This is a genomic window from Gammaproteobacteria bacterium (assembly GCA_035546635.1).
In the GTDB taxonomy this organism is placed as follows: Bacteria; Pseudomonadota; Gammaproteobacteria; order JAURND01; family JAURND01; genus DASZWJ01.
Window position 1 is genome coordinate 115,343 of sequence record DASZWJ010000028.1, and the last position, 57,671, is coordinate 173,013.

45 protein-coding genes (2 of these 45 running past the window's edge) are annotated in these 57,671 nt (G+C 42.1%); 29 read left to right on the forward strand and 16 right to left on the reverse strand.

Annotated features, from left to right (window positions below; genetic code table 11):
* From VHE99_07295 to VHE99_07305, 3 genes are all read left to right on the forward strand, one after another.
* Window positions 1-11 carry the 3' end of an efflux transporter outer membrane subunit gene (locus tag VHE99_07295; protein ID HVV68816.1) on the forward strand. Its footprint begins 1,456 nt before the window's first position, so 11 of the gene's 1,467 nt are visible here — the last part of the coding sequence; its start codon lies beyond the left edge, outside the window; it ends in the stop codon at window positions 9-11.
* 120 nt (window positions 12-131) lie between these two features.
* Complete coding sequence (locus VHE99_07300; protein ID HVV68817.1) at window positions 132-1,274, forward strand: efflux RND transporter periplasmic adaptor subunit; 1,143 nt, start codon at window positions 132-134, stop codon at window positions 1,272-1,274.
* 95 nt (window positions 1,275-1,369) lie between these two features.
* Window positions 1,370-4,447: an efflux RND transporter permease subunit gene (locus tag VHE99_07305; GenBank protein ID HVV68818.1), complete on the forward strand. Its 3,078-nt coding sequence runs from the start codon at window positions 1,370-1,372 to the stop codon at window positions 4,445-4,447.
* A 124-nt stretch (window positions 4,448-4,571) separates the two neighbouring features.
* Here the strand turns inward: VHE99_07305 and VHE99_07310 are convergent, their stop codons facing one another.
* Window positions 4,572-5,435, reverse strand: a complete 864-nt coding sequence (locus tag VHE99_07310; GenBank protein HVV68819.1) for an alpha/beta hydrolase — start codon at window positions 5,433-5,435, stop codon at window positions 4,572-4,574.
* 52 nt (window positions 5,436-5,487) lie between these two features.
* On the opposite strand from VHE99_07310, the gene VHE99_07315 reads away from it, so the two are divergent.
* Window positions 5,488-6,264, forward strand: coding sequence for a cyclase family protein (locus VHE99_07315; GenBank protein HVV68820.1), 777 nt, complete (start codon window positions 5,488-5,490; stop codon window positions 6,262-6,264).
* A 185-nt stretch (window positions 6,265-6,449) separates the two neighbouring features.
* Here VHE99_07315 and VHE99_07320 read toward each other — a convergent pair whose 3' ends face one another.
* Together VHE99_07320 and corA are read right to left on the reverse strand one after the other, a co-directional pair.
* On the reverse strand, window positions 6,450-6,998 hold the full coding sequence (locus tag VHE99_07320) for a DUF308 domain-containing protein (GenBank protein ID HVV68821.1): 549 nt from the start codon (window positions 6,996-6,998) through the stop codon (window positions 6,450-6,452).
* 110 nt (window positions 6,999-7,108) lie between these two features.
* The gene (gene corA, locus VHE99_07325; GenBank protein HVV68822.1) at window positions 7,109-8,173 is read right to left on the reverse strand and encodes a magnesium/cobalt transporter CorA; all 1,065 of its coding nucleotides are present in this window, start codon (window positions 8,171-8,173) and stop codon (window positions 7,109-7,111) included.
* Here corA and VHE99_07330 point away from each other — a divergent pair.
* Together VHE99_07330 and VHE99_07335 are read left to right on the forward strand one after the other, a co-directional pair.
* Window positions 8,172-8,663 (forward strand): GNAT family N-acetyltransferase, encoded by a 492-nt coding sequence (locus VHE99_07330; GenBank protein ID HVV68823.1) that lies wholly within the window; start codon window positions 8,172-8,174, stop codon window positions 8,661-8,663. The genes corA and VHE99_07330 overlap by 2 nt on opposite strands.
* Window positions 8,660-9,277, forward strand: coding sequence for a hypothetical protein (locus tag VHE99_07335; protein ID HVV68824.1), 618 nt, complete (start codon window positions 8,660-8,662; stop codon window positions 9,275-9,277). The genes VHE99_07330 and VHE99_07335 overlap by 4 nt, the downstream gene beginning before the upstream one ends.
* 31 nt (window positions 9,278-9,308) lie before the next feature.
* On the opposite strand, the gene VHE99_07340 is transcribed toward VHE99_07335, so the two are convergent.
* The 3 genes from VHE99_07340 to VHE99_07350 all read right to left on the reverse strand — a co-directional run bounded on the left by VHE99_07340 (window position 9,309) and on the right by VHE99_07350 (window position 11,973).
* On the reverse strand, window positions 9,309-10,568 hold the full coding sequence (locus VHE99_07340) for an MFS transporter (GenBank protein HVV68825.1): 1,260 nt from the start codon (window positions 10,566-10,568) through the stop codon (window positions 9,309-9,311).
* Between the two features lie 158 nt (window positions 10,569-10,726).
* A complete protein-coding gene (locus VHE99_07345) occupies window positions 10,727-11,176 on the reverse strand; it encodes a DUF6314 family protein (protein ID HVV68826.1) in 450 nt (149 codons plus the stop codon).
* Window positions 11,176-11,973, reverse strand: a complete 798-nt coding sequence (locus tag VHE99_07350) for a GrpB family protein (protein ID HVV68827.1) — start codon at window positions 11,971-11,973, stop codon at window positions 11,176-11,178. The genes VHE99_07345 and VHE99_07350 overlap by 1 nt, the downstream gene beginning before the upstream one ends.
* A gap of 106 nt (window positions 11,974-12,079) precedes the next feature.
* Between VHE99_07350 and VHE99_07355 the strand changes: the two genes are divergently transcribed.
* The 5 genes from VHE99_07355 to VHE99_07375 all read left to right on the forward strand — a co-directional run bounded on the left by VHE99_07355 (window position 12,080) and on the right by VHE99_07375 (window position 17,536).
* Window positions 12,080-14,920 (forward strand): 1-acylglycerol-3-phosphate O-acyltransferase, encoded by a 2,841-nt coding sequence (locus VHE99_07355; protein ID HVV68828.1) that lies wholly within the window; start codon window positions 12,080-12,082, stop codon window positions 14,918-14,920.
* A 128-nt stretch (window positions 14,921-15,048) separates the two neighbouring features.
* A complete protein-coding gene (gene phaR / locus VHE99_07360; protein HVV68829.1) occupies window positions 15,049-15,522 on the forward strand; it encodes a polyhydroxyalkanoate synthesis repressor PhaR in 474 nt (157 codons plus the stop codon).
* A 201-nt stretch (window positions 15,523-15,723) separates the two neighbouring features.
* Complete coding sequence (locus tag VHE99_07365; GenBank protein ID HVV68830.1) at window positions 15,724-16,527, forward strand: hypothetical protein; 804 nt, start codon at window positions 15,724-15,726, stop codon at window positions 16,525-16,527.
* A gap of 170 nt (window positions 16,528-16,697) precedes the next feature.
* Window positions 16,698-17,045, forward strand: a complete 348-nt coding sequence (locus tag VHE99_07370; GenBank protein ID HVV68831.1) for a hypothetical protein — start codon at window positions 16,698-16,700, stop codon at window positions 17,043-17,045.
* A 2-nt stretch (window positions 17,046-17,047) separates the two neighbouring features.
* Window positions 17,048-17,536 (forward strand): MaoC/PaaZ C-terminal domain-containing protein, encoded by a 489-nt coding sequence (locus VHE99_07375; GenBank protein ID HVV68832.1) that lies wholly within the window; start codon window positions 17,048-17,050, stop codon window positions 17,534-17,536.
* Window positions 17,537-17,577: 41 nt separating this feature from the next.
* Here the strand turns inward: VHE99_07375 and phaC are convergent, their stop codons facing one another.
* The 3 genes from phaC to VHE99_07390 all read right to left on the reverse strand — a co-directional run bounded on the left by phaC (window position 17,578) and on the right by VHE99_07390 (window position 22,277).
* Complete coding sequence (gene phaC / locus VHE99_07380; GenBank protein HVV68833.1) at window positions 17,578-19,332, reverse strand: class I poly(R)-hydroxyalkanoic acid synthase; 1,755 nt, start codon at window positions 19,330-19,332, stop codon at window positions 17,578-17,580.
* A gap of 107 nt (window positions 19,333-19,439) precedes the next feature.
* The gene (locus VHE99_07385; GenBank protein ID HVV68834.1) at window positions 19,440-21,485 is read right to left on the reverse strand and encodes a thioredoxin domain-containing protein; all 2,046 of its coding nucleotides are present in this window, start codon (window positions 21,483-21,485) and stop codon (window positions 19,440-19,442) included.
* A 138-nt stretch (window positions 21,486-21,623) separates the two neighbouring features.
* Complete coding sequence (locus VHE99_07390) at window positions 21,624-22,277, reverse strand: hypothetical protein (GenBank protein ID HVV68835.1); 654 nt, start codon at window positions 22,275-22,277, stop codon at window positions 21,624-21,626.
* Between the two features lie 120 nt (window positions 22,278-22,397).
* Here VHE99_07390 and mutM point away from each other — a divergent pair, with 120 nt between their 5' ends.
* The 12 genes from mutM to VHE99_07450 all read left to right on the forward strand — a co-directional run bounded on the left by mutM (window position 22,398) and on the right by VHE99_07450 (window position 42,720).
* Window positions 22,398-23,243 (forward strand): bifunctional DNA-formamidopyrimidine glycosylase/DNA-(apurinic or apyrimidinic site) lyase, encoded by an 846-nt coding sequence (gene mutM, locus VHE99_07395; GenBank protein HVV68836.1) that lies wholly within the window; start codon window positions 22,398-22,400, stop codon window positions 23,241-23,243.
* An 85-nt stretch (window positions 23,244-23,328) separates the two neighbouring features.
* Entirely contained in the window at window positions 23,329-24,537 is a 1,209-nt protein-coding gene (locus VHE99_07400; GenBank protein HVV68837.1) for a phosphoglycerate dehydrogenase, read from the forward strand.
* Window positions 24,524-25,222, forward strand: a complete 699-nt coding sequence (locus tag VHE99_07405) for an HAD-IB family phosphatase (GenBank protein HVV68838.1) — start codon at window positions 24,524-24,526, stop codon at window positions 25,220-25,222. Before VHE99_07400 ends, VHE99_07405 begins: the two co-directional genes overlap by 14 nt.
* 286 nt (window positions 25,223-25,508) lie before the next feature.
* Window positions 25,509-28,484: a hypothetical protein gene (locus tag VHE99_07410; protein ID HVV68839.1), complete on the forward strand. Its 2,976-nt coding sequence runs from the start codon at window positions 25,509-25,511 to the stop codon at window positions 28,482-28,484.
* Window positions 28,485-28,914: 430 nt separating this feature from the next.
* Window positions 28,915-30,132 (forward strand): PLP-dependent aspartate aminotransferase family protein, encoded by a 1,218-nt coding sequence (locus VHE99_07415; protein HVV68840.1) that lies wholly within the window; start codon window positions 28,915-28,917, stop codon window positions 30,130-30,132.
* A gap of 1 nt (window position 30,133) precedes the next feature.
* A complete protein-coding gene (locus VHE99_07420) occupies window positions 30,134-31,939 on the forward strand; it encodes a homoserine dehydrogenase (GenBank protein HVV68841.1) in 1,806 nt (601 codons plus the stop codon).
* Window positions 31,908-33,053 carry a PLP-dependent transferase gene (locus tag VHE99_07425; protein HVV68842.1) on the forward strand — a complete coding sequence of 382 codons (1,146 nt, stop codon included), beginning with the start codon at window positions 31,908-31,910 and terminating at the stop codon, window positions 33,051-33,053. Before VHE99_07420 ends, VHE99_07425 begins: the two co-directional genes overlap by 32 nt.
* A gap of 183 nt (window positions 33,054-33,236) precedes the next feature.
* Window positions 33,237-35,576 carry a 5-methyltetrahydropteroyltriglutamate--homocysteine S-methyltransferase gene (metE, locus tag VHE99_07430; protein ID HVV68843.1) on the forward strand — a complete coding sequence of 780 codons (2,340 nt, stop codon included), beginning with the start codon at window positions 33,237-33,239 and terminating at the stop codon, window positions 35,574-35,576.
* Between the two features lie 2 nt (window positions 35,577-35,578).
* Window positions 35,579-36,421: a methylenetetrahydrofolate reductase [NAD(P)H] gene (gene metF, locus VHE99_07435; protein HVV68844.1), complete on the forward strand. Its 843-nt coding sequence runs from the start codon at window positions 35,579-35,581 to the stop codon at window positions 36,419-36,421.
* 26 nt (window positions 36,422-36,447) lie between these two features.
* On the forward strand, window positions 36,448-36,729 hold the full coding sequence (locus VHE99_07440) for a GNAT family N-acetyltransferase (GenBank protein HVV68845.1): 282 nt from the start codon (window positions 36,448-36,450) through the stop codon (window positions 36,727-36,729).
* Between the two features lie 54 nt (window positions 36,730-36,783).
* A complete protein-coding gene (locus VHE99_07445; protein HVV68846.1) occupies window positions 36,784-37,275 on the forward strand; it encodes a hypothetical protein in 492 nt (163 codons plus the stop codon).
* Window positions 37,276-37,548: 273 nt separating this feature from the next.
* On the forward strand, window positions 37,549-42,720 hold the full coding sequence (locus VHE99_07450; protein HVV68847.1) for an amino acid adenylation domain-containing protein: 5,172 nt from the start codon (window positions 37,549-37,551) through the stop codon (window positions 42,718-42,720).
* Between the two features lie 44 nt (window positions 42,721-42,764).
* On the opposite strand, the gene VHE99_07455 is transcribed toward VHE99_07450, so the two are convergent.
* Window positions 42,765-45,272 (reverse strand): hypothetical protein, encoded by a 2,508-nt coding sequence (locus tag VHE99_07455; GenBank protein ID HVV68848.1) that lies wholly within the window; start codon window positions 45,270-45,272, stop codon window positions 42,765-42,767.
* 188 nt (window positions 45,273-45,460) lie between these two features.
* Between VHE99_07455 and VHE99_07460 the strand changes: the two genes are divergently transcribed.
* Both VHE99_07460 and VHE99_07465 read left to right on the forward strand, forming a co-directional pair.
* Window positions 45,461-46,042 carry a YceI family protein gene (locus tag VHE99_07460; protein HVV68849.1) on the forward strand — a complete coding sequence of 194 codons (582 nt, stop codon included), beginning with the start codon at window positions 45,461-45,463 and terminating at the stop codon, window positions 46,040-46,042.
* Window positions 46,043-46,142: 100 nt separating this feature from the next.
* A complete protein-coding gene (locus VHE99_07465) occupies window positions 46,143-46,679 on the forward strand; it encodes a cytochrome b (protein HVV68850.1) in 537 nt (178 codons plus the stop codon).
* Between the two features lie 149 nt (window positions 46,680-46,828).
* Here the strand turns inward: VHE99_07465 and VHE99_07470 are convergent, their stop codons facing one another.
* Window positions 46,829-48,202: a DEAD/DEAH box helicase gene (locus tag VHE99_07470; protein ID HVV68851.1), complete on the reverse strand. Its 1,374-nt coding sequence runs from the start codon at window positions 48,200-48,202 to the stop codon at window positions 46,829-46,831.
* 356 nt (window positions 48,203-48,558) lie between these two features.
* Here VHE99_07470 and VHE99_07475 point away from each other — a divergent pair, with 356 nt between their 5' ends.
* Together VHE99_07475 and VHE99_07480 are read left to right on the forward strand one after the other, a co-directional pair.
* Entirely contained in the window at window positions 48,559-49,851 is a 1,293-nt protein-coding gene (locus VHE99_07475) for a cation:dicarboxylase symporter family transporter (GenBank protein ID HVV68852.1), read from the forward strand.
* A gap of 420 nt (window positions 49,852-50,271) precedes the next feature.
* The gene (locus VHE99_07480; protein HVV68853.1) at window positions 50,272-50,667 is read left to right on the forward strand and encodes a hypothetical protein; all 396 of its coding nucleotides are present in this window, start codon (window positions 50,272-50,274) and stop codon (window positions 50,665-50,667) included.
* Between the two features lie 318 nt (window positions 50,668-50,985).
* Here the strand turns inward: VHE99_07480 and VHE99_07485 are convergent, their stop codons facing one another.
* From VHE99_07485 to VHE99_07495, 3 genes are read right to left on the reverse strand one after another with little or no spacing between them, the layout of a single operon-like run.
* The gene (locus VHE99_07485; protein ID HVV68854.1) at window positions 50,986-51,279 is read right to left on the reverse strand and encodes a hypothetical protein; all 294 of its coding nucleotides are present in this window, start codon (window positions 51,277-51,279) and stop codon (window positions 50,986-50,988) included.
* 10 nt (window positions 51,280-51,289) lie between these two features.
* Window positions 51,290-51,649 carry a phage holin family protein gene (locus tag VHE99_07490; protein ID HVV68855.1) on the reverse strand — a complete coding sequence of 120 codons (360 nt, stop codon included), beginning with the start codon at window positions 51,647-51,649 and terminating at the stop codon, window positions 51,290-51,292.
* 26 nt (window positions 51,650-51,675) lie between these two features.
* Complete coding sequence (locus VHE99_07495) at window positions 51,676-51,915, reverse strand: hypothetical protein (protein HVV68856.1); 240 nt, start codon at window positions 51,913-51,915, stop codon at window positions 51,676-51,678.
* A 164-nt stretch (window positions 51,916-52,079) separates the two neighbouring features.
* Here VHE99_07495 and VHE99_07500 point away from each other — a divergent pair, with 164 nt between their 5' ends.
* Together VHE99_07500 and VHE99_07505 are read left to right on the forward strand one after the other, a co-directional pair.
* Window positions 52,080-52,253 carry a DUF1328 domain-containing protein gene (locus VHE99_07500; protein HVV68857.1) on the forward strand — a complete coding sequence of 58 codons (174 nt, stop codon included), beginning with the start codon at window positions 52,080-52,082 and terminating at the stop codon, window positions 52,251-52,253.
* Window positions 52,254-52,417: 164 nt separating this feature from the next.
* On the forward strand, window positions 52,418-56,674 hold the full coding sequence (locus tag VHE99_07505; GenBank protein HVV68858.1) for a DEAD/DEAH box helicase: 4,257 nt from the start codon (window positions 52,418-52,420) through the stop codon (window positions 56,672-56,674).
* 96 nt (window positions 56,675-56,770) lie between these two features.
* On the opposite strand, the gene VHE99_07510 is transcribed toward VHE99_07505, so the two are convergent.
* Window positions 56,771-57,550 (reverse strand): hypothetical protein, encoded by a 780-nt coding sequence (locus VHE99_07510; GenBank protein HVV68859.1) that lies wholly within the window; start codon window positions 57,548-57,550, stop codon window positions 56,771-56,773.
* Between the two features lie 2 nt (window positions 57,551-57,552).
* Window positions 57,553-57,671: the end of a hypothetical protein gene (locus VHE99_07515; protein ID HVV68860.1), read on the reverse strand. 958 nt of this gene lie beyond the right edge of the window; 119 of the gene's 1,077 nt are visible here — the last part of the coding sequence; its start codon lies off the right edge, out of view — the gene reads right to left on this strand; the stop codon is at window positions 57,553-57,555.

The following is a 57,671-nucleotide window of genomic DNA, read 5'->3' on the forward strand; positions in this document are numbered from 1 at the left end:
TGGCAACTTAGTTTCTCTTACAGCCTTGACTTTTTCCCTTCTCCCATCCCACAAGGGGATTCCCTTCGGTCACAGACGGGAGAAGGAAAAAGGTTAGGGCTGTAAGAGATTGATTCAACAAGGAGATACCCATGCAAGGCTCTACCAAAAAAGCCATGATTAAAATGCTGATTTGCGTATTGGTCATATTCAGTCTTATTTTTGTCTACAAGGCATTTCAAAGTCACATGACCGCTAAATTTATGGCGGCTGGCAAATCACCAGTTGTGACCGTATCGGCAATGCAAGTGCAATATCAAAAATGGCAGCCTTACATCAGAGCCAGCGGCAGTTTACGGGCGGTGCGTGGGGTAGATGTGACTACTGAGCTGGCTGGCATGGTGCGAAGTATCCTTTTTATCCCAGGAGCGGATGTCAAAGCCGGTGACTTATTGGTGGAGTTGAACATCGATACTGATGTGGCGCAGTTGCATTCGCTACAAGCCAATGAAGTTTTGGCCGAAACAGTTTATAAACGTGATAAAGCGCAATATGCGATTTCAGCAGTTAGCAAAGCGACTTTAGATAGCGATACGGCTAATTTAAAAAGCTTAGCAGCGCAAGTGACAGAACAAGAAGCAACGATTGATAAAAAATTGTTACGTGCACCTTTTGCTGGGCGTTTAGGAATTAATTTGGTTAATCCGGGTCAATATCTAAATCCAGGAGACAAAGTGGTAACGCTACAATCTCTAGACCCCATTTATGTGGATTTTTATTTACCACAGCAGCAACTCGTTCAGGTTGGAATTGGTCAAGTGGTGCATCTGACGACTGATACTTATCCTGGACAGGAGTTTACTGGCAAAGTCACAACGATTAATCCTGAAGTGGATACAGCAACGCGTAATGTTCAAGTGGAAGCTACATTTAACAATCCGCATTATAAATTGTTACCTGGCATGTTTGGCACCGTCAATGTGGTGGCAGGTGCGAAACAGCAATTTCTTACCTTGCCGCAAAGCGCGGTGAGTTTTAACCCTTATGGGGAATTGGTGTATGTGATTAAAGGCAAAAATATTAAAGCTAAAAAGTCAGAAGAACTGACAGTGCAGCAACAATTTATTACCGTCGGCGAGACGCGGGGTGATCAGGTTGCTGTTTTAAATGGTTTGCAACCTGGGGATTGGATAGTAACTTCAGGACAGCTTAAGCTGAGAAATGGCAGTCGAGTCGCCATCAATAATCAAATTCAGCCGAGTAATAATCCTGCGCCGCGGACGGTGGAAGAATAGGTTGTGAGTTTTTCTCTTATAGCCCTAACTTTATTCCTTCTCTGACAAGGGGAGAAGGAATAAGGTACATTTTATTTTAGGAAAAATAATCTCACATGAAACGGATTACTGATATTTTCATTCAACGTCCAGTACTAGCCACGGTTGTGAGCTTGCTGATTTTAGTACTTGGCCTGCGTTCTTTCGGATTATTACCCATCCGGCAATTTCCCTACACTGAAAATGCGGTTGTGACGGTAACGACACTTTATTATGGTGCAGATCCTGATGTGATGGCCGGCTTCATCACTACACCATTAGAAAATTCCATTGCGCAAGCCAATGGCATTGATTATATGACCTCTTCCAGTTATCAAAATTCCAGTGTTATACAAGTTAATTTACAACTGAATTACGATTCCAATCGCGCATTGAGCGACATTAATACCAAAGTCAATGCGGTATTAAATCAATTGCCTAAAGAAGCGCAATTACCGGTTATCACTGTAGCAGTAGGTGAAACCATTGATTCTATGTATATGGGCTTTTACAGCAAAGTCCTGCCAAATAATAAAGTGACTGATTATCTGCTGCGTGTCGTGCAACCAAAGTTACAAGCAATCAATGGCGTGCAACAGGCGGAAATTATTGGTGAGCGTCAGTTCGCACTGCGCGCTTGGTTGGATCCGATTAAAGTAGCCGCTTACGGGATCACGGCCGCCGATGTCAGCAATGCATTAGCCGCGAATGATTTTATTTCAGCAGCAGGGCGTACCGATGGTGATATGATTACCGTCAATCTGGCATCAACTACTGGATTGCATAGCGTCGATGAATTTCGCAATCTGATTCTTAAGTCGAAAAATGGCTCAATTGTGCGCCTCCGTGATGTGGCGAAAGTGACATTGGGCTCTTCAGATTATAATACCTCTGTGCGTTTTGATGACCAACCTGCCGTCTATATTGGCATTCAAGTTGCACCTAAAGCCAATTTATTATCGGTGATTCAGTCTGTTAGAAAGGCTTTCCCAGAAATCAGCCAGCAGTTACCTCAAGGATTGCAGGCTAGAATTGTTTATGATGCGTCACGCTATGTGAACAGTTCTATTCATGAAGTGATTTTTTCATTAACTGAGGCATTGCTCATTGTTACGGTAGTGATCTTCTTATTTTTAGGCAGTGTGCGTTCAGTGATCGTTCCAGCCATTGCCATGCCTTTGTCTTTGATTGGCGCTTTTTTTATCATGTTTCTGTTGGGTTATTCCATCAATTTATTGACGTTGTTGGCGCTAGTGTTGGCGATTGGTTTGGTGGTAGATGATGCCATTATCGTAGTCGAAAATATTGAACGTCATCTGGAACAAGGTATGACACCAATGGCAGCAGCTATTGCAGGTGCACGCGAGTTGGCAAATCCAATTATCGCCATTTCAGTGGTGTTAATTGCTGTGTATATCCCGATTGGATTTATGGGAGGATTAACCGGTGCGTTATTTACCGAGTTTGCTTTTACTTTGGCGGGTGCTGTAGCGGTTTCTGCGATTATTGCCTTAACGCTATCGCCTATGATGTGTTCGCTGTTGCTTAAACCTCCAAAAAATCATGAAGACGGTAAAGGTTTTGCCGCCTTAATTAATCGAACTTTTGAGCGTTTGCGGGTTAATTATCATCGGGTATTAACCATATCATTGGATTATTTGCCGGTGACGGCAGTATTTGCAGTGATTATTTTGACGAGTATTGTTTGGTTATATTTTACGTCTAAATCTGAATTAGCGCCCATTGAAGACCAGGGGATTATTATTACGCAGTTGACGGCAGCGCCGAATGCATCTTTGGGGCAGACTGAATTGTTTTCACAGCAAGTTGCCAAAGGTTTTATGCGCCTACCTGAAACCGACCATGTATTTTCTTTAGACGGTATTTCAGGTTTAAACAGTAGTATTGTCGGTGATGGGCTAAAGCCTTGGGATTTGCGCAAACGCACGGCAATGACATTAACGCCGATCGTGCAGCATATGTTAGATGGTATCTCTGGAATTAAGGGCGCGGCTTTTCAGCCCCCACCTCTGCCAGGTGGGGGAAGAGGTCTGCCGGTGCAATTTGTGATACAGACGACTGAACCCTTTGGTGCATTGAATGAGGTCGCTCAAACGATTATGCAGCAGGCACAAAGTAGTGGTTTGTTTTTGTATGTGGATAGTGATCTTAAAATTGATAAATCACAACCGACCATTGTGATTGATCGTGATAAGGCATCTGAGCTGGGATTAACCATGCAAGATATCGGGAATGTATTGTCATCCAATCTCAGTGAAAATTATGTTAATTACTTTACCTTGCAGGGGCGTTCCTATCGGGTGATTCCGCAGGTGAGACGTGCAGAACGTATCAATTACGATCAATTGCGTAATTATTATATTACCGCCCAAGATGGAACTGCGGTGCCTTTATCGACGGTTGTGAGTTTAAAAAATGCCGTGGTTCCTGAAACCTTGAATCATTTTCAGCAGTTGAATTCGGCCACTTTGTCAGCGGTGCCTATGCCGGGTGTGACACAAGGGCAAGCGTTGGATACTTTGAGGGCGATTGCCAGTAAAGTGTTACCACAAGGTTACACAATTGATTATGCGGGACAGTCGCGGCAGTTTAAGCAGGAAACGAATGCTTTGATTGTGACGTTTTTCTTTGCTTTGGTGATTATTTTTTTAGCTTTGGCGGCGTTGTTTGAGAGTTTTCGCGATCCGTTGATTGTGATGATTAGTGTGCCTATGTCGATTTGTGGGGCGATGATTTTTGTGAGTTTGGGCGTTGGTGGGGTGAGTTTGAATATTTATACGGAAGTGGGTTTGGTGACACTGATTGGGTTGATTAGTAAGCATGGTATTTTGATTGTGCAGTTTGCGAATGATTTGCAGAAGCAAGGTATGCCTAAGCGTGAAGCAGTGGAAATGGCGGCAACAATTCGTTTGCGACCCATTTTAATGACGACGGCGGCGATGGTGTTGGGGGTGGTGCCGTTGTTGACGGCTACGGGAGCGGGGGCGGTCAGTCGTTTTAATATTGGGTTGGTTATTTCAACTGGGATTGCAATTGGTACTTTATTTACGTTATTTGTAGTGCCGGCGATGTATATGTTTGTGGCGGAGGAAAAGCGTGAGGAATATGCAGAGGGGAAGGTGTTGCCGGAATAGAAGGTGATTGTGCCGCTTATCGGCGAAAGTAGCGGGGAGGGGCTCATCAGACACGCTGTGAATACGTCCGTGTACGCTCGACGGGTTCATCCTTGAACCCGACGGTCTGATGAGCCCCTCGCCGCTACTTTAGCCTTACTTTAAAGCCACATTTACTACATGTGTCACCCCTTTTTTCAAAGGGGTGAGCAGTGAATTCTTGAACCACCGTCAGTAACCGGTTGATATCCTGCGGTCGTGCTAGTCTATGATCCCCATCTTTGATGAGTGTCAGCACAACATCGCCTCCGGAAAATGCGGGTAGTAATTCACTGACATGTGTCCAGGGCACGTCGACATCTTCCATGCCTTGAATGATACGTACGGGACAAGTAGTTTCTATGGTTTGGCCTAGTAGCAGGTGATTGCGGCCTTCTTCTAAGAGTTGTCGTGTGATGCAGTAAGGTTGTTCCGAGTATTCTGAGGGTTGTAGCAGAAAACCTTGTTGTTCGATCTCCTGTCGCATTTCTTCTGGTAGTTTTTGTGATATCAGTACTTCAGTAAAATCGACGGCAGGGGCGATCAATACTAAGCCGGCAATGGATTGTTTGGCAGGTTGGCGTTGGCGCAAAGCTTTTGCCAGTAATAAAGCCAGCCAGCCTCCCATAGAAGAACCAATGACTACTTGCGGACCTTCACAATAGGTTTCAAATACTGCTAGGCTTTCTTCTAGCCAGCGTCCGATAGTACCCTCTTTAAATTCGCCAGTGGATTCGCCATGGCCTGAATAATCAAAGCGAACGCAGGCGCGGTTTTGGTTTTTAGCAAAATGATCTATGGCGGCAGCTTTAGTACCTTGCATATCTGACATGAAACCACCTAGCCAGAATAAGCCAGGGCTAGCACCGCTGCGAGCGCGAATGGCGATGCGGCGTGTGTCATTGCCATTACCATTTCCTAGCGTGAGTAGCTGAGGCGGTGGGTTGTCAGTATAATTTGATGTACTCATAGAGGGTTTCTTGTGACCTTACTTTGTTTTTTACTTGATAAGGAATATTGTCATGCCAAAAAAATTTATTGATTTATCAATTCCTATTGAGAATAACGTCAAATCTGATCCTGCGGGTTATGAACCGCAGGTTGAATATTTTTCTCATCAACAGACGGTTCATGAGTTGATGAATTTTTTTCCGGGACTTGATAAAAACGATTTACCTGAAGGTGAGGGTTGGGCTTATGAGCGTGTTAATTTAATTACACATAATGGGACTCACCTGGATGCACCTTACCATTTTGCCACGGTTATGGATAAAGATAAACCGGCGATTGCGATTGATGAAGTGCCGTTGGAGTGGTGCTTTCAACCGGGTGTAAAGTTGGATTTTCGGCATTTTGCGGATGGTTATGTTGTTACGCGAGATGATGTGATTGCTGAGTTAAAGCGTATTTCGCATGTGTTAAAGCCGTTAGAGATTGTATTGATTAATACCCGTGCGGGCAGTCGTTATGGTCATGATGATTATGTTAGTGCAGGTTGTGGGATGGGGCGAGAGGCGACGCTTTATATTTTGGAACAGGGAGTGAAAATCACCGGCATTGATGGCTGGAGTTGGGATGCACCTTTTGTACATACCAGAGAAAAATACTTGGCGACTCAAGATGCCGGGTTAATTTGGGAAGGACATAAAGCGGGACGTGAAATTAGTTATTGTCATTTAGAAAAATTACATAATCTGGAAAGCTTGCCGGCAACGGGATTTACTGTGTCTTGTTTTCCGGTAAAAATCAAAGCGGCGTCAGCAGGGTGGACGCGAGCGGTGGCTATTTGGGAGTCTTAATTTTTTTCCTTCTCATGGCCTTAGCTATTTCCCTTCTCCCCTTGTGGGAGAAGGTGCCCGTTAGGGCGGATGAGGGGTAAGCTTGCAGTGGCATTTACTGCTTAAAGTTAATCCAAACTCACCCCTCATCCGCCCTTTGGACACCTTCTCCCACAAGGGGAGAAGGGCAAAGGTATATTCCGTTATTATGCAGCTAAGCCACGGTTTTTATTAGCCAGAGCCAGTAAAAAATATCCCAAACCACTAAATATCAGGTCAATCCCAATAAACAATCCAATAATCAGTAAGCTAGATGCTGGCAGATGAGCCAAAATCAGAATTCCCAGTACCAACGCAATAATGCCACTGACGATATGCCAACCTTTAAAGGCTATATTTAACGACAGTGCGGTAATGATACGGAAAATACCGACAACTATATAGAAAACCGCCAATAATAGTGTTAAGGATATAGCGCCTAAGATCGGCTTTTCAATCAGCATGATACCGGCGGCGATAAATAACAACGCAAGAATTAAATGTAAAATAAACGAACCCGGTTTGTGGCGCCAGGATTTGAACGTATCATACAGGGCAAAGATGCCGCCCAGCAGCAGTAATATCCCTAAAAATACAACTGAAATTAGTGTGGTGAGTGCTGCGACACTGATGGCTATAATGCCTAAGATAATTAAGAGAATGCCATAGGCAAATAACCAGCCACGGCTTTGATTCAATTGGACTGATAGATTCATTGAAAACCCTCCTGGTGAGTAAAAATCCTTAAGAAATGTTTAGAAAATACCCTGATCGAGCGTATGATAACAGCATTGGCTTAATTTGCAAAAACAATAGGTTATGGTATTCATAACCAACGGTTCTTCTTAAAATAAACGAGCATAGTGATGATTATGACCAGCATGACGATTAAAGTCGCCGGATAACCAAATCGCCAGTGCAGTTCTGGCATATTAACGAAATTCATGCCGTAGATACTGGCGATAAAAGTGACGGGAATGAAAATAGTGGCGATAATGGTCAACACTTTCATTATTTCATTCATGCGGTTAGTTAAGCTAGATAAATACATATCCAAAATGCTGGATAACATATCGCGGAAGGTTTCAACCGTATCGACAGCCTGTACGGTATGGTCATAGACATCGCGCAGATATAAATGCGTAAATGGCGTGATCACAGCGCTATCTATCTGCAGCAAGCGGCTGATGGCTTCTCGCATAGGCCAGATAGCTTTACGTAGCATGAGTACCTGACGTTTTAGACGATAAAGCACGCGCGAATTCTTAGTAGAGGGATTAACAATAATCCGCTCTTCTATGCTTTCAATCTGATCGCTGATGGTTTCTAGCACGACAAAATATTGATCGATAACCGCATCCATCAGACGATAAACTAAATAATCACTGCCGTGTTGGCGTAGACGCTGGGTAGGGTTGCCGTGTAAGCGGGTGCGGATATTATCAAACAAGCGGGTTTCATGTTCCTGAAACGATAATACAAAATTGCTGCCAAACACTAGACTTAATTGCTCTACAGAGACAGTATGCAGCGTGGAATCCCAGGCAAGTAGTTTCAGAGTGATAAAAAAATAGTTATCAAACTCTTCAACTTTACAGCGTTGCTCAACATTGAGAATATCTTCGACGGTCAATGGATGCAATTGATAGGTTTGGGCTATTTGTTCAATCAATTCGGCATTATTTAGACCGGTGACTTGTACCCAAGTGGTGAGGTCGGTTGTAGGCGATAAACAAGCCTTTATATCGGTGCCTTGCGTTTCTTTGACCTCTTGGGTTGAGAAGGAGAGAGTGGTAATGCTGGAGGTTACGTTTTGGTACTTCCCAGTGTAAACCGGAGTTCCTGGAGGTAATCCTGCTTTTTTTGATTTGCTGCGAAGGTCAGTGTACATGCGGTTCTCCAAAAAAGATTTTTCAAGAGTTTATCATAGGTTAATCATTAGACAGGCAATTCCTGAAGATACACCTAACTTGGCAAAACTCTATCAATCAGTCCGCCAGCAAATATTTACTTGGGAAAAGCCAGAGAAATTTAAATTCTATGATTATCACGAATCAGTTGCCGGGGAAGAAGTATGGGTTGCAGAAGTAAAAAATGCCCATGCCATACCTGAAATAGCTGGGTTTATATCGGTTTATGCTAAAACCAGTTTTATCCATAACTTGTTTATTGCATCGGAATGGCAAGGACATGGTATTGGTACAAAATTATTAAAAAAGGCGCTAGAATGCTTCCCGCAACCATTGACCCTAAAGGTGCATATCGGAAATATGCGTGCTTGTCGCTACTATGAAAAATTAGGCTGGCGCCGCATAGGCACTGATGAGCGCACAGTCGAACCTTATCATTTATATGAATACTACTCTGGAGAAAGACAATGAAAAAAATTTTTGGAGTTTTAGCTGTTAGCATGTTAGTTGCCGGTGTAGCCCAGGCTGTTGATTATTACGGACCCACACATTTATCTAAGTCAAATCTGGATGCAGTGACGGTTTATGGGCCTGCTAATTTAAATCAAGTGAAAGCCGATTCCGTGGTGGTGACAGGACCAGTACAGTTTAAAGATCTGGAGGTTGCAGGGGGAGCGGAATTTACTGGGCCCGTGACGAGTAGTACTAACGGTCGTTTTGGCGAGCTAAAAGTCACAGGTCCTTTTGATGCCAGCCAAGTGCAAACAGGTAAATTAGATGTGACCGGGCCTGTGAAAGTCAAAGGCCTTTTTGTTTCTGGAGATACAGAGGTTATTGGTCCATTGGATGCAGCACAAAGTCATTTTGGAAATTTAACCGTCAATGCGGAAGAAATTAACTTAGACAATGTGGTGGTGACTGGCAATGTAATAGTTAAAGACAATGATAAAAAGCAAACACTTTATCTGAAAGGTTCGACAGTACAAGGTAATATCAACTTTGAATCTGGTAAAGGAACGGTGGTGATTAGAGGCGGTTCATCCGAAGTGAAGGGTCAGGTCAAAGGTGCGACTTTAGAGAAATAGTTTTTTTATGACTGCCATCCTTTGCTCACGCTCAGGATGGCAGTCGCTGTATAGAAGGTATAATACTGCCTCGAGTTTTCCCATTAAGACCTAAAGCAATCAAGCCAAACATAACCACATAACTTACCAATACCCACACTAAATCATTTCGCGCTAACATTTGCGCTAGCAAAGGTGCGCTGCTGCCAAAAATAGCCACCGCTATATTCCAACCAAAGGCTTGCCCTGAGTAACGTACTTGGATAGGAAAAATATCTGCAAAATATTTAAACATCGGTGCTGTAAACGCAGCATGGCATAGCCCATAAAATAAACCCATCAGACACATAGCCCAGAATGACTGCGTTGCACTAATTAAAAACAACAAAGGCACTACCATGATATCGCCCACCAATCCCAATATCATCAGCCGTCGACCCTGCCATTTTTGTGCAAGCATACCCATCAGCGGTGTCGCTATCGTCACACAGCACATCGTAATAGTTGCCAGCGTTCGTGCCTGAAATTCGCTAAAATAGCCTTTTTCAATCACAAAGGTAATCCACCAAACGTTACAGGTATAAACAAAGATACCGACAAACGCACCAATAGCAGCAGTTTGCAGCAGGGGTTTTTGATAGTATTTTAATACCGTTTTGATAGGTATGGCTTCTACTTTATGGCTTTGCAGCAACTGTTGGTAAGCGGGTGACTCTGCCAAATGGCGGCGAATATAAAAGGCCAGTACGCAGGCAAAAAATCCTAGACAAAATGGCACACGCCAAGCCCAAACAGGCATAGAGGAGAGACTTACGATAGCGGCTGCAGCTCCGCCAAGCAGCATACCCGCCGCAGAAGCAGTTGCAACCCAGCTGGATGAAAACCAAGGTGCCAGCGGATTATTTTCGATAATAAATACACTGGCGCTGGGATACTCACCCGCGACAGCCAGACCCTGTAAAAAGCGCATGCTGATTAATAGTATAGGCGCCAAGATGCCAATGCTGGCATAGGTTGGCAACAAGCCAATACCCAAGGTGGCAATGCTCATTAACAAAATCGAAGCAGAAAAACTTTTTTGTCTTCCTAGCTTGTCGCCAATATGTCCAAAGATAATACTACCCAGCGGCCTTGCAATATAACTCATGGCAAAAGTCCCAAATCCAGCAATGATACTGGCATTGGCTGTTAGCATGGGAAAGAACAGGTGAGAAAATTGCACAACCATGTAGCCGTAGAAACAAAATTCTGCCCATTCGATCAGGGTGCCGATGGAGCCCGCGAGGATGTATTTTTTTGAGAAAAGTATCATGGAGAATTTCCGTAGGAATAAAGCTATGCAGTTTGTCAGTTTAATCACAATTTTTACTGTGCTAATGAATGCATATATTTCTGTATGCGTTTGAATGTCTAAAGTGAGTTGATAAATTTTTTAAAAATAAACAAGATGCTAATATGTTTTTACATGCATTAATTTCTTTTGAATACTGTCGTGGAAACATAATTTTTTCTTGGTCCCATAACGTGGTAAGTAATATTAAACTCATTTGCGTGAACAAATTCATAAAGTGCAGAATATCTATCTTCACGACAGACATGAATGCCGGTTGCTGTTAACAGGTCATCCTTTTCAGAGGTAAAATTCAACTCATGAAACAAATAATCCAGCTGGTTCGCGCATAAAAAATATACAGCCACTTTATCTTGAGTTGCATCATAGCAATAACCATATTCCCGAGATACTTGATAAGTTTTTTGAGTATCAGTAGTGAACACGCCGTGCTCTTTGTAGTGCAAAATATTGGGCGCTACTAATTCAAAGTGGGCATTGCCGGTGACGGAGCCGGCAGTTGATAATGTGCGGTGGAAATGCCAGTTACCGGCTAATTGTGTGAAAATTTTTAACGTTTCTGTAGTCATTAAATCTCGAAGGTTTCCAGTAGAGAATAATTTTTCTCAAAAATCCATTTTTCTAGCAGTTTTAATAATTTAAGTCCTTCGCTTTGGTATTGCTCCATTGGATCAATTGTGATGTTGCGTATGACACATTGATTAGCTTCTAGCAATTCAATATGTGCTGTGCCAATGGCATTACTACCTTTGATAAATAAGAAATGATAATGATTGGTGAGAGTGAATGTTGGGTCGAGTTGTCTGTTGATGCGGTGAAAATACGCTAGCTCGCGTATCGAGCGTGGTATGATTAAACGGTAATCGTTAAAACCGGCCTGCTGCACGATGTCTTCGATGAAGCCTTGTTTACCGCTAATGTAACTGTCAATATCATGTGGAAATTGTTGGGCTAATTGTTGCTTTAAGTCGGCGTAAACATCCCGCTCTTTATGATGAGTGCGTAGATAATCACGAAATAAAATATGACGTGTAATTTCTGGATTGCCGCTGGCAAATACGTGCACGTTGCAGGTGGTGTCATCGGTTTTTTGGAAAAAACGGCGGAAGGGTATACCATTTTCACCCTGTGGAATATAACCTAAGCTTTGCATCGCTGCATTGTGTTGGTCAACTACGCAAATATCTCTGACCTCAGGGATCATATCAATCACCGGTTTAGCGGCAAGACCGGGAATAGAGGTGCTGCCGATGTGATGAATGGCAATGCAGTTGTCGCCTAAAGCATTTTTGATCTTTTTAGATTCAGCGGCAAATAATAGAGGCCAGTGACTGTCATATGGGTAGATTGCAATTTTTCTGGTCATTTTTTCTTATGGGGAGAAGTTAGGCAGCTGATATTACCATATATTTTATCTAGGTATGATAAAATCTCTCCACATTTATAAGATCAATAAACAATCAGAGCGTATTATGCAATCTTCTCAATCTTCAAAAACTACCATTGAGTCCCAAGTTTTAGGTATCGTGCGCGAATTTACTATGGAGTTAGGTAATGACCGTGCAGCGCGGGCGGTCAATCCCCATGCTGCATTAGATAAAGATCTGGGATTGGGTAGTTTGGAACGAGTGGAATTAATGCTACGGTTACAGCAAAATTTCGCCGTACGTCTACCGGAACGTTTAGTATTTGATGCACGCACATTAAAAGATCTGATCGATGCAATTACCAAGGCTGAACCGGCAGAAAAAAATTTGTTTCGTCAGCAGACAATCATCAGCACTACCCAGGCGGCTATCGTGCCGACCGGTGCGGTGACATTGACAGAAGTTTTATTCAGTTACGCCAATGTAGAACCCAAACGTCCGCATATTTATTTACAGCAGGAATCAGGTGAGGAACAAATTATTACTTATGGTCAGTTACTGGAAGCAAGCTTAGGTGTAGCCGCAGGTTTGTTGGAGCATGGTTTAGTGCAAGGGGGCAGGGTCGCTTTGATGCTACCCACCAGTCGTGAATTCTTTTATGCTTTTTTTGGCGTGTTGTTAGCGGGTGGTGTTCCAGTGCCTACGTATCCGCCTTTTCGACTTGATCGCATTGAAGATTATGCCAAACGTGCAGCTGTGATTCTTAATAATGCAGAAGTGCAATTGCTGATAACGGGATATCGCATTGAGAATATGGTGCAGCTATTACGACCCTTTGTCCCTAGTCTCACCCAGGTGTTGAGCGCCGCTGAATTAATGCGCCATCATGGCAAGCCGGTTAATGTACCAGTACGAGGAGATGCGAATGCATTAATTCAATATACGTCTGGTAGTACCGGAGATCCTAAAGGTGTGCAGCTAACACATTATAATTTACTGTCGAATATCCGCGCTTTTGGCCAGGCTTTGGAAGTCAAACCGACGGATGTGGTGGTCAGCTGGTTACCCTTGTACCATGATATGGGTTTGATCGGGGCATGGTTGGGGAGTTTATATTTTGGATTGCCGGTGACGATTCTGTCACCCTTAACTTTTCTGACAGAACCGCAACGTTGGCTCTGGGCGATTCATGCACATCGAGCGACTATCTCTGCTGCCCCTAATTTTGCTTACGAGCTTTGTGTGCGGAGAATTCCTGATGAAGCGTTGGAAGGGTTAGATCTTAGTTGTTGGCGGGTGGCATTAAATGGCGCAGAAGCAGTGAATCCTGAAACCATTTCCCGGTTTAATGCGCGCTTTAAAGCTTTTGGTTTATCAGAGCAGACTTTACTGCCGGTTTATGGCCTTGCTGAATCCTCAGTCGGTTTGACCATACCGCCTTTGGGGCGGCCAGCGCGTATCGATAAAATCAATCGCCAAATTTTTGATACTGAACATAGGGCTGTACCCGCTACGGCTGACGATTTATCACCGTTACAATTTCCTTCTTGTGGCAAAGTGCTTTGTGGTCATGAAATCCGTATTGTAGATTCACAACATATGCCAGTGGCTGAGCGTGTTGAGGGTTCATTGCAATTTCGCGGTCCTTCCAGTATGCAGGGTTATTTTAATGCGCCAGAAAAAACTCAGGCGATTTATCAAGCCGGTTGGTGGGATTCAGGTGATTTTGCTTATTTGGCTGATGGCGAAGTGTATATAACCGGTAGACGCAAGGATATCATTATCAAAGGGGGGCGTAATTTTTACCCTCAAGAACTGGAAGAAATTGCCAGCGAAGTGCCTGGCGTGCGTAAAGGTTGTGTCGTGGCATTTGGCGCCAAGGACCCTTTGCTTGGGACAGAAAAAATTATTATTGTCGCAGAAACCAGAGAACAACAGCCCGCAATGCTAGCGGATATAGAGCGGAGAATTATAGAAAAAATTGTGGAGGGAATCGATATGCCGCCTGATGTAGTACTTTTGGTTCTACCAGGCGCCATTCCTAAAACTTCTAGCGGTAAACTACGTCGTTCCAGCAGTCAGGAAATTTGGTTACGTAATGGCTTTGCGGAGCAACGCAAGGTGGCTCCTTGGCGACAAATTGCCAGATTAGGGGCTGCGGGATTAGTGCCACGTATCAGCAACCTGCTGCAAAAAGTGGGGCGGTTGCTTTATGGGGTGTATAGTTATTCTGTATTAGCGTTAACGCTCATTCCGGCTTGGTTAATTACTTTGATAATACCGGAAACCAGCCCTGCTGCCGGCAAATTGGTGCGTTATTGGGCGAAAGGGTTTTTATGGTTAATAGGCAGCAGCCCCAAGGTGACTGGTCAACAAAATCTAGCCCATTCCAAAGCTCTCATCCTAGTTGCAAACCATAGCAGTTATCTAGATGCTTTGGTATTAATTGCAACGATGCCGATCGATTTTGCATTTGTCGCTAAAAGTGAATTGTTGCAAACGCCAATTATTGGTTCTTTAATTAAAAAGCTCCATTACATCACAGTGGATCGTAGTGATTTTGTCAAAGGGACAACAGAGTTAGAAACCATTGTCACTACTTTGCAGCAAGGCAGGTCAGTTTTGATTTTTCCTGAAGGCACTTTTACTGCTGCGCAGGGGGTGAGGCCTTTCAAGCTGGGCGCGTTCAAGGCGGCGGTAGAGGCGGGTAGAGAGGTCTGCCCAATTGCCATTCAAGGGACACGACATATTTTACGCTCTGATTTCAGTTGGTTGCCACGCCATGGAGCAATTACCGTGACCATTCTCGCGCCAATTTCTCCGAGCTCACAGCAGTGGGAGGAAATCATTCGGTTGCGTGATGCGACGCGTGATGACATTGCTAAATACTGTGGTGAACCGAAGTTAAATTTAGTGGCAGCAGGTCCACCATCTGAGTCGGAGTAGGCATAGGTGTTAAGCTAAGCACTGTATTCCTCTGCACTTGTGGGGGTATTGTTGAATAAATAGCTACTTCCTTCTCCCACAAGGGGAGAAGGGGGTGTGGGGAAATTGCTTTTACAGGAAAATATCTTATGAATTCCACCCCCCGAATTATAAAAAAATACGCCAATCGGCGTTTATATGATACAGAATTAAGCCGTTATATTACCTTGGAGGAAATCAGGCAGTTAGTCCTGAATAATGTCAGTTTTCGTGTCATAGAAGCTAAAACTGGTGCTGATATTACTAAAAGCACTTTGTTATTGATTATTTCTGAGCAAGAGGAGAGTGCAGATCCAGTATTTTCCCTGGAAGTGTTGCAGCATCTAATTCGTAGTTACAGCGATAATGCCCAAAGTTTGTTATCACGTTACCTCGAACAGAGCTTGAGTTTTTTCATTCAGCAGAAACAGCGTTTGAACCAACATCCGCAAGATCTATTTCAAGAGTGGTCAAAAGTACCGTTTGAATGGATGCAGGAGTTTTTTAATTTGCAGCAGAAAATGTGGACATCGGATGAAGATGATCAAAAAAAGCCGTCTAGAAATACTAAAAAACAATTGTAACCTGTTTGAGAAATTAATTTAATACATACGCATTACACCTTAAGATGCGAAGTTTAAGTCCAAAGCAAAGTTGCTTGTTTTGTAAACGCTGATTGAAAAAAACGCAGAAATATTAGGGACTGTTGTCAATTAGCACTCTGGGCGACTAATATTTTATTCTATGGTCAACGGTTACTGTCCATTAACTTAAAGAGATATGAGATGTCAGACGAGAGGAAAAAAAAATGTGGTGTTGAGGGAGTCTTCAGGGCCATTTGCAGAGATCCCGATAGAGAAACATTTCAAGAAAATCGAAGAAATTGCGCTATACAAAAGAGTATCTTCGCTACAATTGGTGGAGTGATTTGTGTAGCGGCTCGAAACTTGGCAATTAACATGGAAGAACCCTGGAACGGAATTCCATGGGCGGTTGTTATACTATCAGGCAGCTGCGCAATATGCCTTGTAGGGGCATGTATCAGCGGACTGGCCAACACCGCAAACCAAACAGATTTCGGAAATTACGACGATGATAATGACCTAGCGTCATCAGGTTATGAGAATGAGAGTGATAAATGTGCATGCGAACTTGCAAAAATGATGTGCGGCTTAAGCTTTTTTATTGCAGCAGGTGCTGTTGGTGGTGGTTTAATCTTTGACAGACAAGATGTCATTTTAAGATTCGCAGGGGTTGCAATTATCCCCTTAGTTGTCGCGATAAAATTAATGCCGAAAAACACAAAAAGCGCTCTATCCACAAATCCCTCTGAAGATATTGAGACTGGGGCTGTTTTGACAGGTGAATCAAGGCATGAAAACAGCACAAGCAACGAGAAATCAGGTTTAGTTTTTATGATATTCGCTTTAGCTGATGGAATAAAAAATACCACTTTAAACTTTGGAAATATGGTCGTCAGCTGCTTTGCCTATATGAATTGTTCTCGAAAAAGAATCAAGAAAGATGATTCACTTATAGAGGGGCCAGAAAATCCTAAAAGCGACGCGTCACCCAGGAAAACAAAGTAAGTTAAATTTTAGCGAGGGAGCAATAAGGGAGCGCTCTAGTCAAATTTTCCTTAATTGCTGCATTAGGCCTAAGCTAATAGGCGGTTGCTTGACAATCCAGCAGGGTAGGGCTACTATTAAATTGTGCAATGCACAATAATTTGCCCAACTCAATAAGGAAGGATATTGCCATGAGTAACAAAGATCTATTTGAACAAGTCAACCTACTCAACAAAATCACTGCCAATGTCATCAAAAGAGCGAATGAATGCTCTATCGAAAATCTCAATGACATTATCGATGTCAGTTCCAAGCACATAAAGAATCTCGGTACAACTAAAGGTTCTGAAGGCCTATTTGATATTGCCAATGAAATGAGTGCCACCTATGCCAATTGCTCACAAAGAACTTTGAATGTTGCTTTGGAGAATTTTGCTGATTTTACCAAGTGGTTAGAAAACAGTGCCAAGAATATCAATCCGATCGTTGCTGCTGCTGTAAAACCGTTTGCAGATAAGATGGTTAAAGAAAAAGAGTAAGAATGCAATCTCAAGATGATTTTCTGATTAATTATACTTTTGATGAAATTCAGTTAGGTGATACGGCTAGTGTGTCGCATCAATTAACTGAGAAAGATATTCATCTATTTGCCATTGTATCAGGTGATATTAATCCAGCCCATGTTGATGTTGAATATGCAAAAACGCATATATTTCATAAAGTTGTTGCGCACGGTATGTGGGGTGGGGCGTTAATCTCTACGGTGTTAGGCACTAAGTTGCCGGGACCTGGCGCTATTTATTTAAGCCAGTCGCTTAAATTTCTGTATCCGGTGGGTGTAGGTGACACAATTACCGCAACAGTCACTGTGACACAAAAATTTCCGGGCAAACATCATGTGGAATTGGCGTGCCAATGTACCAATCAAGATGGAAAAATAGTCATAGAAGGCGTGGCGTTGGTATTAGCACCAGTGGAAAAAATTTGCCGTGAAAAGGTCGTGTTGCCGGAGGTGGTTTTTAAAGATTGATATATCTCAGGTCAGGATTTGATTGCACAGGTGGACTGCACTCAAGCACGTAGTTTAACATAAGTTCCTGGTGCATCTTCAATTGATTTGTACACACCTTGTCTTTTAGGCACTGCAATTTTCGCTCCAGCCTGCAGTTTTAACCACTGTGCCCAGTCCGTCCACCACGATCCTGAGTATTGTATAGCATCACGTTCCCATTGCTTTGGATCTTCAGGCAATTCTTCATTCAACCAGTAGCTATATTTTTGTTTCTCTGGTGGATTAATAACCCCAGCCACATGCCCGGAAGCCGTCAGGACAAATTTTTTATCGCCGCCATAATATTTAAGGCCATTATAACAAGCTTGCCAAGGGACAATGTGATCGCTTTTAGCCGCTAAAAAATAACTCGGTATCGTGATTTTACTTAAATCTAATGGTGTGCCTTTGATGCGCATTTGATTGGGTTTAATCAGATTATTATAGAGATACATCTGTCGCAGATAAAAGCTGTGTACTTTTTCTGGTATGTTAGTTGAATCAGCGTTCCAGTATAAAAGATCAAAAGGTGCAGGTTTTTTCCCCAGTAGATAATTATTAACAAAATTGTTCCAGATCAAATCATTAGCGCGCAATGCGCTAAATACTGAGGCCATGACTTGACCTTCTAGATAACCTTTTTCTTGCATATGTTGCTCTAATAGAGCAATTTGCTGCTCATCAATGAATATGCCTAATTCACCTGATTCAGAAAAATCTAATAAAGTTGTTAAGTAAGTTGCGCTGGCAATAGGGCATTTTTTTTCTTCAGTATATTTAGCAACCAGGCAAGCGAGTAAAGTTCCACCGACGCAATATCCTAAAGTGTTGATGCGGTTCTTTCCCGTTATTTGGGTGATGATTTTCAATGCAGTCGCAGGTCCTTCTTCTACATAATCATCAAAAATTTTGTTGCTGTGTTCTCTACCTGGATTAACCCAAGAAATCAAAAATACGGTGTGCCCTTGGTCTACCAACCATTTGACAAATGAATTTTTCGTTTGCAGATCGAGGATATAATATTTATTAATCCACGGTGGCACAATTAATATAGGACGCTGATGCACCTTGGCAGTGGTAGCGTTATATTGGATCAGTTGCATCAAGTCATTTTGGTAAATAACTTTTCCAGGTGTAGCGGCGATATTTTCTCCCAATTTAAAATACTCTGGATCACTCATTTGAATATTCAGGGCGCCTTTGCCTTGTTGGATATCAGCGGCAAATTGTTTTAATCCTGCGCGTAGGTTGGCGCCGTTGGATGTGAGGATAGCTTCCAGCACTTCGGGGTTAGTAGCGATAAAATTGGCGGGTGATATGGCTTCCATGAACTGTCGAGTAAAAAACGCCAGTCGGGCTTGCAGTTTTTCTTCATTGTTAGTGATAGATTGGACTAAGGAATGGGTATGTTGTGATAAGAGGTTGTGGTTGTTTTTAATAAAATTAAACAGATAATGGCTATATTGTGGATTTGCGGCACTGTGATCTGTAGAAAGGTTGGATTGGGAAGTTAGGTTAAAATTTTGCGTGAAATTGCTGCATAAGGTTAAATAATCTTGCAGATAATTTAACTGTGCAGTAAGTACTTTATCGGGGTTTTCCAATACCTTGATATTGAATTCCTGCCAGACATTCAGGAGCAAATTTAAGTTATAGTTAATTTGCCAGTGCTGCTCAAGAATGGCTTCTTTCAGCAATGTTTGATTTTTTTCGATAAATTCTGCAGTATCTTTGAAGTAAGATGCAGTGTCATCGGATGAGGTTTTTTTAGGCATGTTTTTATTCTCCTGTGGCTCTTTCGCTTCAAGTATAAGATAGCGAATGCAGCTTCCTGACTGCAGAGACATTATACACAAGGCTGCAGATGACTGCTATTAATGGGTTATTCCAATTCTGAGAAATTGCTTATGGGGGATAGACATTGTGAGCCTTTACAGCGATAAGCTATAACTCCTTGCTCAGGTATTTTCTCGGCAATTGCAGCGGGCAAAGCTTTGGCATCATCAGGTATCGCCAGTATTATCCGTGCGGGGTTATATTTTTGCAGCAGCTTATAGCGCCAGGCAGCTATGTCTGTAGTTTTTCCGCACAGGATAATCATTTCTGCTGGATTTATGTACTCTTGCAGTGCAATCAACAAGGAAGAATGTGCGGCAGGGTAGTCAGTCAGATCCTGCCAGGCGGATAAAAGAATTTGCTCGGCAGCATTTAAATAACGGGGTTCAGCCAATAGCCAGCCCAATCGTTGCAATACCTGACAAGCGACGCTGTTGCCAGCTGGGGTAACATCATCCGTGTAAATTTTGGGTCGGTAAATCAGTGGCTCATGGTCATCAGCGGTAAAGAAAAATCCTCCATGTTCAGAATCGACGAAGTGTGCCAGCAAAACTTCAGCTAATTGCTGAGCAAAGTGCAGATACTGCGAGTCCCAGCGGTATTGTAAAAAAGTCAAGATAGCATCTATTAGAAATGCATAATCATCTAAATAAGCGGGTAGATGCGCTTTGCCATCTTTGCAGGTTGCAAGTAAACGTTGGTTGCGCCACAAATTCGTCATGATAAATTTTAAAGTATTTTCTGCAACATCTAATAATTCAGGCTCAACTAATTGATTTGCAGCCAATACCAGGCCTTTTATCATCAAGGCATTCCAGGAGGTGAGAATTTTATCATCTAAAGCGGGGCGAGTTCTTTGTGTGCGTGACTTAAATAATTTTTCGCGCGCAGTAGCAATTGTCTGGTCGACTTTTTTTGGCGGTTGTTGCGTTTTTTGCGCAATTTTCTCAATGGAATGGTTAATGTGCAAATGCCAGCGCCCTTCGAAATTGGCGGTTTGCGTGAGATTGAAATGCAAGCAGAGCAGCTGGTATTCTTCGGCAGTGAGTAAGGTTTTCATCTGCGCTGGCGTCCATAAATAAAACAATCCTTCAACTCCTTCAGAATCTGCATCCAGGGCGGAGTAAAATCCACCGCGAGGTGTCTGCATTTCTCGTAACACCCATGCGGTAGTTTCCTTTAGTATTTTGCTAAATACAGGTTTAGGTGTGATGGCATTGGCATGGGCATATTGCACTAAAATTTGCGCGTTATCATAGAGCATTTTTTCAAAGTGCGGGATTTCCCACCGTGTGTCTACAGAGTAACGATAAAAACCACCACCCAGCTGGTCATAAATGCCGCCACTGGCCATTTTCTCTAGGGAATAAATGACTTTATCTACAGAAGTATTCTCGGCATTATTTTCTAATTTAGCCTTAAATCCATCCTGCAATAACAATTCCAAGTTATTAGGATTTGGAAATTTTGGCGCTTGTCCGAAACCGCCATTGACTGAATCGTAGCTGATATTCAGTTGCTGAACAGCGGGGTGCCAAGGTGAGAAGTTTAATTGAGCTGGCATGGCGGTGGCAGTTTGCGATGATTGTTGCAGAGCGGTCAGTAGTTCTTGAGAGTGACGGGTTATTTCTGCGGGTTGTTGTTGATAAATATCGGCAATATGCCGTAATAAATCTTTAAATGCCGGTAATTGATAGCGCGGCTCTTTTGGAAAATAGGTGCCGGAAAAAAATGGTGCATGTTGTACTGGATCTAAAAATAAAGTCAGCGGCCAACCGCCGGCACTTTGGGTCAGCATTTGATGGGTGGTTTGATAAATTTTATCTAAATCCGGTCGTTCTTCACGATCGACTTTGATATTGATGAAATATTGATTCATCAACTGAGCGGTTTCTTTATCTTCAAAAGATTCATGCGCCATGACATGACACCAGTGGCAAGCAGAGTAACCAATGGATAATAAAATGGGCTTATTTTCACGTTTTGCCATTGCCATTGCTTCTTCTCCCCAGGGGTACCAGTCTACTGGGTTATGAGCATGTTGTTGTAAATACGGGCTAGTTTCGTGAGCGAGTCGATTAGGGGTTGGCATAGAAGATTTTGTCCGTAAAATGCATTAAGAGATTAAAAGTGGCAATGGTTTGCACTGGTTATTTTTGATTGTATCTGAGATTCACAACGAAGCGCATGTTAGCATGTGAGTTCCGCGGGGAACAATATACTTGAAACGTTATTTGGATGTTTTTTGAATGCGGGCATCTAATTGTAACTCCTCAATGGCTGCGCTCATCAGTGTAAAACGTTCTATTTCTGGCCGAGTAAGTCTTATGTTTTGATAAATTAATTCTTCCACTCTTCGTTCACATAAGTAAGCATAATCTTTAAAATTAGATTCAGAGAGCTGTTGTTGCGCTTCGGCATTTTTGGCGTGGTTGAATAGTTGATTTAGCTCTATTATTTTATCGATATTCGCCTCTAATTTTCTTAATTGTATAAGTTTAGATTGATCAAATTTTTTTTTGGCTTTGACTGTGTTAATTCGTTCCTCCGCTAATTGCTGATAGGTCGCAAACTTTAAACCTGGTGCACTAATTTCATCTTGAGTTAATCGCTGCTCTATAAAAGTTTTACGTCTTGAATATTCGGTCTTAATAGATTTAAGATTACGTCTATGTGCTGCATTTAGATCGATAGGAAAAGCAAAGGGTGATTTTTCTTGATCTTTTCGATGAGGGTTAGGCTTTCCGAATAAGCTTCTGCCTTGGGGTTTCTCCTCTATCGATGTGTCAGAAGATGTGTTTTTAATTAAAGAATGCAGGATATCCTGAGAGGAATGTAATTTTTTAGTTTCTTCAGGTATAGTTTCAAAGCGATGTTTAGTCATATATTTCAATTTTTTTTGCTAAATAGGGAGTATATGAACCCGATGATTATTAATGATTTATTAATGGCTTTAAAAATTTTGTCAAAATATCGTTGAAAAACTCTTCATAAGAAGCCCAATATGCCTGAACTCCCTGAAGTAGAAACTACCCGTCTAGGTCTTAAGCCCTACCTGGAAGGACAAATTATTCAACAAGTCATTGTGCGTGACCCGCGTTTACGTTGGCCTATACCATCTAATATTAATAAAATTTTACCAGGTCAAACTGTACATGTTATTGAGCGGCGGGGTAAATATTTATTATTCAAGTTAGATAATGGTAGCTTGATTATACATTTGGGTATGTCGGGACGGTTACGCATATTCAGTCAACCTACTGTGCCTCAAAAACACGATCACCTCGATATTAAGTTTTGCAACCAGCTGATTTTACGTTTCACCGATCCGCGGAGATTTGGCGCGTGTTTATGGGTAGAGGGCGATCCGTTACTGCATCCATTACTAAAAAATTTAGGCGTAGAGCCATTGCAGCGGCAATTTACTAGTAAATATTTATGGCAATTGGCGCGTAACCGAAAAATGCCAATTAAAAATTTTATCATGAGCGCTAATATTGTAGTGGGTGTTGGCAATATTTATGCTAATGAAGCATTGTTTGCTGCCAGGATTCACCCGGCAAGACCTGCGGACAATATTTCTTTAGAGGAATTCAATCAATTAGTTATAGCGGTTAAGGCGGTGTTGCGTCAAGCGATTGCTAAAGGTGGTACTACTTTAAAGGATTTTTTTAACAGTGAGGGTAAGGCTGGATATTTTGTTAACCAATTACAGGTGTATGGTCGTCAAGGGCAGGCTTGTGTTGATTGTGGCTTGCGATTAAAGGCTATGCGGATTGGTCAGCGTAGTTCGGTCTATTGTCCGCATTGTCAACCCCTGATGACAGCGCGAAGGGATGGCAGCGGATAAGGATGACAGCTACCGCTTGCGCTCAGGATGACAGCTACTTACACTATACCTCCTTTCTATCTCAATATTTCTGCTGAGGTCACCCATGTATAAAATCCAAACACTCAACACGATTGATGCGTTGGGGTTAAACCAATTTCCACGCCAGCTGTATGAAGTAAGCAGCGATTTGACTAATCCAGATGCCATTTTAGTGCGTTCAGCTTCTCTGCATGACAAAGAGCTGCCAGAGAGCGTTAAAGTAATCGCGCGTGCCGGTGCGGGAGTTAATAATATTCCAGTCGATAAGTTTACCAAGCTGGGTATACCGGTGTTAAACACGCCGGGGGCTAATGCCAATGCGGTGAAAGAATTAGTGCTAGCAGGGTTATTATTGGCCTGTCGCAATATTTGTCAGGCATGGGGTTATGTCCGCGGCCTAAGTGGCGATGATACTTTGATTAATATGCAAGTCGAGCGTGACAAAAAGCAATTTGCCGGATTTGAATTGCCGGGTAAAACTTTAGGCATTGTGGGTTTAGGTAATGTCGGGGTAAAAGTTGCGAATGCAGCCATTGCTCTGGGCATGCGGGTGATTGGTTTTGATCCGACGATTACGGTTAAACGTGCCTGGGAATTGTCGGCACATGTGGAAGAAGTATTGAGCTTAGATGAACTAATTATGCAGTCAGATGTAATTAGTCTGCATGTGCCATTGACTCCTGAAACCCGACATCTGATTGCTGCTTCACGTCTGCGTTTGGCTAAAACCGATTTAATACTGCTGAATTTCGCCAGAGATGGCATAGTCGATAAAACTGCGCTGAGAGCTGCCTTAGATGAAGGTAAAGTATTGAGTTATGTTTGTGATTTCCCCTGCGCGCAATTAAAAGATCATCCGCGGGTGATTAGCTTGCCACATTTAGGGGCTTCGACCCGCGAAGCTGAACAAACCTGTGCGATGATGGCAGTTAAGCAAATCCGTGATTATCTGGAAACCGGTAATATCGTCAATTCGGTGAATTTTCCTACGATTGAAATGCCATTTAATCATGGGGTGAGATTGGCGATAGTGAATGCCAATATTCCCAGCATGGTGGCGCAGATTTCCACTAAATTAGCGGATGTGAAATTAAATATTGTAGATTTACTGAATCGATCTCGCGATCAAATCGCTTATACGCTGATTGATGTCGAAGGTGAAGTAAATGCGGCAGTTATTAGTGAAATAGCGGCTATTGAGGGTGTGATTCAAGTGCGGCGTTTGGAGAAAATTAGATTGATTGCTCAGGAATCAGCGCATGTTACTTCATGATAGTCATCCATTAATACCAATGGATGCTGTGGTATTTGATTGCGATGGCACATTAAGCAGCATAGAAGGCATTGATGAGTTAGCAGAGGCTAATGGCGTTGGTGCAGCGGTTAAAAAATTGACAGAGGAAGCGATGGGTCATACTGGTATTAACCCACAATTGTACCGGCAACGTTTGGCCTTGGTTTTACCGACAGTGAAGCAGGTTAGAACTTTAGGCGAAAAATATTTCTTGCATAAAACTGCGGATTTGCTAACAGTACTACAGGTGTTAACAGATTTAGGCAAAGCCGTATATGTCGTTTCGGCTGGGTTATACCCGGCTGTGGTGGGTTTTGCTTTGCGTTTAAATTTGCCACAATCGCATGTATTTGCGGTAGAAGTTTATTTTGATGATAGCGGTAATTACCTTGACTTTGATCACCGCTCGCCATTGGTATTGGCGGATGGTAAGCGCCATATTGTCGAGCAGCTTAAGAAGCAGCATCCACGCTTAGTCTATGTGGGCGATGGATTGAATGATATGGCAACACAAGATATTGTCACTCGCTTTGTCGGGTACGGTGGAGCATATTATCGAGAAAATATCCGGCAAATGTGCCAATACTATATTACCGAGCCGTCTATGTTGCCGTTGTTACCGTTATGTTTGACGGCGGAGGAAATGCAGTTTGCCACTTCTTGATTTCCCATCTAGATAATCTATTTCTATCACATTGTATTATAAACTTAAGACCTGTCGTAAGCCATCATCAAGCGCATTAAGATCATGCAGTGAAAGTGAACCGGCTGAGTCATTGAACGTTAAAAACCCAGTTTTAAAAATCTAAAACTGGGTTTTTAACGTTCGACCTAAATATAGTATATCTTATACCCAAAGTTGATTCGGAGGCTGTTCTGGCGCAAGCTTTTTAATACTAAGTTAAGTTTAGCAATTTAATATAAGCTTAAATTTGTAGAGAGGGGTGCAAATGTCAGAACTTAAAGAGCCAGTCAAAATCTCGGGAACACCCGAGGAAAAAGATAATAAAGGTATTAGTACTGCACAGGTACTACTCAGTAATGTATCAGACAAAGATAAAAAAGTTAATTTATTGAAACAGTCTCTACCTTCAATTCAATATTGGGCATGGTATGGGAACCGCAGTGTTGGATTAAATGATACAACAGCACCTAGCATTGAATCTAGCACCCGTGGTTCACTATCTTCTGATTCATCATCTACAGGGGTATTGGCTTCATCACTTCCAGTGCCGCGATTTCAACATGATTATTTTGCGAAAGATAACCCACCTAAGCTGACAAGCCAACCTATCGTACCCTTTGATTTGCCTACTGTGAGCCAAGGTGTTGATAAGAAGGATAGCAAAAGTATCTCTCATATAGCTCAACCTACATTGTTTTCAGACTCCCTACCTCCATCTATTGCTAGAGCGGTCGAAGATAACAAAAATAAGCGAGCTTCTCGCGAATACGGCGAAGAATTATTTGCTAGTGCTGTTATTAATGTATTGGAAGGTAATTTTTCTTTGGCGTATTTCCGTCTGAATCAATTTAGTGATAATTCCAGAGGGATATATTCGACCTTTGATGCAAAAACAGGCCTGTATTTAAGAAATGCGATCCATCAAAATGATAGTAAGACCTATAAAGAAAAATTGCCGCTTTCAGCCTTTGCTGTCATGGGACTAAATTACTTCCATACGGCGCTAAAAATTATGGATAAAGAAAAACTCTTAACTGATGAGAAACGAAAAGAATTTCTATTAGAAGCGAATAAATTTTTAAACGATATGTGCAGTCATGGCAGTAAATCTGAAATAAATTCAAAAAATCTAGTTGCAACAGCAGTTCAAGATATCATTCAAAAGTGGTTAATTCCAAAACCATGCAAAGATGCTGCGACAGCCGATAAAATGTTATCAAAAAATAAGGATTTTTGTAATACAGATCAAAGTCCTTATACTCTAGTGACAGTTAAAGCAATTAATATTAAAAATAATGATGAAAAAACCGCTAAATCACGTGTTTTGTTGCATATCGATGCGCCTATTCCCACTAAGACTGATGTAATGATCAAAGAATATGAGGGAAGAAGAGATAAGGCTTGGTATAAAGATTTAAAACAACAGCAGAAAGCGTTTGTTGATGATTTTGCAACACGAGTAGACAAGGATTTAGATCTGGCGCCTACCTTGGCGACGCAAATGCGCAGTTTAAAAATGCCGGGCAATCGAAATGCCGGTTGCGACCGTCTTTTTATAAGCGATCAAGATGGTTGGAAATTGTTATATCGCGGTCCGCATATGGCAAGCCCTGGATTTAAAGATACCAGCGATGAAGCCAAACGTCTGACGCGATTAAATCTTGAAAGTTTTCAGGCCACCATGCCGGCATTAGTGACCAATATGCATACGTTAATTACGCCTATGCTGGGTAAAGAGGGTGAACTGGATATTCATAATGATGTAAAAGGTGCAATCGAAGATGTCAAATCTCCAATGCCTGGTATTTATTATTCCAATACCCCAGCTAATGTGGGGAGGACTTTTTTAACGCCCGAATTAGGCGGGGTTTATGCAATCTTAAATTATTTGAATATATTGCTTGAGCATGGGGAGGTTTTAAATCAAAAGGCGTATTCCCAACGCAAGGAATTTTGGAGTCTGTTGTTGACTAAAGATGGTACAAGCCTAAATGAAGAAAATGTTAAGGCCGTACTTAACGAAGCAAATCAAAATAATCGTGAATTGATAAAATTAATCCAAACCACTATTGAACTACTGCGTTTATTAATTAATCCAAGTAAGCAACAAAAAATAGGGGATGATCCGCGGAATCAGAATGTACAATTGGTTGCTAAACTTAAACAGGCTGCTTATTTAATTGATCGTTGCATGTCGGCATGCCCAGTGCCTATTCAAGCAAAATTTTTATGCCATTCACCTGAAGTTATCAAGGATTCGGATAAAGCATTGTTGTTGCCAATTTTGAAAAATAAACTCGACGAATATAATGTATTTAAACAAACAATAGAAATGGTGAAAAAGGAGGGTGATAAGAATTCCGACTTAAATTCACTCCAGGAAGGCTTGGCAGAGCTTGAGAAGAAATTGGAAGCGGACATCTTAGCTATCAAAGGCAATAAAGCTTGGGTAATACAATTGGATGGATGCGTTAGCGCGAAAGATCGCGAAGGTATAGTACGCTTAATGACGCTTATAGATGCGACTTATCATGAGATAACCGGACATTCCGCTAATCTTAACCAGATGGATGAGGCGCAAAGACAAATCTATACGGCTATAGCAGAAGCGATCATCGAAACTTATATCATTCAAATGCAGGCTGGGTTGCATGGTGGCACGCTTGGTGCTGAGGGTATTAAAAGTGCAGCTAAAATGTTGCCGCAAGTATTTGATGATGGCCGCTTCAAGACTTTTGTAAGCTTGCTGGATTTGGCGACGTCCAAATATAATCACAATGCGCCCGAACTTTCGGGAAAAAAATCTGTACGCGATGAGAAACATCATTTTATTCCTCGCACAGGAAATCAATTAGATTTAAGTGAAGTACTCAAGAAGTTTTATAAACATGTTGCCGGTGCGCTAAAATCATCAGAGGCAACAGAAGAGCCAGGATTTGGTGTTACGAGAGGAAGAATGTCGTCCTTCTTTCAAGATGCTAGGGTTGCGGAGATAAGAAAAGCAATTGATATTTTACAAAATTATATCTCAAAATTAAAGGAGAAAAATATCAAACTTGATGAATCTGATGTTGAGGTATTTTATAAACAAATTGAATGTATAGACAAAGATCTAGAGTCGATTCACAGCCAACTCCCTAAAAATAGTTTTAGAGAAATTAATAATCTATTGGATGAATTTGAAGAATATATTTTGCAGAACTCTTTAAAGAACAATAGTAAGCTACTCGTTTTGGATTAAAGATAGGGCTAAGGTGGGGTGAGCGTCATCTCTAATCAGTTACAGAAAGAAAACTTAGACAAAACCTTAGACTTGCATATAAAATTATACTATGTTATCATCCAAAAATTAAAGGTAGCGCCCATTTGAGTTTCAGATTGCAGGCGCTGTATAAATCTGCTAAAGCGTTTGAGGTACTTTATGAAATATCTGCAAAAAATCCACTGCAGTCATCACCACCAGTTTCCTTCTTATCTTGTTTCAGAATTCTTCCATCCGTTATTAATGCACATGTGAAGCCTGTTTTAATCGGCTCTTCAGATTCTCCTGGGGGCGCTGTTAAAACAGGCTTTTTTCGTTTGAATTATTCCAAAAAATTTTACTTTGGACGTCAAATAGGCTGCTTGATTTTGTTACGTCTAAAAACATTGCATTATGAGGATTAAAGTTTATGTCTACTCAAGAAAAAGTTCGCCAAATACACCCAAATCAGCAGATAAATCATGTCGAGCCAGAATATGGTTTCAGTACGCGTAGTATTCATGCGGGCGTGACGCCGGATCCAACGACTGGAGCGATATTAACGCCGATTTTCCAAACCACCACTTATGTACAAGAAGCGGTTGGCGTCCATAAAGGTTATACCTATTCGCGCAGTGCCAACCCCACAGTATTAGCATTAGAAAAAAAACTCGGGGAGTTAGATGGTGTGGGCAGGGCAGTGTGCTTCTCAACCGGAATGGCGGCCACAACGGTATTATGTTTATCACTTTTGCAAAGCGGAGATCACATTATCTGCTCGGATGTGGTCTATGGTGGTACGGTGCGATTTTTGCGAGAGATATTGGTGAAATTTGGTGTGACCACCAGCTTTGTCGATACGGCCGCTCCTGAAAAAGTTAAGGCGGCTATCACGCCGGCAACTAAGCTGATTTTCATTGAGACGCCAGCCAATCCTACGTTAAAACTAACTGATATTCAGGCTATTTCGCACATTGCCCGCGAACAAAAAATTCTGCTGGCCGTCGATAATACCTTTTTAACTCCAGCCTTGCAGCAATCATTTAAATTAGGCGCTGATATTGTTTTGTATTCAACCACCAAATATATCGATGGCCATAATGCAACAGTCGGAGGTGCTTTATTGGCTAAAGATTCAGCCCTGATTGAAAAATTTGATTATGTACGTAATGCCATTGGCGCTATTCAAACACCGTTTAATGCCTGGTTAACCTTGCAAGGTGTGAAAACTTTGGAATTGCGCATACAACAACATTCTCACAATGCCGCAATCATTGCAGAATATTTGCATGGTCATGCCAAAGTAAAGCAGGTGACTTACCCTGGTTTGCCGAGTTTCCCGCAGCATGAATTAGCCAAGCGTCAGCAACTGGCTTTTGGGGGCCTCTTGACATTTGAAGTGAACGGCGGTTATGAGCAGGCAGTGAAATTAATGAGCGCCGTAAAATTATGTTCTTTGGCGGAAAATCTCGGTTCAGTGGAAACGTTGATTACGCATCCAGCATCCATGACACATGGTCCAGTGCCGATTGAACAGCGCCATGCGATTGGTATCACGGATGGTTTAATTCGTTTATCGGTGGGGTTAGAAAATCCTGTAGATATTATTCAGGATTTAGAGCAAGCGTTTGCAAAGTGCGGAGGTTAACATGAATTCTGGAATTTGCTTTGCAACTGATTTGAATGTAGTCGTAGTTAAATTTGGCAGCTCAGTATTGTCAAAAGTTGAAGCTATCCCTGAAGCGATTCATGCAGTGTATCAATATTTACGCAATGGTTATAAAGTGCTGGTAGTGGTTTCTGCCATAGGCGATACCACCGATTATTTAATTAATGAAAGTAAAAAATTAATCGGCGATGAAAATTCAGCTTTACCGCCTTTGGAATATGCAGCTTTATTGGCTACTGGAGAAATCAGTGCCGCCGCACTTTTTGCTATTGGCCTTGATCGTGCGGGAATTAAAGCGCGAAAAGTGGATCATCGCTGTTTAACTACCCAAGGACCGATACTTAACGCAGATCCCATAAGCTTAGATACTACCTTAATCAACCAATTATTTGCCGAATATTCAGTTTTAGTTATTCCAGGTTTTATTGGCTGTGATTTGGCATCTGAAGTGACTCTGTTAGGCCGTGGTGGTTCTGATTATACGGCTATTTTCGCAGGCTGGGCGTTAAATGCCAAAAAGTGTGTGATTTATAAAGATACCCCGGGGATATTTGATCTAGATCCCAACGAGTACGCACCTGATGCGCAACATTTTGAATGCATTACTTTTAACGATTGTTTGAAAACTTCCTATGAAGTGATACAGCATAAAGCCGTTAAATTTGCTCAAAGCAAAAATTTTCAATTTATTGTGAAATCATTAACGAGTGTGAGTCAAACTTTAGTAGGGAGTGAAACATCGATTGTTGCCCTTCCATCTCGACGTCACCCGAGGAAACTCAAGGTAGCATTATTAGGTTTGGGTACGGTGGGATTAGGTGTTTATAAACATTTGCTGGCTAACCGACAACTATTTGAAGTGGTAGGTGTTGCTGTGAAAAATATTGCCAAGCATCAGCATCATGATACACGCCCAGGATTGGTGTCAGATAATATAGATGAGATATTGGCGCGAGAGTCTGATGTCGTGGTGGAGTTAATTGGCGGCATAGCTGAACCTGGCAAGTGGATTGAAGCAGCTTTAAGGCAGGGTCGGAATGTGGTTACAGCCAACAAAGCATTAATTGCTGAGCAGGGTCTGGCGTTATCGCAATTAGCGGACGAAAACAACGCACATCTTTATTATTCAGCAGCTGTGGCTGGCGCTGTGCCGATCTTGGAAATTTTAAAACACATAAAAAATAAACCCGAAAATACTGTGCAGTCAATCACTGGGATTTTAAATGGCACCTGTAATTTTGTTTTGGAAAAAATCAAAGAAGGTAAAACTTTTTCTGAAGCCTTACATATTGCGCAATTGCATGGATTTGCGGAAAGTGATCCGAGTTTTGATATTGAGGGGCTGGATGCGGCACAGAAAGCCACGATTATTTCCCGTTTTGCGTTTGGTCGTGATCCAGACAGTATTTTGGTAGAAGGCATTCAAGATGTGTGTGAAAACCATCTTCGCGAGCAGTATGCCCAAGGTAATATTATCAAGCTAATTGCCAGTTGTGTGTTAAATGATGGCAAAATTCAAGCGAATATTAAGCCGGTAGCTTTGCATTATACCCATCCGTTAGCCGCCATTTCAGGAGCCAATAATGCCATCGTTATTGAAACTGGCCATCAAGAAGCTATTCATCTGCATGGCAAAGGTGCTGGCCGTTGGCCGACAGCAGAGGCGGTGTTTGCAGATTTGCTGACGTTGTCGTTTAATCATCAGGTCGATACTGTGGCTGTTCCGTCTCATCGAGTAAGTAAAGGTCATCATTATGAAGCGTTGGACACAGTTAGTACATTTTAATCCCAATCCGGGCGACCCTTATCACCCGAATTGCACCCCCATTTATCAAACGGCCACATTTGCGCAAAAATCGCCTGAGATGGATCTATATGATTACACGCGCAGCGGCAATCCGACCCGCACGGTCTTGGAGCAGCAGTTGGCACGGCTTGAAGGTGGAACCTCCGCTTTCACTTTTGCCAGCGGTATGGCGGCATTGACGGCAATTATAGGATTATTATCTTATGGCGATCATATCATTGCTGGGGATGATCTATATGGCGGCACGCATCGTCTACTGTCGCAACGCTTACCACAACGCGGGTTGCAATCTACGCTGGTAGATACCACTGACCTCAATGCAGTTGCCAATGCACTGCGACCAGAAACCCGCATGATTCTCATTGAAACACCCTCGAATCCATTACAGAAAATTTCTGACATAAAGGCACTGGCACAATTGGCGCATGCTCAAGGTGCACAATTGGTAGTAGATAATACGTTCTTATCCCCTTGGTTGCAACAACCCTTGTCCTTGGGCGCAGATATCGTCATCCATTCTGCAACCAAACATTTATCTGGACACAGTGATGTCACAGCTGGTGTAATAATAGTGAATAACTTAGATACCGCTGACAGAATTGCTTTTATCCAAAATGCCGAAGGCAGTGCGTTGGCACCGTTTGAATGCTGGTTATTGCTAAAAGGATTGAAGACTTTGGGATTACGTGTGGAACGACAACAAAACACCGCTGAAAAAATAGTCACTTATTTACAAAATCATCCGCTCATAAAAAAGGTTTATTATCCCACGCTTGCCTCTCACCCAGGTGTTGATATCCAAAAACGTCAGGCCGAAGGTGGCGGTACTGTTATCAGTTTTGCTACGGGTTCAGCAAAATTATCTAGCCGCCTGGTACAATCCACGCAATTATTTATCAAGTCAGTGAGTTTTGGCAGTTTAACCAGCTTAATCAGTCTGCCATGCGCTATGTCACATGCATCAGTGGCGAGTGAGCAGCGATTATTTGCAGCAGATTTAGTACGAATTTCTATTGGCATTGAAGATGCGGAGGATCTTATTTTGGATCTGGAGCAGGCTATGGCTAAACTCCCTCTTTCACAGGAGGCGTAGGCGTTAGGTTATGTACTGCATCCTCTCTTTTTCTGGGCATACACGTCTGGATAAGCACCGTATCCCCTCTCCCGTCTGTGACCGAAGGGAATCCCCTTGCGGGATGGGAGAGGGTTAGGGAGAGGGGGTACGGTGCTTAACCTAAGGCTGTTTAACAACATAAATACACACGAGGAACAAAGCATGACCGAAACCAATCACCACCAGTCGCATATACTCGGGTTTCCACGAATTGGTAGCCATCGACAGGCCAAAAAAGCAGTAGAATCCTATTGGCGTGAAGAAATTTCTTTAGCTGAATTGGAGAAAGTGGGCCAACAAATAGAGGAGCATAACTGGAAACTTCAAGCCGATGCTGGTCTTGATTATGTTACAGTCGGTGATTTTTCCTGGTATGACCATGTGTTGGATACCAGCGCCTTGTTAGGCGTCATTCCTGAACGTTTTGGCAAGCATAATGGCAAGGTGGATATCAATACCATTTTTTGTATGGCGCGTGGCCAGGCACCCAAAGTGCAGGAAACCACGGCTTGCGAAATGACCAAATGGTTCAATACCAATTATCATTACATCGTGCCTGAGTTCACTGAGCAGCAAACTTTCCATTTGGCCAGCGATGTTTTATTTAACGCTATCGATCGTGCGCAAGCCAAAGGTTATCAAGTTAAACCGGTGTTGCTTGGACCATTGACCTATTTATGGTTAGGCAAAACCAAAGGCAAAGACTTTGATAAATTAACCTTATTAAAAAAATTGCTACCGGTTTATCAAGAAATTATCAATCAACTCAATGCTAAAAAAATTCATTGGGTGCAGATAGATGAACCTATCCTGATCTTAGATTTGCCCAAAGCTTGGCAAGATGCATTTGTTGAAGTTTATAAGCAATTAGACTTCAAACAGGTAAAATCATTATTAGCAACTTATTTTGGTGGGTTGGAAGATAATTTGGCAGTAGTTAAAAAATTGCCGGTCGATGGTGTGCATTTGGATGTATCTGCTGATGCTGAACAGTTATCGCAATTAGCCGCGCAAATTCCAGCCGATAAAATTATTTCTGCAGGTGTCATTAGCGGTCGAAATATTTGGAAGGCAGATTTAAATAAATTGTCTCAAGTGTTACATGACGCTAAAAAAACTTTAGGTGCGCGTTTATGGATTGCTACTGGTAGTTCTTTACTACATACACCAGTCGATTTGGACAACGAAACTAAACTAGATGCTGAACTTAAAAATTGGTTGGCATTTGCAACGCAAAAAGTCCATGAAGTGGCAGTTCTGGCCAATATTCTGAATCAAGGTCAGACCAGTTTTTCTCGTGAATTATCTGAAAATCAAGCAGCATTGCAATCGCGTCAGCATTCAACACGTATACATAATGCCACGGTACAACAGCGCCTCGCTTCGCTAACTAAACAATATGCCGAGCGTAAAAACGCCTATGCCAAACGCGCACTGGCTCAACATAAGGTGTTAAAACTACCGTTGCTGCCGACTACCACCATCGGTTCTTTTCCGCAAACTAAAGAAATCCGTGTGATTCGTCAGGATTTTAAAGCCGGTCACATTGATGCGCAGACTTATATCCAAAAGATCCGCGAACAAATTGCCGATGTGATTAAAAGACAAGAGCATTTAGATCTGGATGTGCTAGTGCATGGAGAAGCTGAACGCAATGATATGGTGGAATATTTTGGTGAATTATTGCAAGGTTTTGCTTTTACCAGTAATGGTTGGGTGCAGAGTTATGGTTCGCGTTGTGTTAAACCGCCGATTATCTTTGGTGATGTTTATCGACCCAAGCCGATGACGGTAGAGTGGAGCCAGTATGCACAAAGTTTGACTAAGCGTCCGGTGAAAGGCATGTTAACGGGGCCGGTTACAATTTTAGCCTGGTCTTTTGTGCGCGACGATCAACCTCATGCGACTACGGCTTTGCAGATTGCTTTGGCGCTGCGTGATGAAGTAGTGGATTTGGAAAAAGCCGGCATCAATGTCATTCAAATCGATGAGCCGGCCTTCCGTGAAGCATTACCGCTGCGTAAAAATCATTGGCAAGAATATTTAGATTGGGCAGTGCATTGCTTCCGAGTCTCGGCAAGTGGCGTGCAGGATGAAACGCAAATTCATACGCATATGTGTTATTCTGAGTTTAATGATGTGATTGATTCCATTGCTAAATTAGATGCGGATGTGATTACAATTGAAAGCTCGCGTTCTGAGATGGAATTGCTCAAAGCGTTTGAGTCATTCTCTTATCCAAATGAAATTGGACCGGGTGTGTATGATATCCATTCTCCGCGTGTTCCTTCTAGTCCAGAAATTGTGACGCAACTGGAAAATGCCATTAAATATGTGCCAATTGCACGTTTGTGGGTGAATCCCGATTGTGGTTTGAAAACTCGTAACTGGCCAGAAGTAGAGCAGGCATTAACGAACATGGTTTCTGCGGCAAAATCTCTCAGAACAAAATATAATCAAGAAAGCGCTTCATTAGAAGAATTGCCTTCGCGAGAAGCTTAACTATGCAAGTTAAATCAAAAGTGCCTGTTAGCTTTGAAGTGTTTCCACCGAAAACGCTAAATGGGTTTCGTAAACTCAATGAAACGTGTGCCCAGTTGCAAGAACTGGGTCCACGGTTCTTTTCTGTCACTTTCGGTGCCATTGGTGCACATCAATTAAAAACACTGGTCGCTGTGCGAAGCCTTGCGAGAAATGATATTACTGCAGTGCCACATCTTTCTTGCGTGAATATGACAGCTGAACGTCTGGAACGCATTTTGCATCGTTATATGGAATTTGGTGTGCGGCATTTGGTGGTGATTCGTGGTGATTTGGTCACAGATAAGGGCATGGTGGTTTCAGAGTTTAAATACGCCAGTGATTTAATTGCCCATATTCGTAAAATATCTGGAAATTATTTTCATATTACGGCAGCCGCTTATCCTGAGTTTCATCCAGAAGCAAAGGATAGTGAACAGGATTTAATGCATTTTAAGCGCAAAATTGACGCAGGGGCTGATAGTGCTATTACGCAGTTTTTCTATAATTGCGATGCCTATGCGCGTTTTTTAGAAAGTTGTCATCAATTGGAGATAAAAGTTCCGATTATTCCTGGGATTATGCCGATTAATGATTATGCCAGATTGTTGCGCATTTCAGCGAGTTGTGGTGCGGAGATTCCTTTGTGGCTTCGTAAACGTTTGGAATTGTATGCCAGTGATCCACAGTCGATTCAATCACTTGGGATTGAAATAGTGACTAAACTCTGTGAGAGATTGCTTTCTGAGGGTGCGGCAGCGTTGCATTTTTATACCCTGAATCAGTTAGATCCAGTTAGAACGATACATGGTAATTTGGGACTGTAGGTTATTTTTGAATAAAGGGGCACAAAATGGAATTAGTTATTCAGCACGATAAGCTGACCAAAAAATTTTTCGCTGATATCAATGGTCAGATTGCGGAATTAGATTATGCACTTGAGGAGGATTCGGTTTTAAATTATTACCGTACTTTTGTGCCGCCAGAACTACGTGGTTCGCAAATAGGTGAAAAGATAGTGAAATTTGCCTTGGACTACGCTAGAGAAAATAATTATAAAATTATTCCTTCCTGCCCCTTTGTTGAGCGTATTATTGCGCGTCATCCTGAATATAAAATATTATTAAGAGAATAATTTTTTGTTGGAAGTAATAGCTAAATTTTTTTTACTGAATGGGTGAGGTGAGCAATGTCAAGCGCCAATTCACATACAAACAACAATCAAGTTGCTTCGTTGCAAGCTGAATTAGATCAAGAGTTTCCTGAGCCCTTAAAAATGGCATTGCAAGCGCATGGCTTCAGCTTAGAGCAACAATTAGGCATTTTACGGCTGTTTAAAATCTATCAAATACAAATACCGAATAAATTTCATAGTCCTGTGGCCTATGGGTTGGAAGAAGTACTGAAGGCTAATGATTGGTTAATAGCTGCGACGCAAACATTTTTAAGAAAAGGCGAAAGATGGGCGGAGGACAATAGTAGTTCTGAGGAAAAAATATCAGAATTTAAAGATTTGCTGCTCGAAGCCAGTCAATTGTTTGGTTTAACAGAAGAACAAATCCCCAATTTTAAATCGCTAGGATCGCAGTTAGTCATTATTCCTGGTGGTTTAGAAGCACGAGTAGCATTGCGTTGTCATGCGGTCATCCAAGATATTCAAGACGGCAATTCACACATTTAGCCTTGTAATCAGTGCTAATTTTTCACATATTCGAAATGCGTTTTGTGGCTTTATCTTATACTTGCCAAGTATCACAAAATCTCAAGCCTATTGCTGACATTCTTATTCTTTAATGGCTGACATCTGTTAATTTATTTCATTCGCTTTTGACTATAATGCCAATATATCTACTAATTTACTAATTTTACTTGATTAATTAAAGTTCGAATTTGCTGCTTGTAATACCAGTCTAATATAAAAAAAATAATACATATAACAATAAGGAAACGGGCTATGATAGAAAAAAATTTCTGTGGCGATAATTTAATAGATTTATTAGAACTACGCGCCAGCCAAAGACCAACAGATATTCTGTACCGATTTTTATCTGAACGTTTTGATGATGTTTCTATTTTGCGTTATGCAGAATTGGCGGGTCAAGCTAAGGCAATCGCCGTAGAACTGACAAAAAATGCAATGCCAGGTGATCGTGTCTTACTCATATATCCTCCTGGATTAGAACTCATTGCTGCTAGCTTTGGTTGTATCTATGCAGGTTTAATTGCTATTCCTATCTATCCACCCGTAAACATCAAATTGGCTGAAAAGTTACAGCGAATAATCGTTGATGCGACACCGTCTTTAATTGCTTCCACGCAAGACATTGCAGAAAAAGTAAAACAATTCAAATTTTTCAAACACCTGGATTTTGAAAAATTAGCTTGGGTTTACACTGATAGAGTGGCACTTAACCAGGCAGAAATCTGGCACAAACCTAGTATAACAAATGAGCAATTGGCATTTTTGCAATACACCTCAGGTTCTACGGGAAACCCTAAAGGCGTGATGCTAAGTCATCAGAATTTATTGCATAATCTGCAATTGATTCGTGAAGGATTTTCTTTGGACACTAGCGATAGTATTGTCAGCTGGTTACCACCTTATCATGATATGGGTTTAATCGGTAATATATTATCGGCCTTGTATGTAGGTATGGAATGCACTTTAATGTCGCCTGTAACTTTTTTGCAAAATCCTGTGCGTTGGTTGCAGACTATAAGTGACTATAAAGCCAATATCAGTGGTGCACCCAATTTTGCATACGATTATTGCACGCGCAAAATAACAGATGAACAATGTTCCAATTTAAATCTTGGAGATTGGCAGCTGGCGTTTAATGGCGCAGAACCGATTCATCCGCAAGTTTTACAATGTTTTTCTGAACGTTTCAAAACTTTTGGATTTAACCCAAAAGCTTTTTATCCTTGTTATGGGTTAGCTGAGGCCACATTATTTGTAGCAGGTGCAAAACGTTCGCAAGGCTATGAAACCACGCAGCATACAGGTAAACAACTCATTAATTGCGGTCGTTGTGTTCAAAATGTCGCTATCGTCAATCCAGATACCCAAATCCTTTGTAACGATACCGAGATAGGTGAAATCTGGGTAGAAGGTGATAGCATTGCCAAAGGGTATTGGGGCAATGCACAAGCAACACGAGAAACATTTACAGCACATCTACACAATGACTTATCTACAGCTTATTTGCGTACCGGCGATTTAGGTTTCATTAAAGATCAAAACTTATATGTCACAGGTCGTATCAAAGATCTGATTATTATTCATGGTGTCAATTATTATCCGCAGGATATTGAATACACGGTAGAGAATTGCCATGCACAAATTCGTTACGGTTGTTGTGCAGTTTTTCCAATTACCGTTGGAACAGTTGAGCATCTTGTTGTTGTATGTGAAGTCGATAGGTTAAAAGATGAAGCTGATTATGTAAGTGTTTGTCAAAGTATCCATCGCGCTGTCATAGATCATCATCAATTAGCTGTATATAGCATTGTGCTTATTTCTCCTAAGAGTTTGCCAAAAACCACCAGCGGTAAAAAAAGACGGCGTGAGACTAAAACACTGTTCCAAGAACATAAGCTCAAGGTACTTTATGAATGGATGCAAAAAACCAATAGTGCTGTGTCAGCCATAGATGAGCCAATCCAGGATAAAACACCCATCGAAATGCAACTTGTGCAAATATACATGCAAGTTTTTGAGCAGCAGTCTATTCATTTAACGAACCATTTTTTTGATTTAGGTGGGGATTCCTTAAGCGTCATGCAATTAATTGCTCGCATTCGGGAAACCTGGGGTATCGAACTTGACATGCAATGTTTTTTTAAAGATCCGAGTGTGGCTGAAGTAGCAAAAATGATTGAAAATGCTTTAACTGCTCCTATTAGCCAACTGCGCCGATCTGACGCCTTACCTGCTGTTCGCCGTGATGAAAAAATTCCTTTGTCATTTGCCCAGCAACGTTTATGGTTTTTACATCAATTACATCCCGAGCATGCCTTTTACAACTTAGGTAAAATTATGCATATCAAGGGACAGTTAAACATCAGTGTATTAGAAAAAGCCATTCAAACCATTATCGTGCGGCATGAAATCTTAAGAACCGCCTTCCTACAAATGGATGGACAACCTTATCAACATATTTTACCTGCCGCTGATTTTCATTTATTGCAAGAACATTTTGTAGATAATTCAATGCAAACTGCTGCACAGCAGACGCAAGTATTTATGCAAGCAAAAATTGCTATGCCGTTTGATTTGAGCACAGGAAATTTATTGCGTGCATATTTATTGACTATGAATAACGAAACATCGGAATTTATTTTATTGCTGGTAGTACATCACATCATTGTTGATGGTGGGTCTTTAGAAATTTTTATGGATGAATTAAGTCAATTATATAACGCCTACACCCAGCATCTAAGTAAGCCATTGCCGCAATTAGAAAGACAATATGCTGACTACTGTCAGTGGCAACAAACACAGGCGGCTGTGATTGAAAAGCAATTGTTATTTTGGCAGCAGCAATTACAAGATGCCCCCCCCTTACTGATGCTGCCTATCGACAAACCGCGTCCTCACGTTGCCAGCTTTCAAGGTGCTAGCTCGGAAGTTGTATTAGTTTCGCAAACAGTAAAAAAATTGAAATCTTTGGCTCAGCAACAAGGCTGTTCTTTGTATATGGTGTTGCTGACTATTTTTGAAGTATTGTTATATCGATATACACAACAAACTGATATGGTGGTAGGTTCTGCGGTAGCGCAACGTCATCACCCGGGAGTTAAAAATTTAATTGGTTTCTTTGTCAACACCTTGGCATTACGCGCTAAAATAGCCGATACGCCGACGCCATTTTTAACACAACTGGCACAAACTAGGCAGACGCTATTCAATGCATTAGCGAATCAAGAAGCTCCTTTTGAACAGGTCGTGCAGACATTAAATATTCCGCGGCACTTAAGTTTCAATCCCTTAATTCAAGTGATGTTTGTTTTACAAAATAATACAAAATCTGCATTGGAATTACCGGATCTCAACATCACTGTCGATGCTGATTCCCTGATGGCTAGATTTGATTTAACGCTGGAGTGCATAGAAGCCAACGACCATATCACTTGTCGATTTGAATATGCGACGGATTTGTTTGAGGACACTACGATACAACGTTTAGCACAACATTTTATTACTTTGACCGAATGTATTGCCAAAAATCCTCATGCGGATATACACACCCTAGATTTTCTTGGTCAACAAGAAACACAGCAAATGCTAAATACTTGGAACGCGACCGAGAGCGATTATCCTAAAGATCAATCTATCCAACAGTTATTTGAGGAGCAGGTCAAGAAGACACCTAATCACATAGCTGTGGTATTTGTAGATACTCGACTAACCTATTCAGCATTAAATGCCCAGGCTAACCGTCTTGCGCGTTATTTGCGTGATATTTATCAAATTAAAGCCAATGATTTAGTTGCGCTGTGTTTAGAGCGCAGTGAGCAAATGTTAATTGCTATCTTAGCTGTTTTAAAAGCGGGTGCTGCTTATGTGCCTATTGATGCCAGTTATCCAGAGGAGCGCATCAGTTTTATTTTAGGAGATACTAAGGCAAAACTATTATTGACCCAGGCCATACATCACAACAGCTTAATTGGAATGGTTGCGCAAAAACAGCTTTCTACTCAAGTGCAGGCTATGGATAGTCAGGCATTGAGTAATAGCCTGACTATGTATTCGACGGCTGATCTTACAGCAAATATAACGAGCAATCATTTAGCCTATGTCATTTACACGAGTGGCACTACCGGTCAACCCAAGGGGGTGATGGTTACCCATAAAAATGTGGTTAATTTGCTGCATATGCAAGCCAAAACTTTAGGATTATTTAAAGCCTCTCAAGATAAACCTTTGAATTGTTTATGGTATGCCAATTATGTATTTGATGCGCATGTGTGGGAACTGTTTGCGGTGATATGCACAGGGCATGTGATTCATGTAGCAGCAGAGGCGATACGCCAAGATGTTCGCGTATTATCAGAGTATATAAAGGCGCAGCACATTGCCATAGCGACATTACCGCCCGCGTTATTAAGTTTAGATTGGCTGCCAGCGTTACAGACGTTGATAGTAGCAGGGGAAAAAACTGAGCAAAAAGTATTGGCTTATTATAAAAGCCATCATATTAATATCATTAATGCTTATGGTCCAACTGAAACCACTGTCTGTGCGACCTTGCATCACTATCAGCAACATGATTTAAACACCCAAATTGGTAAACCCATTGCCAATACGACGATTTATATTTTGGATCGATATCTGAATCCGTTGCCTATAGGCGCGATAGGCGAATTATTTATTGGTGGAGAGGGTGTTGCGCAGGGTTATCTCAATTTGCCTGAATTAACGCAAGAACGTTTTATTGATAATCCGTTTCAAACGGCCAAGGAAAAACAGCTAGGTAGTAATGCAAAATTATTTCGTAGTGGCGATTTAGCCCGTTATTTGCCAGATGGTAGTATTGAGTATATTGGCAGAAATGATACGCAGGTTAAAATACGTGGTTTTAGAATTGAATTAAAGGAAATTGAGGCGAAACTTGCCAGTTATCCTGGTGTTAAGCAAGCGGTTGTATTGCTTAAAGAACGCGTGGTTTTTAATAGTTATCCTAAATATCTGGTAGGTTATTATACCGCCAAGCGGATGTTAGATGAGGCGGTGATGCTGACTTATTTACGTCAGCTCTTGCCGGAGTATATGCTGCCAAATAGTTTAGTTTGGTTGCCCGAGTTTCCGTTGACGGTAAATGGCAAACTTGACTATAAAGCGTTACCAGAGCCAGTTTATCAGCGCCGTTTAAATTATAGACCTCCCAGTAATTCTGTGGAAAAACAGATTGCCAGTATCTGGCATGAGATTTTAAAAGTTGAACCGATTGGTGTTGATGATAATTTTTTTGAAATAGGCGGACATTCATTGCTGGGTGTGCGTCTGGTGCAAAAAATTGAACAGGTTTTTCAGCGTCGTGTACCGGTTGCAGATTTATTTAGCCATCCAACGATTAAATCTATGGCACAGTTATATCAGGAGGATAACAATATAAAAATGTAACTCTTCGGATAGTATGTTGAGACCCGCTATGCTAGAATGTGATGTTACTCTGAAAAATTTCCTGAAACATTAGGCCCTCTGATGGCGCCACTAAGATTGGACTCACTAAATCCATGATGAGGATCTGGTTGAGAAGTTTTATCATAAACCACATTTGAAGGGTCAGCGGCAACGTGTTTGAGTTCTTCGCGGTTTGGAGATTTGAAGCTACCCACTTTTGCTAAAAGCGGAGCTTTTAAATCTCCATCTTTAGATCGTTTTGAGTGTTTTTTATCAGTTTTGTCTGGTTGTTCTTCGTATTGGGCTCTTAATTGCTCTCCATAAGTATCCATAAAATATTGAGCCAGTGATCTGTTGATTTTGCCGTATCCATTTACTAGACGCTCTTTTAAGGCGTGGATGTCCTCTGTATTAAATTCTTCAACCCCATTAATCTGGATCTCATATACCCCAGAGGCTTTAGCTACAAATAACAATACCATCGGATTGCTCAGCAATGCATTAGCAACCAAGGACATATAGCCAGCGAATTTAGGATTATATTGGATTTTAAAAGCGACATTGATCATAAAAGCTAATTCAAAATTAGGCTCAAAAATAAATTTTTTCCAGCTCCAATTATATAAAAAATCAACATTATCTCTTGCCGGACGCATCTTTGGGAAAATAGAGTTAAAGCCGAACAGCATAGCAGCTATGTTAATACTAGTTAGAATATCTATCCAGGCATTTTGTTTATCATTATGCCATGCCGAAGGGAATGAGGCTGAGGCTATTTTGTATACCATATAAGAAAAGAAAACTGCATTAAATAAAAATTTCTTCAAGGCTAAGTATTGTTTTTTATGTTGCTTTAATAAAAGCTGTCCATCTGGTGTTTCAAAAAAATCAAATAGGTGTTTCATATGTTCATTATTTTGATGTTTTTTAAATAATCCTTCTATTTGTTTTTTTCTTTCTTCGCGTTTTCGCAGCTGTGATTTTATTTGTTCTTCAGTAATTTCCTGGGCTAATCCACAAGAAATGCCGGCTGCAGTTAATAGCGCCGTAGACTTTATACTGTCTGCGAACGAGTCTAAATTTGGTGAAATAAGGAAAACAATCAGTTGGTTGGAAAGCGTAGTAAATAAATTTCTGTAGCCAGGGGCATGAGAATTAATTAAACGTCCTAATGGAATACCTACGGCAGAGCCTAAGAAATAACCTCCTACACTATCAAGCCAATAGGCGCTCCATTCAATTAGAAGTTCTGGGTCGGGTAGTTCTCGGTTTTTTAAATAGAATGCTGATCCTATACAGCCTACGCCTAATAATGCGCGCATAGTATCATAGACCCAATTAGGACAGGCGAAGGTCGGTACAGGCATTTCCAGAGGTCTTTCAACGATGGATGACATAGGTGTGCGCATTCTTCTGGTATCATCTAAGCTATCTTGAGCCTTAACAAATAAGTTTTGTACAAACCTAGACCAATTAAATCCAGTGAAAACTGAAGAGGCGATCGTATCAAAAGGCCCTTTCACTGCTGGTAATCGTCTAGTCATAACCGTACTTAAAACAAATTGCAATGCAAGTAGAACATGATTACGCGAATGAGAAATTATTGCTTCTAGATTGCGTCTAAATTTAGGATCGTTGGGGGTGTGTCCATTTTTTGAGGTGATTTCTAAAATAGTAGGCAAATGCTCTTTTAATGCGGTTCTTAATAATATTGGGTATTTATCATCGGGAAATTTGGATGGATCTAATTTTTCTCGAGGAATGTCTATATCTCTATGTATTTCTCCGTGGTTATCCATGAGAGTATATTTAAAATTACCATCAACACTAATATAAATGATACCTTTTTCTGGCAGATCCCCTGCGGCTATTTCTGAGGTTAAACCAACTTTAAATACTTTGACTGCGCTAAGTGAAATCTCGACTAAAGCGCCGGTCGCTAAACCTGCAATGACAGTGAAGGTATAGAGTTCATTATTCTTAGTTTCTGCCATTATATTTTGTACAAGACTAATGCAAGATTGTACTAGAAATATGCTGGGCAGTAAGTCGGCTCCATCCTGCAGTGCTTTACATAATCTTTCTACGAGGGTGGGAGGAGTTGTGCGTATTTTTGATTCATCGGGGTCAGTAGCTTCATCAGTTATGCTATCACTGATAGGAGTGGGTTGCGGTGCGCCTAATTTTAATTCACCGCTGTCAGTTATTTTATTCTCAGTTGTGCTTTCACCCAGTATGGCAGGTATTATTGGGGCATCACTGGCTGGAAAATTAGAGGGTAATAATGTGCTTTTTTCAATGAGATCAGAAATAGTTTTAGGCTTTACAGGTGGTGCACTATTTTTTTTGGCCACCATAAATAAAATAGCGGGGATTATCAGTAAGGCAGGATAAAATGATTTTTGCGAGTCAAAATGTTCGCTATTCATTTGTTCTTTGATGTACAGAGCTGTGATAACGAGCCAGGTAAATACGGAAGAAATAAGCCAGGGTTTGCTGGGTGTATGTTCACTTTGTGATGCTTGGGATGTTGCAGATTTTTTTTCTTCCACGGTATTTCCCTTATCATATTTTTTTATTTTTATTATCTTTTGAGTCTGACATGGCATAAGACGCATTGTCAAGCAGGGGTCATCTGAGTATAAGTGAATGATCTCCGTATGCTATCATCCTTGACTTCATTTACGATCAGAGACAATATGCTGCGTTCAATCGATTCTTAATACCAGGAGGTCAATTCGTGAAATCTGTTATTTCCAAATTTTTATTTCTTTTCGTTTTGTCTGGGTCATGGCTGTCAGTTGCGCATGCTGCCGATCAATATACTTTTGATCCGGGTCATACTTATGTCTTATGGCATATCAATCATTTTGGTTTTTCCAATCCATCTGGGAAATGGATGGCTGAAGGCACATTGACTTGGGATGAAGCTAAACCTGAAAATGATAAAGTGAATATTGTGATTCATACTGCAAATATCACCACCGGCATTCCCAAGTTAGATGAGCATTTGCAAAGTGCTGATTTTTTTGATGTGGCAAAATTTCCAACCGCTACTTTTGTCAGTGATAAAGTGGATATGACGGGAAAAGATAAGGCAAAAGTTTCTGGTACCTTGACTGTGCATGGTGTTGCCAAGCCGGTTACATTAGATGTTAAATTAAATAAAAGTGGCGTTAGTCCGATTACGCAAAAACAGACTTTGGGATTTTCTGGCAGCACTACTGTGAAGCGTTCTGATTTTGGTATTGATAAATATTTGCCGGGGTTGGGTGATGATGTGAAAATTGAAATTGAGGCTGAGGCTTCTAAAGTGGGGTAGCCATCGGTGTCATCCTGAGTGTTGCGAATGAGATGACAGCCCTGGGGCCAACGCCTAGGATGGCAGTTATTGTTTAGAGATTTGGCAGCAGGCAAAACTTATGCAGATCAAGAATTCTCAAAACCGTTACGGCATTGTGGCTATTTGGCTGCATTGGCTGATGGCAATTCTAATTATTGGGCTTTTGGCTTTGGGGCTTTATATGGTTGGTGTACCCCTTAGTCACTGGAAGCTTAAACTCTATGGCTGGCACAAAGAATTTGGGATGTTAGTGTTGCTATTATTGTTATTGCGTCTAGCTTGGCGTCTAGGCAATATAATTCCCTTACTCCCAGAAACTATTCCGCGCTGGCAGAAACGAGCAGCACGTGTGGTGCACTGGTTATTTTATGGTTTTATGATTGCATTGCCAGTTTCGGGTTGGTTGATTACTTCAGCTGCTGGGTTACCGGTATCTTTCTTTGGCTTATTTGTATTGCCGAATTTAGTATCTCCTAGTGAAAATCGGCTTTTGCTATTTACTGAGGTGCATGAATGGTTATCTTATGCATTGATAGCCACATTGTGTTTGCATATTCTGGCAGCGCTTAAGCATCACTTTATTGATCGAGATGATACTTTAAAAAAGATTTTGTAGGATGTTTGTTATCCTTCTCCCCTTGTTAGAGAAAGTGCCTTTTTAAACTTGGCTTTTTTCTTTCTCCCCTTGTGGGAGAAGGTGGCCTATTAAAGCCTTAACTTCTTTCCTTCTCCCACAAGGGGAGAAGGGAAAAGGTGAGGGCTTTTTTAGCGGGAGCTTTCTTTTCTGCCACTGCCACTTCGTCTTTGTTGCTGCGGCTTGCCTTTAAATATTTTTCCAGGTTTTTTCCTACCAGCTGCAAAACCATCACGATTTTCAGCAGTGCTGCTGCGTTTGCCATGATTTTTAGCTGCCGCAGTTTTCCCAGGTTTTTTCCTAGCACCTTGAGCAGTCTTAGCATAACCGCCTTTGGCAGGTGGGCGGCGTCTTGTCTTTCTTGGAGTATCAGAGGATTTGCTGGTTTCATAGGCAAAATCTGGCAGTAGGCGTTGCTCCAGTTTTATGCCGGTAACGCGTTCCAAAGTGCGTACTCGTGCGGAATCTTCGCGGGTTATCAAAGTGAAAGCATCGCCCAAGTTTGTAGCGCGTCCAGTGCGGCCAATGCGGTGAGTATAGGCTTCTACCGTATCTGGCATGTCGTAGTTAATCACATGGGAGAGCCCGGCGATATCTATGCCGCGTGAGGCGATATCGGTTGCGACTAAAATTTGTAATGCACCTTTGCGGAAATTGTTCAGGGCTTTTTGGCGTTTATATTGCGATAAATTGCCTTGTATGGAGCTGGCGCTATAGCCGGCTTCTATTAACTCTTCGGCCAGCTGTTCTGCGCGGTGTTTGGTGCGAGTAAAAATCAGCGTGGATTTCACATCCATATCATGAAGAATTTTCATGAGTAGGTCAGTTTTCTGCTTTTGACTGACGGGGTATAAAACTTGGGTTACAGATTTGACTGGCGCGGTGTTTGAGATTTGTACGGTGATGGGTTGATTTAAAATCTCATCGGCTAGTTTCCGTACATCCTGTGGCATGGTCGCTGAAAATAGTAGTGATTGGCGTTTTTTGGGTAGTAATTGCAATATTCTGCGCGTATGAGGCAAAAATCCCATATCAAACATATGGTCGGCTTCATCCAGTACTAACATTTCTACTTTGGATAAATCAATGGTGCGTTGGCTGACATGATCGAGCAAACGACCTGGGCAGGCAACGGCAATATCCACGCCACGGCGCAGCTTTATTTTTTGTGGGTTAATGTTAACGCCACCATACAGAGCAGCACTGCGCAATCCTGAGTCTTTGCTGAATTCAGAAATGGCCTCATGGACTTGTTGTGCTAATTCGCGCGTGGGGGTGATAATTAGAGCACGAATCTGACCGCGTGATCCTTTCATTAAACGTTGTAGCATGGGTAGCACGAAGGCTGCGGTTTTGCCGGTTCCAGTTTGCGCCAAGCCGACTAAGTCTTGGCCTTCCATAATTGACGGGATGCTTTGTTTCTGGATGGGGGTAGGGGTTTGGTAACCTAAGGCGTTGATGCGGGATAAAATCTGCGGGTGAAGATTAAAACTAGCGAATGTCACGAAGGGGTTTCTCCTGGCTAAATAAAAAAAGAGCCAAGTAGAAGTTTTGCCACCAGCTCAAGTAAAAAGGCATCTTAGCATGTATTTGGAGTTGGCGTCCATGTGTCTGCTATTATTGGGTAGACCAACGCTGTAAATATACGCAAATTTAATATTTTTATGGCAAAATTTGTAAATGATAATATCAGTTTACTTTAATGCTCCTTTGAGTTGTGCTCTATAAACTTACGTTTTCCTTTATCAAGAATTATTCTTCATATATCATGATCTGTTCACTTATAAAAAGGCAAATGATCTTCATAATGAAGTCATAAGCAGCCGCATTGTGCAGCACTATTGAAAGAATAGGTGGTTTCATGGTTATTTCCCTTGTCAATTTATTAATCCTTTTGATCTGCCTTGGATTGTTGTTAGGATTAAAGCGCAAAAATTTCTCATTTGGTTCGCGAATATTGGTGGGTCTAGTTTTAGGGGTGTGTTTTGGCTTGTTATTAAAGACTTTTCCTGGAAGCGGGTTGGCTGCGGTCAAGGGAGTGTTGGATTTAATTGGTGATGGTTATCTGGGCTTGCTAAGGATGTTGGTCATCCCATTGATTATGACCTCCATTATTCATGCCATTTTAAATCTGGGTACAGACAGTACTGCTAATATAAAAAAAATCAGTTTTTTAAGTTGTGCTATGTTGTTGATAATGACAGCGTTGGCGTCATTAATTGGTTTACTGGTCGGAAAGTTATTTGCTGTGGGTCATGGTATGACGCTGTCGGGTTTAATGGCTACTCCCAAGCATGAATACACAGGTTTGGTGGATACATTATTAAATATGTTGCCGAGCAATCCGGTGGCTGCGATGGTGCAGGAAAATACCATTGCTACGGTGTTGTTTGCGGTATTACTTGGGGTAGCGGCGCGTATGCTGGATGCGGCTGACCACGATAAAATGACGACTTTTCGTCAATTTATTGCCTCCATATTTGCTGTGGTGAAAAAACTTGCGGCAATTGTGTTGCAGCTGACTCCTTATGGTATTTTCGCTTTGATTTCAGTGTTGGTTTTAGAGCAGGGGGTTGCATTGTTGGCGGGTATGCTGAATTTTATCGCTGCGATGTATGTCGCTATTGTTGCGGTGATTTTGATGCATCTGGTTATTGTCACCTTGTCAGGGCAGAATCCCTGGCAATATCTGAAGAAGGCTTATAATCCGCTGTTAGTTGCGTTTATCACGCGCTCCAGTTTTGCGACCCTGCCGGTTACTGAAGAAACCTTGCGAGATAAATTTAAACTGCGGCAGACTACGGCGACATTTGTGCCAAGTATTGGTGCTACGATTGGCATGAATGCTTGCGCCGGTATTTTTCCTGCTATGTTGGTCGTGATGGCATTGGCGATTCTAAATCAGCCATTGACGCTGCATTTAATTCTGACGGTTATGTTTATCAACGCGATTGCTTCGCTTGGGATATCAGGTATTCCGGGGACAGCTTATATTGCCGCGACCGTGACTTTAACTGCGTTAAATCTGCCTTATGCGGTAGTGGCTTTGGTGCAGGGTATTGATCCGATTATTGATATGGGTAGAACTGCGACGAATGTGAATGGGGTGATGACGACTGCGACGGTGGTGGATAGAGTTGTGGGGAAGGCTTGAGCTCGCTTGGAAAAATTTATAAAATTAAGCGTTGATAAAAAGATAACTTTCTGGAAAAATATTTGCAGTTGGTAGTGATTTATAAAGAATTCGCTTGGGTCATGGCAGAGTAAACTGCTTCCTTCCCTGGCTCTCCATCCTTGGAGATAGTTAGATATCCATAACTCCTGTCAACCCAAGCGACTTCCTCAACTTCGCATTTAACCATAATGAATTGGCAAAAAATGTAGGCCTTGGCTGAAAATTTTGTAAAAGTCACTTTTGTCAAGAAATTTATGGAATTTTTTTGTAGTGTTTGTTTAGTTCCCTTGCGTTAAAAATTCTATATTTTTCAATATCTTAGAATATTTTCTATGGGCTGATTATTATTTGGTCAGATGTTTTCTGCCATGTGTAAATTTATAGGGAGAATTCGAGCAGATGTTCCGTTGGACACATGGTTTTTTATTACTTCTTTGCAGCATTTTATCCGCCTGCAGTTTTCTTCAGCAGATTGATAGTCAAAATACCGTTATTCCTAGTGATTACTCAGATGAAAAGTTAGCGAGAAATACTTACCGGGTTAGTTATAACGGGAATGGATTTGCTTCTATGACGCATGTGGATCATGTCTTGTTAATGCGAGCGGCAGAGTTAACTAAAGAGAGTGGTAATGTATTTTTTATGATTTATCCGGCCAATCCGGCTCAAGTCGCTCAACCACCGCATGCGTGTAAATTTCCACAATTTTGCAGAACTAAAATTGTGAAAATATTTCCTGGTTTCCATCCAAGTCAGCCGGCATTTAATGCGAATCAGTTGTTGAGGATTTCTTGAGAAAGTACGATTAACTACTTCTGTTAATTGCCATTAGATGTTTCGAGAAAGTGAGTTAGCTCTATAACTCCCTCTCCCCTTGTGGGGGCAAGATCTCACCCCCTTTGAAAAAGGGGGTCGAAGGCCGCAAGGCCTGAGGGGGGATTTAAAAGCTGGAAGTACTAACACACAATATTAGGCACCCAAAACTCTTTAAATCCCCCCGCAGCCTAGGGCTGGCGCCCCCCTTTTTCAAAGGGGGTGAAGCTCCATTTATTCAACAATGCCCCCACAAGGGGAGAGGGGATACAGTGCTAATCCTTCGCTTATGCTCAGGATTTACAAAAGCTTAATCAACCCAGGCAAAGAAGCCAGCAGAATGCGCTGTAGTGAAGTATCTTTATGTTTGGTGGCTGGTGTTTTAGGGTGAGATTTAGGTGCATCAGGTTTAGATAAATGCTTTATTTTTGGCGCAATAATCAGAAATCCCAGCGACAATCCCCATAAAAAACCTTTTAATAGATTAGGTGTAGTGCCTAATTTTTGTTTTAGCGCCGTATAGTCATCAAACAGTTCGGCTTTTTGTAAATTAATTTCCTGTTCTAGCAGCTTTATTTGTTTGCTAAGTCTCATAATGATTCGCCTAATCAGGTTGCTTAAACAAGACAGATTTAAGGTGTCTGCGGGTGGCTGATAGTTTCAGATGGCCGATATACTTGAGGATAAATAGCACTACAATAATGACTAATAGCAGGTGGATACCGAGTACACCGAATAATGCGTGATAAATACTGATGCCATGGTTATTAAGATGTACTACAAGCAGGGTAAACAAAAACACCCAAAGCGAGGTGATAAAGCAGATAAGTAAAAACAGCAAGCCTGCCAAAACCGGCAGGCTTTTTTTGGCTAATGTTATCTCAAGGTGTATCAGCCGAAGTGAATTGCTCGCTAGTGACAGAGAATTTTTGGATAGCTGTTTAATTAAGTTAAAAATTTCCATATGGAGTTAATCATCCTCAAGGGGTTTTATTTGCGTAACAAAAACCCTAGCAGGACGCCCCCTAAAACCGCCCAACCGAGTGATTTCATGGGATTATCATGAACATAATCGGTTACGGCATGTTGCACTTGAGCGGAGCGTTTTTTTACTTCAACCACGGCTTGGTCAATGGATTCACCGGCTTCATTTTTTAGAATCTGGCCGGCTTCTTTGAGGCATTCTTTGACATTCTTTAAATTTTTTTCAGTATCGCTGGTATAAGACATGTGGGTTCTCCTTGATTAGTTTGGTGAAATTCCTGCCCGCGATTTCTTACTAACGGGTATTTAATTAGTATATACCAAGTGGCTTATCCCCGCAAAGTTAAAGCGGACAATCTAATAAAAATATGCTATTCTTATACAAGGATTATCAACAAGGAGGATAAATTATGTTAGGTTGGGTAGTCATATTTTTAGTAGTGGCAATTATTGCGGGTATATTAGGTTTTACCGGTATTTTTGCAGCTGCAGTGGGTATTGCAAAGATATTATTTTATATATTCCTCATATTATTTATTATATCGTTAATTATGCATTTGGCGAGAAGAAACCCCAAAGTGTAATAAATAGCGCTCTCCCTTGAAAAAGGGAATTAAGGGGGATTTTAGAGGCTACGGAGTACTATTTGACAATATTGGCAATCCAAAACTCTTAAATCCCCCCGCAGTCCTTGCGGCCTGCGACCCCCTTTTTCAAAGGGGGTAAGTTTTTTTTCCCTTTGAAAATTATGGCATTCGATCATTCTGATAGCCTCAGCTGGGCTCATCCATTAGTACGCGATTGGTTCATAAGAAAATTCAATTCACCCACCGAACCACAAATTCAAGGCTGGCCAGCTATTCTGGCTGGTAAAAACACCTTAATTTCTGCTCCCACCGGCTCAGGTAAGACATTTGCAGCCTTTTTAGCCTGTATTGACCGTTTGGTGCGTTTAGCGCTTTCAGGAGAGCTTCAAGCTAAGACGCAAGCGCTTTATGTTTCACCGCTGAAAGCATTAAGCAATGATATTCAAAAAAACTTAGCAGAGCCACTGGCAGAAATTAGCACTTTAGCTAAACAGCGCGGCTTAACCATGACAGAAATTAAGGTAGCTGTTCGCACGGGAGATACGCTGGCACGTGAACGCCTGGCGATGTTAAAACAACCGCCACACATCCTAGTGACTACCCCTGAATCACTGTATATCCTCCTTACGACGGAAAAAAGCCGCGAAATATTGCGCGATGTAGAAACCGTGATTGTCGATGAAATTCATGCGATGGCTGATGACAAGCGCGGTGTGCACCTCTGCTTGTCTTTGGAGCGCTTGGAGGCCATCACCTCACGACCGCCAATGCGTATAGGTCTATCAGCTACACAAAACCCGATTACAGCGGTAGCCCATTTTTTGGTGGGCGCACGCCCATTACCGGAGATTATTAATATTGGGCATGTACGGCCACTGGATTTAGCAGTGGAAATACCTGCAAGCGAACTCGGTGCTGTAGCATCTAATGAAATGTGGGACGAAATTTATAACCGCGTTGCTGAATTGGTCCAGCAAAATCGTTCGACACTGGTATTTGTGAATACCCGGCGTTTGGCTGAGCGTGTAGCGCACCACCTGGCGGAGCGTTTGGGTGAAGACGCAGTCGCTGCGCATCACGGTAGTTTATCCCGCAAACTGCGTTTAGCTGCGGAAACTCGCCTTAAAAATGGCGAGCTGCGGGTATTGGTAGCAACGGCTTCATTAGAATTGGGTATTGATATTGGCAATATTGATCTGGTATGTCAGCTGGGTTCGCCACGAGCGATTGCTGTGGCGCTGCAGCGTATTGGTCGTTCCGGTCACTGGCGCGGTGCGGTTCCTAAAGGGCGCATTTTTGCTACCACACGTGATGAATTGCTGGAGTGCGCGGCTTTGGTCTTGGCAATTCGTGCAGGTGATTTAGACCGATTAATTATGCTGGAGGAACCTGCAGATATTCTCGCTCAACAGATGGTTGCCACTTGTGCAACCGGTGAATGGTTAGAAGAGGAGTTATTCGCATTAGTCACTCGGGCGTGGCCTTATAGGGCGCTATCCAGACAACGTTTTAATGCCATATTGGAGATGCTGTCCTCAGGAATTGCCGGATCGCGTGGCCGTTATGGTGCTTATTTATTTCGCGATCAGATACAAGGCCGTGTGACAGCGCGCCGTGGTGCGCGATTGGTTGCTATCACTAGCGGTGGTGCGATTCCAGAGAATGGTTTGTTTAACGTTATTGCTGAACCGGATGGCGTCATGGTGGGCACGTTGGATGAAGATTTTGCGGTCGAAAGCAATCGTGGCGATATTATTCTTTTGGGAACGACTTCTTGGCGCATCCGGCGCATTGAAAGCGCCACCGGTAAAGTGTTAGTGGAAGATGCCCATGGCAATCCGCCCAGCGTGCCTTTCTGGCGTGGTGAAGCACCGGCTAGAACGATGGAGCTTTCAACACAGGTTGCCAAATTGCGCCAACAGTTAAGTGATCTGCTGCCAGGTCAGCCATCAGTTGCTTTGATTGCAGTGGCTGTGAATTGGTTACAGCAAGCATGTGCTGTGGATGAGATGGGCGCACAACAGCTAGTGGAATATATTCTACAAGGTCGTGCGCTGTTAGGTGCAGTACCGACGCAACACACTGTGATTGCTGAACGTTTTTTCGATGAAGGCGGTGGAATGCAGTTGATAATACACGCGCCTTTTGGTGCGCGCATCAATAAGGCTTGGGGTTTAGCACTGCGCAAGCGTTTTTGCCGTTCATTTAATTTTGAATTACAAGCAGCTGCCACTGATGATGGTATCAATATTGCTTTAGCAGAACAGCATAGTTTTCCTTTAGCGGATGTCTTTGGTTTCTTGCATCCCAATAGTGTCAAAGAAGTATTGGTGCAAGCCGTACTGCAATCACCGATATTCACGACACGCTGGCGTTGGGATGCGATGCGTTCTTTAGCTTTAGTACGATTTCGTAATGGTAAAAAACTGCCGCCGCATATTTTACGTATGTTGTCGGATGATTTACTGGCGGCAGTGTTTCCCGATGCGGCGGCCTGTCAAGATAATTTAGCTGGTGAGGATATCGAATTGCCGGATCATCCGTTAATCAATGAGGCCATGCACGATGCATTGACTGAAGCATTAGATGTTGAGGGTCTTATCACGGTACTGAAAGGAATTAAAGACGGCAGCATTCAATGTGTAGCGGTCGATACACCTACTCCGTCGCCTTTTTCTCATGAAATTTTAAATGCCAATCCTTATGCCTTTTTAGATGATGCACCTTTGGAAGAGAGGAGGGCGCGTGCCGTAGCCATGCGGCAAGTATTGCCTGATACTGTATTGCAATCTATGGGACGCCTGGATGCTGCAGCGATCGATGAGGTGCGACAGCAGGCCTGGCCTGATATTAGAAACAGCGATGAATTGCATGATGCCTTGCAAACCCTGATTGCTGTGCCTTCGGAATTGCCATTATCCAATGTGCCAGTACAGCCATCTAGCTGGCAGGGGCTGATGACTGAATTAATTGCGACAGGGCGTGGGGGTATTGCTACATTGCAGGGGAAAACGCTGTGGTTGGCAGTGGAGTGTGCAAAAACCTTTACTGCCGTGTATCCGCCGGCTGAGTTGTTAGCGCCGTTAGCCGACATTGAAAAAAATGTGCCTCTGCGCGAGGTGGCTATTGTCAATATGTTGCGTGGTTGGATGTTACATCTGGGACCTGTCACAGCAGAAGAGTTAGCCAATTGGCTGAGCTTGAGTCTTTCTGAAATAGAACAAGCGTTGCTGAAATTAGAGACAACAGGATTCATATTACGCGGTAATTTCACAGGTGCAACCACCCAAGAATGGTGTGAGCGCAGACTGTTGGCGAGAATTCATCGCCTGACTTTAGGCAAGCTGCGTAGTGAAATCGCACCCGTGACTGCGGCGCAATTTATGCGTTGGCTTTTAGCTTGGCAACATCTTGCGCCTGGCACACAGCTAAGAGGTGAGCGTGGTCTGTTGATGGCGATTCAGCAGTTACAAGGTTTTGAAATTCCTGCTAATGCCTGGGAACATGAAATTCTCCGTCCTAGGGTGATAGATTACGACGCGGTGATGTTAGAACGCTTGTGCTTGACTGGTGCGGTGGGCTGGGGGCGTCTGTCGCCGCATCCAGCGACAATAGCGGTTTCTAAAGCGGCGGAATCATCTAGTGAGGAACATTCGGGCTCGCGACGTATTTCGCCAACTAGCATCGCGCCGATTACTTTCTTTGTGCGTGATGAAGCAGACTGGATGGCCTTAATGCATCGTTCAAATATAAAAGCGGATGATTTGGACAGGTTGGGTCATGTGGCTAAAAAGATTCATGCTTACCTGCAACAGCGAGGGGCAGCGTTTTTTGCAGATATTACCCGTGGTATAGCGCATCTTCCTGCTGAAGTTGAAATGGGTTTGTGGGAGTTGGTGGCAGCTGGCTTGGTCACAGCCGATGGTTTTGATAATTTACGTGCCCTGATCGATCCGCGCCGTCGTGTTGGCCAAAATCGACGCCGACTAGGACGACCTCGCCATAGCGCTGGCCGTTGGTCATTGTTGTATAGTGAACCTTCACATGACTATGCGCATTCACTAGAAGCTGTCTGTTGGATGTTATTAAAGCGCTATGGCGTAGTTTTCCGTGATCTCTTGGCTAGAGAAACGCTCATTCCGCGTTGGCGTGAACTATTAGTTGCGTTGCGACGTATGGAAGCGCGCGGAGAAATTCGCGGCGGACGTTTTGTCAGTGGCTTTTTGGGTGAACAGTTTGCATTGCCGTATGCAGTTGAGTCATTGCGGGCTATGAGAAATAAAGCGCAACAAGCAAGTGAAATTACAATTTCCGCTGTTGATCCGCTGAATTTAGTGGGGATAGTTTTGCCGGGCAAGCGTGTGATGGCCGTTTCTGGTAAGAGGCTGACGATGCGTGATGGTGTGCCACTGAATTGAGTGGGTGTATATTTTTTAAACCGTCCCATTTTTTCTTCAAAAATTCCACCCAATATGGCCGTTAGTACTCATAATTTCAGGGTGTATATGACCACATTACTTCGACATCATATGAATACGAATAAGCATCCAGATAAATGTTGCGCAAACTGAGGTGAGAAATACGATGCCAACTCGCCAAATTATTTTTCCCGAAAAAATCTCTAAACGCGAGACGTGCGCCAAAATATCATAGGGTTTTAGTGAGCGGTAAATAGAGGTATTACGCCGCTGATGTGAAGCATAGTTAGACATTAGTGTGACATAACCCATAAAGAATATTTTATGATTAGGGTTGGCTAGTGGCTTTTGTTGTATCATTTTTTCGAAGCGGGGCATTATGCGCTTTTTCAAATAGAAGTAAGGAATAAGCGTAATGATGCCAGTAATAATGGTCATTGGGAAAAGTACAAACAATAGTTTATGCATCAGGTCGGATTGATGCTGTTCAAAATAGTATAATTGAATTCCGAATAAGACGGCAAAAATACCGGCGCCTAATTTTATAATAAGAAAGAATGTCTTTACGGCCAAAAATTCAAATCGACTAATATGTTCACGAAAATTATAACCACCGTAGCAGCGATATGCGGGGAAATTATGGTCTCTTTCTTGCTCATAGTCATAGATTAGGTCTAAATAATCACTAAAGCGCCCCATTTTTTCTCCATAGCGCAGATAATCATAAGATAATGAAGGCAGGGTATCTTTAAATAATTTTTCGAAGCGTGGGCGAATGGTGACTGCCAAATAAGCCATGATGATTGCCCATACTGACATCAGAGAAAGTAAAATTATCATTAAGATGCGCGAAATTTCAATAGCTAGATTTGGCATAGTTAATTCCCAAACTTATTGATGATAAATTCAAAACCTTTTTCCGCAGAGTACCCGCTGGCTGTGATTACGAGAATTACTACGATTTCTGGACCCAATGCAGCGAGTGTCACTCCTTCGG

Excerpts from the sequence above, each read along its gene's own strand:
- VHE99_07425 (HVV68842.1), top strand. The coding sequence starts at position 31,908 with ATGAAGCGTTGGACACAGTTAGTACATTTTAATCCCAATCCGGGCGAC.
- VHE99_07340 (HVV68825.1), bottom strand. The coding sequence starts at position 10,568 with ATGATACTTTTCTCAAAAAAATACATCCTCGCGGGCTCCATCGGCACC.
- VHE99_07485 (HVV68854.1), bottom strand. The coding sequence starts at position 51,279 with ATGAGACTTAGCAAACAAATAAAGCTGCTAGAACAGGAAATTAATTTA.
- VHE99_07320 (HVV68821.1), bottom strand. The coding sequence starts at position 6,998 with ATGAATCTATCAGTCCAATTGAATCAAAGCCGTGGCTGGTTATTTGCC.
- VHE99_07300 (HVV68817.1), top strand. The coding sequence starts at position 132 with ATGCAAGGCTCTACCAAAAAAGCCATGATTAAAATGCTGATTTGCGTA.
- VHE99_07415 (HVV68840.1), top strand. The coding sequence starts at position 28,915 with ATGTCTACTCAAGAAAAAGTTCGCCAAATACACCCAAATCAGCAGATA.
- VHE99_07315 (HVV68820.1), top strand. The coding sequence starts at position 5,488 with ATGCCAAAAAAATTTATTGATTTATCAATTCCTATTGAGAATAACGTC.
- VHE99_07335 (HVV68824.1), top strand. The coding sequence starts at position 8,660 with ATGAAAAAAATTTTTGGAGTTTTAGCTGTTAGCATGTTAGTTGCCGGT.
- VHE99_07480 (HVV68853.1), top strand. The coding sequence starts at position 50,272 with ATGTTCCGTTGGACACATGGTTTTTTATTACTTCTTTGCAGCATTTTA.
- VHE99_07495 (HVV68856.1), bottom strand. The coding sequence starts at position 51,915 with ATGTCTTATACCAGCGATACTGAAAAAAATTTAAAGAATGTCAAAGAA.
- VHE99_07445 (HVV68846.1), top strand. The coding sequence starts at position 36,784 with ATGTCAAGCGCCAATTCACATACAAACAACAATCAAGTTGCTTCGTTG.
- VHE99_07500 (HVV68857.1), top strand. The coding sequence starts at position 52,080 with ATGTTAGGTTGGGTAGTCATATTTTTAGTAGTGGCAATTATTGCGGGT.
- VHE99_07390 (HVV68835.1), bottom strand. The coding sequence starts at position 22,277 with ATGACTAAACATCGCTTTGAAACTATACCTGAAGAAACTAAAAAATTA.
- VHE99_07310 (HVV68819.1), bottom strand. The coding sequence starts at position 5,435 with ATGAGTACATCAAATTATACTGACAACCCACCGCCTCAGCTACTCACG.
- VHE99_07410 (HVV68839.1), top strand. The coding sequence starts at position 25,509 with ATGTCAGAACTTAAAGAGCCAGTCAAAATCTCGGGAACACCCGAGGAA.
- VHE99_07505 (HVV68858.1), top strand. The coding sequence starts at position 52,418 with ATGGCATTCGATCATTCTGATAGCCTCAGCTGGGCTCATCCATTAGTA.
- VHE99_07355 (HVV68828.1), top strand. The coding sequence starts at position 12,080 with ATGCAATCTTCTCAATCTTCAAAAACTACCATTGAGTCCCAAGTTTTA.
- VHE99_07365 (HVV68830.1), top strand. The coding sequence starts at position 15,724 with ATGTCAGACGAGAGGAAAAAAAAATGTGGTGTTGAGGGAGTCTTCAGG.
- VHE99_07370 (HVV68831.1), top strand. The coding sequence starts at position 16,698 with ATGAGTAACAAAGATCTATTTGAACAAGTCAACCTACTCAACAAAATC.
- VHE99_07330 (HVV68823.1), top strand. The coding sequence starts at position 8,172 with ATGCGGTTCTCCAAAAAAGATTTTTCAAGAGTTTATCATAGGTTAATC.
- VHE99_07305 (HVV68818.1), top strand. The coding sequence starts at position 1,370 with ATGAAACGGATTACTGATATTTTCATTCAACGTCCAGTACTAGCCACG.
- VHE99_07405 (HVV68838.1), top strand. The coding sequence starts at position 24,524 with ATGTTACTTCATGATAGTCATCCATTAATACCAATGGATGCTGTGGTA.
- phaC (HVV68833.1), bottom strand. The coding sequence starts at position 19,332 with ATGCCTAAAAAAACCTCATCCGATGACACTGCATCTTACTTCAAAGAT.
- VHE99_07345 (HVV68826.1), bottom strand. The coding sequence starts at position 11,176 with ATGACTACAGAAACGTTAAAAATTTTCACACAATTAGCCGGTAACTGG.
- metE (HVV68843.1), top strand. The coding sequence starts at position 33,237 with ATGACCGAAACCAATCACCACCAGTCGCATATACTCGGGTTTCCACGA.
- VHE99_07475 (HVV68852.1), top strand. The coding sequence starts at position 48,559 with ATGGTTATTTCCCTTGTCAATTTATTAATCCTTTTGATCTGCCTTGGA.
- VHE99_07350 (HVV68827.1), bottom strand. The coding sequence starts at position 11,973 with ATGACCAGAAAAATTGCAATCTACCCATATGACAGTCACTGGCCTCTA.
- VHE99_07420 (HVV68841.1), top strand. The coding sequence starts at position 30,134 with ATGAATTCTGGAATTTGCTTTGCAACTGATTTGAATGTAGTCGTAGTT.
- VHE99_07490 (HVV68855.1), bottom strand. The coding sequence starts at position 51,649 with ATGGAAATTTTTAACTTAATTAAACAGCTATCCAAAAATTCTCTGTCA.
- VHE99_07440 (HVV68845.1), top strand. The coding sequence starts at position 36,448 with ATGGAATTAGTTATTCAGCACGATAAGCTGACCAAAAAATTTTTCGCT.
- corA (HVV68822.1), bottom strand. The coding sequence starts at position 8,173 with ATGTACACTGACCTTCGCAGCAAATCAAAAAAAGCAGGATTACCTCCA.
- phaR (HVV68829.1), top strand. The coding sequence starts at position 15,049 with ATGAATTCCACCCCCCGAATTATAAAAAAATACGCCAATCGGCGTTTA.
- VHE99_07510 (HVV68859.1), bottom strand. The coding sequence starts at position 57,550 with ATGCCAAATCTAGCTATTGAAATTTCGCGCATCTTAATGATAATTTTA.
- mutM (HVV68836.1), top strand. The coding sequence starts at position 22,398 with ATGCCTGAACTCCCTGAAGTAGAAACTACCCGTCTAGGTCTTAAGCCC.
- VHE99_07465 (HVV68850.1), top strand. The coding sequence starts at position 46,143 with ATGCAGATCAAGAATTCTCAAAACCGTTACGGCATTGTGGCTATTTGG.
- VHE99_07450 (HVV68847.1), top strand. The coding sequence starts at position 37,549 with ATGATAGAAAAAAATTTCTGTGGCGATAATTTAATAGATTTATTAGAA.
- metF (HVV68844.1), top strand. The coding sequence starts at position 35,579 with ATGCAAGTTAAATCAAAAGTGCCTGTTAGCTTTGAAGTGTTTCCACCG.
- VHE99_07375 (HVV68832.1), top strand. The coding sequence starts at position 17,048 with ATGCAATCTCAAGATGATTTTCTGATTAATTATACTTTTGATGAAATT.
- VHE99_07385 (HVV68834.1), bottom strand. The coding sequence starts at position 21,485 with ATGCCAACCCCTAATCGACTCGCTCACGAAACTAGCCCGTATTTACAA.
- VHE99_07400 (HVV68837.1), top strand. The coding sequence starts at position 23,329 with ATGTATAAAATCCAAACACTCAACACGATTGATGCGTTGGGGTTAAAC.